Annotated in this window: 48 protein-coding genes, 1 tRNA gene and 3 pseudogenes; 31 read left to right on the forward strand and 21 right to left on the reverse strand. The window is 72.7% G+C overall.

Going from position 1 to position 57,100, the window contains the following annotated elements; translation table 11 throughout:
- The 11 genes and pseudogenes from AQJ64_RS03150 to AQJ64_RS03200 all read left to right on the forward strand — a co-directional run.
- On the forward strand, positions 1-793 hold a 793-nt coding region (locus AQJ64_RS03150; protein ID WP_244902632.1), incomplete at its 5' end, for an MFS transporter.
- On the forward strand, positions 759-902 hold the full coding sequence (locus AQJ64_RS49525; RefSeq protein WP_167738980.1) for an MFS transporter small subunit: 144 nt from the start codon (positions 759-761) through the stop codon (positions 900-902). The genes AQJ64_RS03150 and AQJ64_RS49525, both read left to right, overlap by 35 nt.
- Before the next feature lie 171 nt (positions 903-1,073).
- Entirely contained in the window at positions 1,074-2,021 is a 948-nt protein-coding gene (locus tag AQJ64_RS03155; protein ID WP_055633984.1) for a beta-ketoacyl-ACP synthase III, read from the forward strand.
- 219 nt (positions 2,022-2,240) lie between these two features.
- The gene (locus AQJ64_RS03160) at positions 2,241-2,918 is read left to right on the forward strand and encodes a GntR family transcriptional regulator (protein WP_055633985.1); all 678 of its coding nucleotides are present in this window, start codon (positions 2,241-2,243) and stop codon (positions 2,916-2,918) included.
- A gap of 186 nt (positions 2,919-3,104) precedes the next feature.
- A pseudogene (locus AQJ64_RS03165) lies at positions 3,105-4,213 on the forward strand (aldehyde dehydrogenase family protein); the annotation flags it as partial.
- A 921-nt stretch (positions 4,214-5,134) separates the two neighbouring features.
- Positions 5,135-5,219 (forward strand) — tRNA-Leu (locus AQJ64_RS03175).
- A gap of 530 nt (positions 5,220-5,749) precedes the next feature.
- Positions 5,750-6,922: an ATP-binding protein gene (locus AQJ64_RS03180; protein WP_059202387.1), complete on the forward strand. Its 1,173-nt coding sequence runs from the start codon at positions 5,750-5,752 to the stop codon at positions 6,920-6,922.
- Positions 6,919-7,320, forward strand: a complete 402-nt coding sequence (locus AQJ64_RS03185; RefSeq protein ID WP_055639150.1) for a roadblock/LC7 domain-containing protein — start codon at positions 6,919-6,921, stop codon at positions 7,318-7,320. The genes AQJ64_RS03180 and AQJ64_RS03185 overlap by 4 nt, the downstream gene beginning before the upstream one ends.
- Positions 7,317-7,694, forward strand: a complete 378-nt coding sequence (locus AQJ64_RS03190) for a DUF742 domain-containing protein (RefSeq protein ID WP_055639149.1) — start codon at positions 7,317-7,319, stop codon at positions 7,692-7,694. Before AQJ64_RS03185 ends, AQJ64_RS03190 begins: the two co-directional genes overlap by 4 nt.
- Positions 7,669-8,262, forward strand: a complete 594-nt coding sequence (locus tag AQJ64_RS03195; protein WP_055639148.1) for a GTP-binding protein — start codon at positions 7,669-7,671, stop codon at positions 8,260-8,262. The genes AQJ64_RS03190 and AQJ64_RS03195 overlap by 26 nt, the downstream gene beginning before the upstream one ends.
- Positions 8,263-8,270: 8 nt before the next feature.
- On the forward strand, positions 8,271-9,617 hold the full coding sequence (locus AQJ64_RS03200; RefSeq protein WP_059202388.1) for a cytochrome P450: 1,347 nt from the start codon (positions 8,271-8,273) through the stop codon (positions 9,615-9,617).
- 110 nt (positions 9,618-9,727) lie between these two features.
- On the opposite strand, the gene AQJ64_RS03205 is transcribed toward AQJ64_RS03200, so the two are convergent.
- The 7 genes from AQJ64_RS03205 to AQJ64_RS03235 form a co-directional block, all read right to left on the reverse strand.
- Positions 9,728-11,026, reverse strand: coding sequence for a flavin-containing monooxygenase (locus AQJ64_RS03205; protein ID WP_055635781.1), 1,299 nt, complete (start codon positions 11,024-11,026; stop codon positions 9,728-9,730).
- 168 nt (positions 11,027-11,194) lie between these two features.
- On the reverse strand, positions 11,195-11,905 hold the full coding sequence (locus AQJ64_RS03210) for a GntR family transcriptional regulator (RefSeq protein WP_055635771.1): 711 nt from the start codon (positions 11,903-11,905) through the stop codon (positions 11,195-11,197).
- 71 nt (positions 11,906-11,976) lie between these two features.
- On the reverse strand, positions 11,977-12,978 hold the full coding sequence (locus AQJ64_RS03215) for a proline racemase family protein (protein ID WP_055635772.1): 1,002 nt from the start codon (positions 12,976-12,978) through the stop codon (positions 11,977-11,979).
- Between the two features lie 46 nt (positions 12,979-13,024).
- Positions 13,025-13,921 (reverse strand): dihydrodipicolinate synthase family protein, encoded by an 897-nt coding sequence (locus AQJ64_RS03220; RefSeq protein WP_055635773.1) that lies wholly within the window; start codon positions 13,919-13,921, stop codon positions 13,025-13,027.
- Between the two features lie 52 nt (positions 13,922-13,973).
- Positions 13,974-15,377 carry an NAD(P)/FAD-dependent oxidoreductase gene (locus tag AQJ64_RS03225; RefSeq protein WP_055635774.1) on the reverse strand — a complete coding sequence of 468 codons (1,404 nt, stop codon included), beginning with the start codon at positions 15,375-15,377 and terminating at the stop codon, positions 13,974-13,976.
- Positions 15,370-15,669, reverse strand: coding sequence for a (2Fe-2S)-binding protein (locus tag AQJ64_RS03230; RefSeq protein ID WP_055635775.1), 300 nt, complete (start codon positions 15,667-15,669; stop codon positions 15,370-15,372). The genes AQJ64_RS03225 and AQJ64_RS03230 overlap by 8 nt, the downstream gene beginning before the upstream one ends.
- A gap of 31 nt (positions 15,670-15,700) precedes the next feature.
- Positions 15,701-16,816, reverse strand: a complete 1,116-nt coding sequence (locus tag AQJ64_RS03235) for an NAD(P)/FAD-dependent oxidoreductase (protein WP_055635782.1) — start codon at positions 16,814-16,816, stop codon at positions 15,701-15,703.
- 219 nt (positions 16,817-17,035) lie between these two features.
- Here AQJ64_RS03235 and AQJ64_RS03240 point away from each other — a divergent pair, with 219 nt between their 5' ends.
- Both AQJ64_RS03240 and AQJ64_RS03245 read left to right on the forward strand, forming a co-directional pair.
- The gene (locus AQJ64_RS03240; protein ID WP_055635776.1) at positions 17,036-17,737 is read left to right on the forward strand and encodes a nucleotidyltransferase domain-containing protein; all 702 of its coding nucleotides are present in this window, start codon (positions 17,036-17,038) and stop codon (positions 17,735-17,737) included.
- Positions 17,738-18,082: 345 nt separating this feature from the next.
- Positions 18,083-20,230 carry an elongation factor G gene (locus AQJ64_RS03245; RefSeq protein WP_055635777.1) on the forward strand — a complete coding sequence of 716 codons (2,148 nt, stop codon included), beginning with the start codon at positions 18,083-18,085 and terminating at the stop codon, positions 20,228-20,230.
- A gap of 250 nt (positions 20,231-20,480) precedes the next feature.
- On the opposite strand, the gene AQJ64_RS03250 is transcribed toward AQJ64_RS03245, so the two are convergent.
- Complete coding sequence (locus AQJ64_RS03250; RefSeq protein WP_055635778.1) at positions 20,481-22,325, reverse strand: hypothetical protein; 1,845 nt, start codon at positions 22,323-22,325, stop codon at positions 20,481-20,483.
- Positions 22,326-22,568: 243 nt separating this feature from the next.
- On the opposite strand from AQJ64_RS03250, the pseudogene AQJ64_RS45225 reads away from it, so the two are divergent.
- Positions 22,569-23,250, forward strand: a pseudogene (locus tag AQJ64_RS45225) (family 1 glycosylhydrolase); the annotation flags it as partial.
- 289 nt (positions 23,251-23,539) lie between these two features.
- Positions 23,540-25,816 carry a serine/threonine-protein kinase gene (locus AQJ64_RS03265; protein WP_059202390.1) on the forward strand — a complete coding sequence of 759 codons (2,277 nt, stop codon included), beginning with the start codon at positions 23,540-23,542 and terminating at the stop codon, positions 25,814-25,816.
- A gap of 52 nt (positions 25,817-25,868) precedes the next feature.
- Here AQJ64_RS03265 and AQJ64_RS03270 read toward each other — a convergent pair whose 3' ends face one another.
- Together AQJ64_RS03270 and AQJ64_RS03275 are read right to left on the reverse strand one after the other, a co-directional pair.
- Positions 25,869-26,261: an SCO5389 family protein gene (locus AQJ64_RS03270; protein ID WP_055638929.1), complete on the reverse strand. Its 393-nt coding sequence runs from the start codon at positions 26,259-26,261 to the stop codon at positions 25,869-25,871.
- Positions 26,262-26,317: 56 nt separating this feature from the next.
- The gene (locus AQJ64_RS03275) at positions 26,318-27,265 is read right to left on the reverse strand and encodes an ATP-binding protein (RefSeq protein ID WP_055638928.1); all 948 of its coding nucleotides are present in this window, start codon (positions 27,263-27,265) and stop codon (positions 26,318-26,320) included.
- A 147-nt stretch (positions 27,266-27,412) separates the two neighbouring features.
- On the opposite strand from AQJ64_RS03275, the gene AQJ64_RS03280 reads away from it, so the two are divergent.
- The 4 genes from AQJ64_RS03280 to AQJ64_RS03295 are packed head-to-tail and all read left to right on the forward strand — an operon-like array spanning position 27,413 to position 32,485.
- Positions 27,413-27,958 carry a GNAT family N-acetyltransferase gene (locus tag AQJ64_RS03280; RefSeq protein ID WP_079061464.1) on the forward strand — a complete coding sequence of 182 codons (546 nt, stop codon included), beginning with the start codon at positions 27,413-27,415 and terminating at the stop codon, positions 27,956-27,958.
- Between the two features lie 11 nt (positions 27,959-27,969).
- A complete protein-coding gene (locus tag AQJ64_RS03285) occupies positions 27,970-29,478 on the forward strand; it encodes an ABC transporter substrate-binding protein (protein WP_059202391.1) in 1,509 nt (502 codons plus the stop codon).
- A gap of 5 nt (positions 29,479-29,483) precedes the next feature.
- Entirely contained in the window at positions 29,484-31,235 is a 1,752-nt protein-coding gene (locus tag AQJ64_RS03290; RefSeq protein WP_059202392.1) for an ABC transporter permease subunit, read from the forward strand.
- Entirely contained in the window at positions 31,232-32,485 is a 1,254-nt protein-coding gene (locus AQJ64_RS03295) for an MDR family MFS transporter (RefSeq protein ID WP_099053928.1), read from the forward strand. The genes AQJ64_RS03290 and AQJ64_RS03295 overlap by 4 nt, the downstream gene beginning before the upstream one ends.
- A gap of 142 nt (positions 32,486-32,627) precedes the next feature.
- Here the strand turns inward: AQJ64_RS03295 and AQJ64_RS03300 are convergent, their stop codons facing one another.
- Positions 32,628-33,386 carry a CDP-alcohol phosphatidyltransferase family protein gene (locus AQJ64_RS03300; RefSeq protein WP_055633344.1) on the reverse strand — a complete coding sequence of 253 codons (759 nt, stop codon included), beginning with the start codon at positions 33,384-33,386 and terminating at the stop codon, positions 32,628-32,630.
- A gap of 108 nt (positions 33,387-33,494) precedes the next feature.
- Between AQJ64_RS03300 and AQJ64_RS03305 the strand changes: the two genes are divergently transcribed.
- From AQJ64_RS03305 to AQJ64_RS51970, 5 genes and pseudogenes are all read left to right on the forward strand, one after another.
- Positions 33,495-34,487, forward strand: a complete 993-nt coding sequence (locus tag AQJ64_RS03305) for a zinc-dependent alcohol dehydrogenase (RefSeq protein ID WP_055633343.1) — start codon at positions 33,495-33,497, stop codon at positions 34,485-34,487.
- Positions 34,488-34,603: 116 nt separating this feature from the next.
- Positions 34,604-35,002, forward strand: a complete 399-nt coding sequence (locus AQJ64_RS03310; RefSeq protein WP_055633342.1) for a 6-pyruvoyl trahydropterin synthase family protein — start codon at positions 34,604-34,606, stop codon at positions 35,000-35,002.
- Complete coding sequence (locus tag AQJ64_RS03315; RefSeq protein ID WP_055633341.1) at positions 34,999-36,207, forward strand: glycosyltransferase family 4 protein; 1,209 nt, start codon at positions 34,999-35,001, stop codon at positions 36,205-36,207. Before AQJ64_RS03310 ends, AQJ64_RS03315 begins: the two co-directional genes overlap by 4 nt.
- On the forward strand, positions 36,204-37,301 hold the full coding sequence (locus tag AQJ64_RS03320) for a trans-aconitate methyltransferase (protein ID WP_167738974.1): 1,098 nt from the start codon (positions 36,204-36,206) through the stop codon (positions 37,299-37,301). Before AQJ64_RS03315 ends, AQJ64_RS03320 begins: the two co-directional genes overlap by 4 nt.
- A 263-nt stretch (positions 37,302-37,564) precedes the next feature.
- Positions 37,565-38,305: pseudogene (locus tag AQJ64_RS51970) on the forward strand (lysylphosphatidylglycerol synthase transmembrane domain-containing protein); the annotation flags it as partial.
- Between the two features lie 404 nt (positions 38,306-38,709).
- Here AQJ64_RS51970 and AQJ64_RS45230 read toward each other — a convergent pair.
- Positions 38,710-39,537 carry a creatininase family protein gene (locus tag AQJ64_RS45230; protein WP_079061430.1) on the reverse strand — a complete coding sequence of 276 codons (828 nt, stop codon included), beginning with the start codon at positions 39,535-39,537 and terminating at the stop codon, positions 38,710-38,712.
- 38 nt (positions 39,538-39,575) lie between these two features.
- Here AQJ64_RS45230 and ribA point away from each other — a divergent pair, with 38 nt between their 5' ends.
- From ribA to AQJ64_RS03355, 4 genes are all read left to right on the forward strand, one after another.
- The gene (gene ribA / locus AQJ64_RS03340) at positions 39,576-40,235 is read left to right on the forward strand and encodes a GTP cyclohydrolase II (protein WP_055633338.1); all 660 of its coding nucleotides are present in this window, start codon (positions 39,576-39,578) and stop codon (positions 40,233-40,235) included.
- A 120-nt stretch (positions 40,236-40,355) separates the two neighbouring features.
- Positions 40,356-41,501, forward strand: a complete 1,146-nt coding sequence (locus AQJ64_RS03345; RefSeq protein WP_055633337.1) for an NAD(P)/FAD-dependent oxidoreductase — start codon at positions 40,356-40,358, stop codon at positions 41,499-41,501.
- Positions 41,498-42,568, forward strand: a complete 1,071-nt coding sequence (locus AQJ64_RS03350) for a saccharopine dehydrogenase (RefSeq protein ID WP_055633336.1) — start codon at positions 41,498-41,500, stop codon at positions 42,566-42,568. Before AQJ64_RS03345 ends, AQJ64_RS03350 begins: the two co-directional genes overlap by 4 nt.
- Positions 42,561-43,748, forward strand: a complete 1,188-nt coding sequence (locus AQJ64_RS03355; RefSeq protein ID WP_055633335.1) for a saccharopine dehydrogenase family protein — start codon at positions 42,561-42,563, stop codon at positions 43,746-43,748. The genes AQJ64_RS03350 and AQJ64_RS03355 overlap by 8 nt, the downstream gene beginning before the upstream one ends.
- 3 nt (positions 43,749-43,751) lie before the next feature.
- Here AQJ64_RS03355 and AQJ64_RS03360 read toward each other — a convergent pair whose 3' ends face one another.
- From AQJ64_RS03360 to AQJ64_RS03370, 3 genes are read right to left on the reverse strand one after another with little or no spacing between them, the layout of a single operon-like run.
- On the reverse strand, positions 43,752-44,981 hold the full coding sequence (locus tag AQJ64_RS03360) for a serine hydrolase domain-containing protein (RefSeq protein WP_055633334.1): 1,230 nt from the start codon (positions 44,979-44,981) through the stop codon (positions 43,752-43,754).
- A gap of 58 nt (positions 44,982-45,039) precedes the next feature.
- On the reverse strand, positions 45,040-46,479 hold the full coding sequence (locus AQJ64_RS03365) for an MFS transporter (protein ID WP_055633333.1): 1,440 nt from the start codon (positions 46,477-46,479) through the stop codon (positions 45,040-45,042).
- On the reverse strand, positions 46,476-47,066 hold the full coding sequence (locus AQJ64_RS03370) for a TetR/AcrR family transcriptional regulator (RefSeq protein ID WP_055633332.1): 591 nt from the start codon (positions 47,064-47,066) through the stop codon (positions 46,476-46,478). Before AQJ64_RS03370 ends, AQJ64_RS03365 begins: the two co-directional genes overlap by 4 nt.
- A 120-nt stretch (positions 47,067-47,186) precedes the next feature.
- Between AQJ64_RS03370 and AQJ64_RS03375 the strand changes: the two genes are divergently transcribed.
- On the forward strand, positions 47,187-47,636 hold the full coding sequence (locus tag AQJ64_RS03375) for a PPOX class F420-dependent oxidoreductase (protein WP_055633331.1): 450 nt from the start codon (positions 47,187-47,189) through the stop codon (positions 47,634-47,636).
- 123 nt (positions 47,637-47,759) lie between these two features.
- Here AQJ64_RS03375 and AQJ64_RS03380 read toward each other — a convergent pair whose 3' ends face one another.
- Together AQJ64_RS03380 and AQJ64_RS03385 are read right to left on the reverse strand one after the other, a co-directional pair.
- Positions 47,760-49,103 carry an MFS transporter gene (locus tag AQJ64_RS03380; RefSeq protein WP_055633330.1) on the reverse strand — a complete coding sequence of 448 codons (1,344 nt, stop codon included), beginning with the start codon at positions 49,101-49,103 and terminating at the stop codon, positions 47,760-47,762.
- Positions 49,104-49,584: 481 nt separating this feature from the next.
- Positions 49,585-50,250, reverse strand: coding sequence for a TetR/AcrR family transcriptional regulator (locus AQJ64_RS03385; protein ID WP_055639168.1), 666 nt, complete (start codon positions 50,248-50,250; stop codon positions 49,585-49,587).
- 161 nt (positions 50,251-50,411) lie between these two features.
- Between AQJ64_RS03385 and AQJ64_RS03390 the strand changes: the two genes are divergently transcribed.
- Complete coding sequence (locus AQJ64_RS03390) at positions 50,412-51,290, forward strand: shikimate dehydrogenase (RefSeq protein ID WP_055639169.1); 879 nt, start codon at positions 50,412-50,414, stop codon at positions 51,288-51,290.
- A gap of 118 nt (positions 51,291-51,408) precedes the next feature.
- Positions 51,409-53,235, forward strand: a complete 1,827-nt coding sequence (locus AQJ64_RS03395; RefSeq protein WP_059202393.1) for a bifunctional sugar phosphate isomerase/epimerase/4-hydroxyphenylpyruvate dioxygenase family protein — start codon at positions 51,409-51,411, stop codon at positions 53,233-53,235.
- A gap of 1 nt (position 53,236) precedes the next feature.
- Here AQJ64_RS03395 and AQJ64_RS03400 read toward each other — a convergent pair whose 3' ends face one another.
- The 4 genes from AQJ64_RS03400 to AQJ64_RS03415 form a co-directional block, all read right to left on the reverse strand.
- On the reverse strand, positions 53,237-54,679 hold the full coding sequence (locus tag AQJ64_RS03400) for a hypothetical protein (RefSeq protein WP_059202394.1): 1,443 nt from the start codon (positions 54,677-54,679) through the stop codon (positions 53,237-53,239).
- A 41-nt stretch (positions 54,680-54,720) separates the two neighbouring features.
- Positions 54,721-55,314, reverse strand: a complete 594-nt coding sequence (locus tag AQJ64_RS03405; RefSeq protein ID WP_059202395.1) for a histidine phosphatase family protein — start codon at positions 55,312-55,314, stop codon at positions 54,721-54,723.
- 6 nt (positions 55,315-55,320) lie between these two features.
- Positions 55,321-56,202, reverse strand: coding sequence for a phosphogluconate dehydrogenase (NAD(+)-dependent, decarboxylating) (gene gnd / locus AQJ64_RS03410; RefSeq protein ID WP_059202396.1), 882 nt, complete (start codon positions 56,200-56,202; stop codon positions 55,321-55,323).
- A gap of 9 nt (positions 56,203-56,211) precedes the next feature.
- The coding region (locus tag AQJ64_RS03415; protein ID WP_483316187.1) for a glucose-6-phosphate isomerase at positions 56,212-57,100 on the reverse strand (889 nt) is incomplete at its 5' end.

Raw genomic sequence — 57,100 nt, forward strand, 5'->3', positions numbered from 1 at the left:
CCTCGTCCGCGTCCCCCGCACCGTCCCGGCCGTCGCCGACGAGGCGAGCAGCGGGCCGAGCAACGGGTCGAGCGCCGGGCCGAGCAGTGTCACGGGCGTGCAGGTCTCGGCCCGCTCCGCGGTGCGGACCCCGCAGTTCTGGTGCCTGTGGGTCGTCCTGTGCATGAACGTGACCGCGGGCATCGGCATCCTGGAGAAGGCCGCCCCGATGATCACGGACTTCTTCGCCGACACCTCCACCCCGGTGTCCGTGACGGCTGCCGCCGGGTTCGTCGCCCTGCTGTCCTCGGCCAACATGGCCGGCCGCATCGGCTGGTCGTCCACCTCCGACCTGATCGGCCGCAAGAACATCTACCGCCTCTACCTGGGCGTCGGCGCGCTCATGTACGCGCTGATCGCGCTGTTCGGCGACTCCTCTAAACCGCTGTTCATCCTGTGCGCCCTGGTGATCCTCTCCTTCTACGGCGGCGGCTTCGCGACGGTCCCCGCCTACCTGAAGGACCTCTTCGGGACCTACCAGGTCGGCGCGATCCACGGACGGCTCCTCACCGCCTGGTCCACGGCCGGCGTCCTCGGACCGCTGATCGTCAACTGGATCGCCGACCGCCAGGAGGAGGCCGGCAAGCACGGCGCGGACCTCTACTCCCTGTCCCTGTTCATCATGATCGGGCTGCTCGCCGTCGGCTTCGTCGCCAACGAGCTGGTCCGCCCCGTCGCCGCCCGCCACCATGTGCCCGCCCCGACGAAGGAGGCCGCCGATGTCACAGCCCGACAGCAGCCCGAGTCCGCCTGAGCCGGACCGCCGGCCGCTCATCGCGCTCGCCTGGCTGTGGGTGGGCGCCCCGCTCGCCTACGGGCTGTACGAGCTGGTGCAGAAGGCGGCGAAACTGTTCACCGGGTAGCCGTTCAGGCTGCTCATGGGCAGGTGTTCGGGAGGTGTTCGGGCGTCCGAGGGTTAGAGGGAAGCTGACAACCCCGGCGCCCGTTTCCTGTCGCAACACCTGTCCCCGTACCCGCGAGTCACTGATCAGACTGGTGGATCCCGCTACCCAAGGCAACGAGGGGGACCCCACATGAACGGCTCGCGTATCGCCGCCGTCGGCCACTACCAGCCCGCCAAGGTGCTCACCAACGAGGAACTGGCGGGCATGGTCGACACCAGTGACGAGTGGATCAGGAGCCGGGTGGGCATCCACACCCGCCACATCGCCGGCCCCGACGAGCCCGTGGACGAGCTGGCCGCACACGCCGCCGCCAAGGCCCTCGCCGCCGCCGGCCTCGCCCCGGCCGACATCGACCTGGTACTGGTCGCCACGTCCACCGCCGTCGACCGCTCGCCCAACATGGCCGCCCGGGTCGCCGCCCGCCTCGGCATCCCGCGGCCGGCCGCCATGGACGTCAACGTGGTGTGCGCCGGCTTCACCCACGCCCTGGCCACCGGCGACCACACGGTCCGCGCGGGCGCCGCGACCCGTGCCCTGGTCATCGGCGCCGACAAGATGTCCGAGGTGACGGACTGGTCCGACCGCACGACCTGTGTCCTCGTCGGTGACGGAGCGGGCGCCGCGGTCGTCGAGGCATGTCCCGACGGCGTCGAGCCCGGGATCTCGCCCGTGCTGTGGGGATCGGTGCCCGAGATGGGGCACGCGGTACGCATCGAGGGCCAGCCGGCGCGGTTCGCCCAGGAGGGGCAGAGTGTCTACCGGTGGGCCACCACCCAGCTTCCGCCGCTCGCCCGCCAGGCCTGCGAGCGCGCCGGACTGCGCCCCGAGGATCTCGCCGCCGTCGTGCTGCACCAGGCGAACCTGCGGATCATCGAGCCGCTGGCCCAAAAGATCGGCGCCGTCAACGCGGTGGTCGCCCGCGATGTCACCGCTTCGGGGAACACTTCCGCCGCCAGCATCCCGCTCGCCTTCTCCAAGCTGGTCGAGCAGGGCGCGATCTCCACCGGGGATCCGGTGCTGCTCTTCGGCTTCGGAGGCAACCTGTCGTACGCCGGACAGGTCGTACGCTGCCCGTGAACGGCTCGCCGGCGGCGGTGTGACGCGTCCGACGGCCCGGGGACTGGCCACAGTGCGCCGTAGACTGTAGACGAAAGACAATCGAAAGGTCGGCTGTAGACAGTACGCAGTACACGGTGGACAGCCGACTCCATACAGTCTGCCCCCATACGTCTTTCGCATTCGTGGCTGTCCCGGCTGCCGTTGCTGCCCGGCGCTGCCCAGAAGGGGAACCGACCGATGTTGTCGACAGGACTGCCGCAGGGTGCGGTGCCCAAGCTCGAACGGCCAGGCCCGCTGCGCGACCGCGTCTACGAGGCGCTGCTCGAGCTCATCACCACCCGTGCCCTCCAGCCGGGCCAGCACCTCGTCGAGAGCGAGCTGGCGAACCACCTCGGCGTCTCGCGCCAGCCCGTGCGCGAGGCGCTGCAGCGGCTCAACACCGAGGGCTGGGTGGACCTCAGGCCCGCGCAGGGCGCGTTCGTGCACGAGCCGACCGAGGAGGAGGCCGACCAACTCCTCACGGTCCGCACGCTGTTGGAGGCCGAGGCGGCCCGGCTCGCGGCCGCGCAGGCGAAGACGTACGACATCGACGCCCTCGACGAGATTCTGGCCCTGGGCCTGCAGGCCGTGGCCGACGACGACGTGGACGCCGCCGTCGCCCTCAACGCCCGCTTCCACGCCAAGATCATGGAGCTGGCGGGCAACGCGGTCCTGGCCGAACTGGCGGCACAGGTCGACCGGCGTGTGCGCTGGTACTACACGCCGGTCGCCCGGCAGCGCGGCGAGCAGTCCTGGATCGAGCATCGCGATCTGATCACCGCGATCCTCAACCGCGACGAACAGCTGGCCACCCGGCTCATGCGGGAGCACACCGAGCACACCCGGCGCTCGTACCACGCCCGCGCCAAGTCCTGACCCTTCCCGGGGTGCAGGGCCTGACGGTCCTGCACCCCGGGGCTCCGGGCTCAGCTGACGGCCGCTCAAAAACATTCGCAGACATGCCGATCGGGGCCCGCCACGTCGTGGTGGGCCCTGAGTCGTGCGCCTGTCCAGGCGGTGGCGCCGCTCGTGCGTGCTCCCTTCCCGCCGACCGGCCCCCTGCCGTGGTTCGCGCAGGCCGACGTGGACCGGCCGTCGACGGGGTGCGCTGGTACGTCGACGGGATCGAGCCGATGCTGGCCGGCCGGGCCCCGCTGGACGGCCCGGTCTCCAACATCGCGAGCTGGAACTACCCGATGAGCGTGCTCGTTCACGCGGTGCTGGTGCTGGTGCTGGTGCTGGTGCTGGTGCTGGTGCTGGTGCTGGCACTGGCACTGGCGGGCAACACGGTGTCGCAGGCGCCGGTGCGGGCGCCCGAGATCGGCTGCGTCTCCTTCGCCGGCGGCCGCGACACCGGCGCCGCGGTGGCCACGGCCGTCACCGACCTCGGCAAACGGCGCGTCCTCGAACAGGAGGGACTCAACACCTGGGGCATCTGGAACCCCTCGGACTTCGACACCCTGGCCGCAGTGATCCCCAAACTGTTCGACTACGGCAAGCAGCGCTGCACGGCGTATCCGCGGTTCGTCGTCCAGCGCGAGCCGTTCGACGCGTTCCTCACCGCCTACCTCCCGGTGGTCCGCACCCTGACCACCAGACACCCGCTGGCCGTGGAGCGCCGCACCGACCCCTACCCCCGGCTGGACTTCGGACCGGTGATCAACGCGGCCAAGGCCAAGGAGCTGCGCGACCAGGTCGCCGAGGCGGTCGACCGCGGAGCCGTCCTTCTGTACCGCGGCGACCCGGCCGACGCCCGGGTCCTCCCCGGCCAGGACACCTCGGCGTACGTGCAGCCCGTCGCGCTCCTCAACCCGCCGCCGTCCTCGCCGCTGCACCACGCGGAGCCGTTCGGGCCGGTCGACACGATCGTCCTGGTCGACACGGAGGCAGAGCTGCTCGCCGCGATGAACGCGTCCAACGGCGCGCTCGTCGCCACCCTGTCCACGGACGACCGCGCGACCTACGCGCGACTGGCCCCGCAGATCCGCGCGTGCAAGGTCGGGCACGGCCGGCCCCGCTCGCGCGGCGACCGGGAGGAGCTGTTCGGCGGCTTCGGCGCGTCCTGGCGGGGCGCGGTCGTCGGCGGCGAGCTGCTGGTGCGCGCGGTGACCCGGGGACCGGCGGGGGAGCGGCTGCCGGGGAACTTCCCGGAGTACCACCTGATGCCCTGACGGCGTCCGCGTCACCTCACCCGGGCGGCGACCTCGTCGGCCGGCCACCGTGCCACGCCCCGCGGGTAGGGGCACGGCAGGCTGAGCACGATGTGATCGTGGCGGGCCGGGGGGCACGGCCGAGGTCGGTGCAGCGCGCGTCGAGGATCCGGGCGCGCTCGGCGACGGAGCCGACGCTGTGGTGCGGTGGTCCGGGGATGTTCCGGATGCCGCCGTGCCCGGCGACCGGCCGCGGCAGCCGGGTGCCGCTGAGCCGGTGGTGGGCGCCGTCGAAGCCGAGGACGTCGAGGGTCCGAAGACGTCGAGGGTCCACATCCGCCGGAGGATCTCCACGGTCTCCGCGAGACGGGCGATGCCCTCGGCGGACGGGACGAGGGCGAGGCCGTACGCCTCGTACCCGGTGATCGCGGGAGCGGGGTCGCGTCCCTGGAGCACCGGCTCGGCCGTCTCCTCGAGCACGCCCGGGCCGGGTTCGCGAGGGTGTCCGCGGCGGCGCTCGCCCTCGCTCGTCGACGGTCTGGAGGACCACGGACCGGTGACCTGACGGCACAGCCCGCGCGACCGCCGCCGCGACACCGTCGAACGCACCCCGCCCGGCCGGCCGCGACTGTCGGCACCGGGGCGAGCGGGCGCCCGAGGCCGCGGAACGCCGCTTCCTCGTCCCGCTGGACGAGCCGACGGCGACCGCCGCTGCGCGCGCTGCCACATCCCTGCCGCCGAGGGTGCCGAGGGCGCGGGCGGCGGGAAGGGCGGTGGTGATTCGGTGGCGCGGTGACCGGTCCGTCACCCCGGGTGACACCCCTCGGTGCGACCCCGCCGCGGCCGTCTGGCGTGCGGATATGCAGGTGAAACGCACTCCGAAAGCTTGGTATTGTTGTCCATGTCGCCGCGGGGAACACCCCGTCGGCCGACACACACCTTGTCCGGGTGGCGGAATGGCAGACGCGCTAGCTTGAGGTGCTAGTGCCCTTTATCGGGCGTGGGGGTTCAAGTCCCCCCTCGGACACTCTCACTCTCCGTGCCGAGTCGAATCCGCTCGGTGAGTGCTTGATGCCTGTTAGATGTCTAGTTGATGCCCGCATCCGGCTCATGCCGGTGCGGGCTTTCTCGTCGCCGCATCTGGCCGGACTGGCCGGACTGGCCGGACTGGCCGGACTGACCGGACTGGCAGTTCCGGGCCGCTCCTGGCCCTTCCCTGGCGCGCAGTAATTGTTTGCATCTCGCCCGAATGTCGCGGAAGACCGTTTATCACTTGTTCTGTCGCGGTCCTCGCGCGGGCCGTCGCGCCGTCACCTCCCGGTACGGCTGACGGTCTGTCAATGTTCATCAGGGTCCGCATATTGACGGTCTGTAGCGCCATCTTGTGGTGATACGATCACGCTCGCTTGTAGAGCGGGCGGATGGGTGCAAGACGACATCTCCGACTACGGGGACGGTCCGGGCGGCAACCCCGATGCGGGCGGTCCGCCGATCCACCCGCATATTGACGGGAATTCAGCAACTGGCCGTCAGTCGAGGCCGCCTGAAGAGAGTCTTATGACTGATTACATACAGAACCCGGTACTCTGGGCTCTCCTCGTCGCCGTACTCGTCGCAGTCGCCGTCATAGTTCGCCAGCGCAGGGCGGCGCGGACGTTAAGGCAGGAGTTCGCAGATGTCCGGGCTCGCCATGCCGAGCTCGAGAACGGGTACGCGAAATCCGTCGAGGCAGCTCAGGAAAGAGCCGAAGAGGCTACGAAAACGGTCCTGAAGTCCGCCATGCGGACCCTTCAGGGCCTTGCCGCGGAACAGCAGTTGATTGTCTCCCGGCTGCAGAACAAATACGGTGAGTCGGTCATCCTCCAGGACCTGTTGGAGATCGACCACACCAACTCCCAGTTCGGCCGACGCGCCCAGTCCATCGCCGTCCTGTGCGACGGCTGGCTCGGACGTCAGCGCGATGTCGCCTCGGTCTACGACGTCGTCCGCAGCGCCCAGGGCAGGGTCCGCCATTACCGGCGGGTGGAAATTCTTTCGCAGGTCGACTTCGGCATCACCAGCCGCGCCGTTGAACCGGTCGCCCTCGCTCTCGCCGAACTCCTCGACAACGCCACCAGCTATTCCAGCCCGGACACCGTCGTCGAAATCAACATCCGCACCGTGCCCAAGGGCATTTGTATCGTCGTCGACGACGCCGGTGTCGGTATGAACGACGAGGAACGGGCCCGCGCCGAGAAACTCCTGTCCAGCGATCGCGTCTCCGGTGTCTCCGCACTCGGCAACCCGCCGCAGTTCGGCTTCGCGGTCATCGGTGTGCTCAGCGAGCGCTTCGGTTTCGAGGTGTCCGTGGACTCCTCCTCGCCGTACGGCGGCGTCCGCGCGGTCCTTCTCCTGCCGCACGACCTGCTCACCACCGCACCCGAGCAGAAGGATCCGACCCCCGCCCCGTCCCCCGTGACGGCCGCGCCGGCCCCCGGCGGTCCCGAGGCTCCGCTGACCATGGCCACCACCGCCGACGGTCTGCCGAAGCGGCGCCGCAAGCGGCCGATGGCCATCGTGCCCGGCAGCGCCTCGAACGGTGCCGGTCCCGCCCGCTCGGGCGCGGAGACGGCAGCGATCATGGGCGCCTTCCAGCGTGGCACCCGGTCCGGACGGGCCACGCAGACGGACCCCGCGGAACAGTCGAGCAGCACCCGTGGTGCAAGCAGCGAAGGGCATGAGTTCTCGTGAACGACGACCTGTCATGGATGCTTGACAGCGCCCTGGAGATCCCCGGGGCCCTGCACGCCGTCCTGATCTCCGCCGACGGCCTGCTGATGGCACGGACGCAGGACTTCGGCAAGGACGACGCGGACCGGGTGGCGGCGGCGATGAGCGGTGTGCAGTCGCTCAGCCGCTCGCTCGCCTTCTTCTGCGAGGACGCCGGCCAGCGGTGGCGCCAGACGCTCGTCGAGTTCGACGGGGGCTGGGTCTTCCTGATCTCCGCCGGTGAGGGCGCCTACCTCGGCGTCTCCGCCTCGCCCGACGTCGACATGCAGGACATCACCTTCCGGATGCAGCAACTCGTCGGTCAGCTCGGCAAGGCCCTGACGACCCCGCCGCGCGAGAACCTCGGCGTACGGTCATGACCGGTTTCGACGAACTGGAACCCCAGACACCGGAATTAGTGCGTCCGTACGTCATCACCAAGGGACGTGGACTGCCCGATGAGGACAAGCTCTCCCTCATCACCCTGGTCACCGCTGTCGCCGACCGGCAGCAGCGGCCCACCCGGCTGTCCCCGGAGGAGCAGAACCTGCTCGACCTGTGCTCGGCGGGCTACCTCTCGGTCGCCGAGATCGCGGGGCACACCCAACTGCCCCTCGGCGTGGTCAAGATCCTCCTCGCCGCCCTCACCGAGGGCGGCTACCTCGTCACCCGCCCGCCCGTACAGCGGGCCCCGCTCGCCGACAGGGAGATCCTGGAGGAGGTGCTGAATGGTCTCAGGGCCAAGTTTGGATGAGACGGCGTACGTCCGTGAGGGCGCCACGCAGACCGCGGTGAAGATCCTCGTGGTCGGCCACTTCGCGGTGGGCAAGACCACGTTCATCGGGGCCATCTCCGAGATCCAGCCGCTGTCCACCGAGGAGACGATGACGCGGGCAGCCGAATCGGTCGACGACCTCAAGGGAGTCCAGGGCAAGACCACCACCACGGTCGCCATGGACTTCGGCCGGCTGACCATCAGCGACCGCGTCGTGCTGTACCTGTTCGGAACGCCGGGCCAGCAGCGCTTCGTGCAGATGTGGGAGGACATGGCACGCGGCGCGCTCGGCGCGCTGGTGCTGGTCGACCCCGAGCGACTCGCGGACTCCTTCGCCGTGATCGACCTGATCGAGCAGTACGGACTCGACTACGCCATCGCCGTCAACCACTTCGACGGCGCGCCCCCGCGTGACGTGACGGCCCTGCGCGAAGCACTGGACCTGCTCGACGACACCCCCGTCGTCACCTGCGACGCACGGGACGAGAAGTCCTCGGCCCAAGCGCTGATCACCCTCGTCCGTCACTTGCAGGACCGTGCCCACTAGGAGCAGAAATGGACGCCCAACCCACCGCCCCCGTGCCCCCTCCGGGTTGCCCGGCGCACCAGCCCGGCGGCAGAGTGCCGCTGTACGGGCCGGAGTACGCGGCCGACCCGCAGGCCTACTACACCTACCTGCGGCACTACGGGCCCACCGCGCCCGTGGAGATCGCCCCGGGAGTCGAGGCCACCCTCGTCACCGAATACGCCACCGCACTCCAACTCCTCCAGGACTCCGGGTCGTTCCGTAAGGACGCGCGCCGCTGGCGGGACTTCAACGAGGGCCGGATCGCCCCCGACAGCCCCGTCCTTCCCGTGCTCGCCTACCGGCCCAACTGCATGTCCTCCGACGGCGCCGAGCATCTGAGGCTGCGTCAGTCCATCACGGACAGCATGGCCCGCATCGACCCGATGCGACTGAGCCAGAGCGTGGAGCGGATCTCCGACTTCCTCATCTCCCAGTTCAGCGAACGCGGTTCGGCCGACCTCGTCGGCTCCTACGCGAAGCAGCTCCCGCTGTTCGTGTTCAACGAGCTGTTCGGCTGCACCGCCGACATCGGCGACCGTGTCTTCTTCGGCATCTCCGGCATGTTCGAGGGAATCAACGCCGAAAAGGCCAGCGAGGTGCTGTTCCAGGCCGTCGGCGAACTGATCGCCCTCAAGCGGCGCAAGCCCGGTGAGGACGTCACCTCCTGGCTGCTGAAGCATCACACCGGCCTGTCCGACGAGGAGATGCTCCACCAGGTCTCCCTGCTGCTGGGCGCGGGGGCCGAACCCCTGGTCAACCTCATCGGCAACACCCTGCACCGGCTGCTCACCGACGACCGGTACGCCCACGAGGGCGGCCTGATCGAGGAGGCGATGGACGACACGTTGTGGGAGAACCCGCCCATGACGAACTTCGCCGCCCACTACCCGGTGTCCGACATGGAGTTCGCCGGGCAGAAGCTCACCGCCGGCGACCTGATGCTGGTCAGCATCGCCGCCGCCAACACCGGCCCCACACTGTCGGCGGCCCGCAAGGCCGGCAGCAACCGCGCGCATCTGGCCTGGAGTGCCGGCCCGCACGCCTGCCCCTCGAAGGAGCCCGCCCGGCAGATCGTCGTGTCGGCCGTCGAGAACCTCCTCAACCGGCTGCCCGACGTCGAGATCAGCGTGCCGGAGCAGAGCCTGACGTGGCGTCCGGGCGCCTTCAGCCGTGGTCTCGTCACCCTGCCCACGCGGTTCACCCCGATCAAGCCGGTGAGCCGGCCGGCCCGGCAGAGCACCGTCCAGGCGCCGCCGCGCCCGACCGCGCCGGGTGCACGTCAGCCCGAACAGGCAGGTGTGTGGAGCAAGTTCCTCAACTGGCTGACCAAGTGAGCCACCCCGTGGCCGCGCCGGCCCCCTGAAACACCGGCCGCACCCACGGGAAGACGATGCCCGCCCTCCGGGGCGGGCATTTCCCTTCCCCGGACACGGCCTCGGGCCGCTCACCGGGCGGCGTACTCCTCCCGCAGCTCCTGGAGATACGGCGCCACGTTGACCTGGACCGACGCCCCCTCCCGCTGCCCGTACTGACCCGCGACACCGCTCAGATAGGTCGCGATCTCCTTGCGCATCAGCCCCTCGTCCGGCAGCACCGCGTCGCCGGTGACGAGCCGCGTGATCCACTGGGCCTGGGCCTCCACCAACCGCGTGATCGACCCGACGGGGCGGACCAGACCGACGAAGAACAGCCCCGGAAGATCCGGGGGGACGACCCGCTTGTACAGCTCGACGGAACCCTGCGCGCCGATGGGGGAGCCGGGCTCCAGGAACGGGAAGGACATCCGGTACCCGGTGCAGTACACGATCGCGTCCGCCTGCACGGACGTACCGTCGGTGAAGGAGACCCGGTCGCCGTCGAGGGAGTCGATCGAGGGCTTCGGGGTGACCGCGCCGTGGCGGATACGGCTGAGGATCTCGTCGGAGATGGTGACGGCGGAGGAGAACACCGGATGGTCCGGCTCGGGCAGTCCGTGGTCGCGGAGCTTGCCACGGGCCACCAACAGGGCCTGTTCGATGAAACGGCGCTGCTCGGGCAGGGACATGCTGACCCACCACGCCGCGTCGGCGATCTGGTCGAGGGCCATGCCGAACAACTGCTTGGGCATGATGTGCAGCCCTCGGCGCACCGAGAGGACCGTCAGCTCGGCATGCCGGGAGAGGTCCGCGGCGATGTCCACCGCCGAGTTGCCGAGCCCCACGACGACGACGCGCTGTCCGGCGAATTCGCTGCCGTCGAGGTAGTCGACGGAATGGCGGATCGTCCCGGTGAACGTGTCCGCGCCCTGCGGCAGCGCGGGCATCGACGGCTCGGAGTTGTGCCCGGAGGCGACGACCACATGGGTGAAGCGGCGGGACGAGACCGTGCCCTCGGTGTCCCGGCTGACGACCGTCCACTCGCCGTCGGCGTCCCGCCGTACGGACTCCACGGTCGTTCCCAGCTCGACATGGTCCCGGATGCCGGCCCAGTCGGCGAACGCGCGTAGATATGCAGCGATCTGATCGTGCCGCGGGTAGAGCGGGTAGGCGGCCGGCATCGGATAATCCGCGTAACCGGTGAGATCCTTGGCGGTGTTGAGGTGCAGCGACAGATAGCCCGGACCGCGCTCGCCGGCCTCCGGGCGGCGCCAGAGCCCCCCGACGTCGCTCGCCTGCTCCAGGCAGACGAAGTCGACCCCCGCGGCCCTGAGGGCGTGTGCCGTCGCCAGACCTGACAGACCCGCACCGATCACACACAACCGCACGAATTCCCCCACAAGTGAGATGCCATCCTTTCACGCACGGGCAAGTGACTGCCCATCCGGCGCATCTGCCACGCGTCGCCCGCCCGCGACAAGGATCACAGGCGAGCGGTGGGGAAGAAGGTGTGACCAGGGGCGCAAGCGGTTACTCCCTGGTCGGTCGGTCGCCGGTCACCCGTGGGCCGACGCCCACAGGCCCCGTACATGCCCGAGGTGCCGTGTCATGACCTCGCGCACGGCGCGTTCGTCGCGGGCCAGAAGGGCGTCCAGCAGCTCCAGGTGCTCCTCGGCGGAGGCCAGCAGACGGCCCGACGCGGACAGCGCGGTCAGGCCGAAGAGCCGGGCCCGGCCCCGCAGGTCCCGCACCACCTCCACGAGGTGGGCGTTGCCGGCCAGGGCGAGCAGGCCCAGGTGGAAACGGGTGTCGGCCTCCACATAGGCGATGAGATCACCCGCCACCGCCGCGGCCACGATCTCCCGGGCGGCCGGCCGCAGCGCCTCCAGCGACACCGGGTCGGCCGTCGTCGCCAGCCCCGCCACCGTGGGGATCTCGATGAGCGCGCGGACGTGCGTGTACTCGTCGAGCTGCCGGTCGGAGACCTCCGTGACCCGGAACCCCTTGTTGGGCACCGCGTCCACCAGGCCCTCCTTGGCCAGGTCCAGCATCGCCTCGCGCACCGGGGTCGCCGACACGCCGAAGCGGGCGGCCAGGGCCGGTGCCGAGTACACCTCGCCGGGCAGCAGCTCGCCGGCGATCAGCGCGGCCCGGAGCGCGTCGACGACCCGCTCGCGGTAGCTGCTGCGCCGGCCGCCGAGCACGGGGAGCGAGAGCGGAGACGGCACTGCGGGCGTCGGGCTGCTGCTCGGGGGCGGGGCGGCCATGGCGGATCTCCTCGGTGCGGGCTGTGCCATATCACGTATCACCAGTATCTACGGCGGTGAAGTCCCCGGCGTCACAGCACGAACCCCGCCGGAAACGGGTCCGTCGGGTCCAGCAGGTACTGTGCGGTTCCGGTGATCCAGGCCCGCCCGGTGAAGCTGGGAAGAACGGCGGGACGGCCGGCCACCTCCGTCGTGCCGAGCAGCCGGCCCGTGAACCGGGTGCCGATGAACGACTCGTTCACGAACTCGGTGTGCAGGGGGAGTTCACCCCGCGCGTGCAGCTGCGCCATCCGCGCGCTCGTCCCCGTACCGCAGGGGGAGCGGTCGAACCAGCCCGGATGGATGGCCATCGCGTGCCGGGAACGGCGGGCGGTGGCGCCGGGCGCGTACAGGTGGACGTGGTGGCAGCCGCGGATCGACGGATCCTCCGGATGGACCGGCTCCTCCTCGGAGTTGATCGCCTCCATCAGAGACAGCCCGGCCTCGAGGATGTCGTCCTTGCGTGCCCGGTCGAAGGGGAGCCCGAACTCCTCCAGCGGCAGGATGGCGTAGAAGTTCCCGCCGTAGGCCAGGTCGTACGTCACCGTACGGCCGTCGGCCAGGGTCGCCTTGCGGTCCAGGCCGACGGAGAACGACGGCACGTTTCGCAGGGTGACCGCCGTGGCCGCGCCGTCCTCGACCGCCACCTCGGCGACGACCAGCCCGGCCGGGGTGTCCAGCCGGATGGTGGTGACCGGTTCGACGACCTCGACCATGCCGGTCTCCACGAGCACGGTCGCCACCCCGATCGTGCCGTGCCCGCACATCGGCAGATAGCCGGAGACCTCGATGTAGACGACACCCCAGTCGCAGTCGGGCCGGCTGGGCGGCTGAAGGATCGCCCCGCTCATGGCGGAGTGGCCGCGCGGCTCGTTCATCAGCAACTGCTTGACGTCGTCACGGTGTTCTCGGAAGTACAGCCGCCGCTCGTTCATCGTCGCGCCCGGAATGGTGCCGATCCCGCCGGTGACCACCCGGGTGGGCATGCCCTCCGTGTGCGAGTCGACGGCGTGCAGGACGAGTTTGCTGCGCATGAAGTCCCCTTCTGTGCGGTGGTGTTGTGGCGCCCGGCCACGGCTCCTAGGTGAGACCGGCGGCGACGGCCTTCTCGGTGGCCGCGCGGACCGCCGCCTCCTGCTCCGGCAGCAGCGGGACACGCGGCGGACGGCACCGGCCGCCGTGCCGGCCCACCACGTCCATCGACAGTTTGATCGCCTGTACGAACTCCACGCGTGAGTCCCAGCGCAGCAGCGGATGCAACTGCCGGTACAAGGGGAGCGCGGTGGTGAGATCCCCCGCGACCGCCGACCGGTACAGCTCCACCGAGGCCCGCGGCAGCGCGTTGGGGTATCCGGCGACCCAGCCCCTGGCCCCGGCCACCGCCAACTCCAGCAGTACGTCGTCCGCACCGATCAACAGATCGAGGTCCGGGGCGAGTTCGGCGATCCGATAGGCGCGCCGGACATCGCCCGAGAACTCCTTCACCGCATGGATGAGCCCCTCCCCGTGCAGCCGGGCCAGCAGCTCCGGCACCAGGTCGACCTTGGTGTCGATCGGGTTGTTGTACGCCACCACCGGCAGCCCCGCCTCGGCGACCTCCGCGTAGTGGGCCAGCACCGCCCGCTCATCGGCGCGGTAGGCGTTGGGCGGCAGCAGCATCACCGCCCCGCAGCCCGCCTCCCGCGCCCGCTCCGCCCAGCGCCGCGCCTCCGCCGAGCCGTACGCCGCGACGCCCGGCATCACCCGGTCCCCGCCGATCGCGGCCACCGCGGTCTCCACCACCCGGGCGCGCTCCTCGGGCGTGAGGACCTGGTACTCGCCGAGCGAGCCGTTCGGTACGACGCCGTCGCAGCCGTTCGCCACCAGCCAGGCGCAGTGCTCGGCGTAGCGGTCGTGGTCGACGGAGAGGTCGTCGCGCAGCGGGAGCGCGGTGGCGACGAGGACGCCCCGCCAGGGGCGCTGCTCTGAGGTGGTCATGGGCGCGGGCCTCTCTTCCGGTCTTCGCGTCGGGGGGTGCGGTGTGAGCGGTTCACTGCGGCGGCGGAGGGTCGGCGGGTTCGGCCAGGACGCCGAGGGGGACCGGGCGGGCGAGCAGTCTGCGGGCCGGGGCCGGCGCGCAGCCCGCCACGCCCGCCACCCCGGGTTCGCACATCCGGCCCTGGCACCAGCCCATCCCGGCCCGGGTCAGCAGCTTCACGGTGCGCAGGTCGCCGGCGCCGAGCGAGCCCACGGCCGCACGGACCGCCCCGGCCGTGACCTCCTCGCACCGGCACACCACCGTCCCGTCGGTCACCCGTTCCACCCAGCGGGCAGCGGGGGCGTAGGCGCCGTCGAGTGCGGCGAAGAAGGCGCGCAGTCGGGTACGGGTGCGGGCCGCCGAAGCCCATGCGCCAGGGTCGGGGGTGGTGCCCCGCAGCCGGGCCGCCGCCGAGCGTCCGGCGATGTGGCCCTCGGCCAGCGACAGGGCCGCGCCGCCGATGCCCGTGGCTTCGCCGGCCGCCCACACGCCGGGGACGTCGGTGCGCTGTTCCTCGTCCACGCGCACGGTCACCCCGTCGAGACCGCAGCCGAGCCCGTCGGCGAGATCGGTGTGCGGCAGCAGTCCGTGGCTCACGGCCAGGGTGTCGCAGAGGACACGGCGTTCGCTGCCCGGCACCGGGCGCCCCTCGGAGTCGAGCGCGGAGATCGTCACGGACTCCAGCCGCTCGGTGCCGTGCGCCTCCAGCACCGTATGACGGACCCTCAGGGGGACGCCGTGCCAACCGAGTCGGGCGGCGTGACCAGCGCCTTCGACGAGCTTGGCCGGGGCTCCCACGAGGGACCGGGCGCGGTGTGCGAAGGCCCTCGGGTCGGCCGACTCGACCAGGGCGGCCACCTTGGCGCCCGCCGCCGCGAGACCGGTCGCGACGGGCAGCAGCAGCGGGCCCGTCCCGGCCACGACCACGGTACGGCCCGGCAGCACCAGTCCGCCCTTCAGCAGCGCCTGCGCGCCCCCCGCGGTCACCACCCCGGGCAGCGTCCAGCCCGGGAACGGCAGGACCCGCTCGTATCCGCCGGTCGCCAGCAGCACCCCGTCGGCACGCAGCGCGACGGACTCCCGCTGCTCCGGTCCGAGCAGTGCGTGCACGGTGAAACCGGGCGACTCCCGTTCCACGCACCACACATGATGCTCACTCAGGTACGTGACCTGTCCGGCGGCGAGCCGCGCGTCGAGGCCGGTACGCAGGCGCCGCCAAGTGCGCCACTGGTGGTGGAGCGCCTTGGGGCGGCGGGCGCCGAGGCCGCGCGCGGGCTGCCGGTAGAACTGGCCGCCCGGCTCCGCGGCCGAGTCGACCAGCACCACCCGGACGCCTCGCCCGGCCGCCGCCAGGGTGGCGGCGAGACCGGCCGGTCCTGCCCCGATCACCGCGAGCACCGGGCTGCGTTCAGGCATCGTGGCCCGTCCCCTCCTGCGTGCGGACGTCCGCGCCCGGCGCGGCGGGAACCAGACAGGCCCGCTGGTTGGGGCGGCCGTCGACGGTGACCAGGCAGTCGAAGCACACGCCGATCCCGCAGAACACCCCGCGCGGCCGGCCGTCGCCCCGTGTGCTCCGCCAGGCGGTGACGCCCGCGGACCACAGCACGGCCGCGAGGGTCTGTCCCGGCAGCGCCTCGATCTCACGGCCGTCGAAGGTGACGGTGAACGGCGCACCGGGCCGGGCCCGCACCAGCCGCAGCGGGTTCACGAGCGGGCTCCACGGGGGGACTTGTGCGGGCTCACTGTGCGGCCTCCTCGGACTCGGCGAAGCGGTCGGGACGGAACGGCGTCAGGTCCAGCTCCGGGTTCTCGCCGGTCAGCACCTGCGCGAGGAGACGACCGGTGCCGGTGGCGAGCCCGATGCCCGCGCCCTCGTGCCCGCAGGCGTGGAACAGCCCCGGCACACGCGGGTCGGGACCGATCGCGGGCAGATGATCCGGCAGGTAGGGGCGGAAGCCGAGATACGTGCGCATCACCCGTACGTCCGTCAGGAAGGGGAAGAGCCGGGTCGCCCCCGCGGCGAGTTCCCGTACGACCGGCAGGGAGAACGACCGGTGGAAGCCCACCCGTTCACGGCTCGCGCCGATCAGCACGGGCCCGGCGGCGGTGCCCTCGACGACCGGAGAGGTCTGCAACGCGGCGGAGTCGCTGGCCACGTCGGCCACATAGTCGGCGGCGTACACCTTGTGCCGCACCCGGGGCGGCAGCGGCTCGGTGACCAGCACGAACCCGCGGCGGGGAAGCACGGGCAGGGCCGCCCCGGCCATCGCCGCGACCTCACCGCCCCAGGTACCGGCCGCGTTCACCACGGCCGGCGCGAGGAGATCACCCCGGTCGGTGCGTACCCCGCGCACGGCACCGTCGGCGCCGCGCAGGACACCCGTCACGGTCCGGCCCGTCTCCAGACGCGCACCGGAGACCCGTACCAGATGGGCGGCGGCCAGGGTCGGCATCACCTGGGCGTCCTGGGGATACCGCACAGCACCCGCGAGACCGGGCGCCAAGTACGGTTCGTGGTCGCGGAGTTGATCCGGCCCGACGGCGACCGCCGCCACCCCGGCGGCGCGCTGGCCGGCGGCCAGGTCCGTCAGGGCGGTGAGCGCCTCGGGCGTGGACGCGACGACCAGTCCGCCCTTCGGCTCGTACTCCACCGCCGCGCCCAGCGGTTCGGCGAGCTCCGCCCACAACCGCAGGGACAGCAGGGCCAGTCGGAGTTCGGGACCGGGCTCCTTGTCGGAGACGAGAAGGTTGCCCTCACCCGCGCCGGTGGTGCCGCCCGCCACCGGACCGCGGTCCACCAGGACGACATCGAGCCCGGCACGGGCCGCGTACAGCGCACAGGCGGCGCCCACCATGCCGGCGCCGACGACCACCACGTCACCGCAAGGTCGCTTGGTCACCACAGTAATATGTCACATGGTTCTGGATGGGCGGAAGAAGGCCGGAACACGGCGGAGGGCCGACCGGCCGTCGCCGCATGCCGAAAAAGGTGAGGTGGGCGGGGCGCACGCCGGGGCATCATGGCGGTTCCGTCGCCCGGGCACACCGCCGGGCGCACACCAGCGGGGGCACCAGTGACCGTCAGCAACATCCTTCTGTCCGGCGTCGTCGGCTCGACCGCCTACGGGCTCGCCCACGCGGGATCCGACGTGGACCGCCTCGGCATTTTCGCCGCCCCCACCGAGGAACTGCACGGCCTGCACACGCCGAAGGAGTCCCACGTCTCCACCGCGCCCGACCGCACACTGCACGAGGCCGCCAAGTGGTGCCGGCTCGCCCTCGGCGGCAACCCGACCGTCATGGAACTCGTCTGGCTCCCCGACGAGTTGTACGAGGTCCGCACCCCCCTCGGCGACGAACTCCGCGACATCCGCACCACACTGCTCGGCTCCCGGCGGGTCCGCGACGCCTACCTCGGCTACGCCACCCAGCAGTTCCGCAAGCTGCACAACCGCGGCGACCGCACACCCACCGAACACACCACCCGGCGCATCGCCAAGCACGCCCGGCACCTCAAGCGGCTCTGCACCCAGGGCTACGAGCTGTACGCCGAGGGCCGGTTGACGATCCGCGTCGACGACCCGGAGAGCTACCGCCGCTTCGGCGAACAGGTCGCCGCCGACCCCGAGGCCGCCCTGCCGCTGCTGCGCGGCTTCGAGGAGAAGTTCGCCGACACCCCGAGCGTGCTGCCCGAACAGCCCGACGAACGGGCGGCGGAGGCCTGGCTGCGCCGGGTCCGGCGGCACTTCTACACAGAGTCGACCACACCGGCGTGAGATAAATGCCGTGCGGGGCAGACCGTCTCGCTCCTACACTCACCGCAGGCCGAGCGCCGCCCACGACCGGGCCGCGGCCCACCAAGACGAACCAGCACCATGACGAACGAAGGGAGCACGGCCATGCGAGACCGCACCGCCACCGTCGCTCCCCGCGCCCGCTACGAGGTGATCCTCGTGTCCTGGTCCGTCCGGTGTCCGCTGCGCGCCGGACACCGGATGCGCTGACGCCCGTCCGGCCACACCAACGCGCCGTCCGCTCCACCGAGCCGACGGCGCGACCCTCACGTGGCATCAGCCCATCGCGCCGCCCGTTCCCCGAGAACACCCGAAAGGCCAAGGGCCGTGCGCAACAACCCCGACCGTCGTCACCTCTCCGTCGTACGCAACCTGGGCATCCTCGCCCACGTCGACGCCGGCAAGACCACCGTCACCGAGCGGATCCTGTATGCCACCGGGACCACGCACAAGCGCGGCGAGGTCCACGACGGCACGACCGTCACCGACTTCGACCCCCAGGAGCGCGACCGCGGCATCACCATCTTCGCCGCGGCCGTCAGCTGCGACTGGAACGGTCACCGCGTCAACCTGATCGACACCCCCGGACACGTCGACTTCGCCGACGAGGTGGAACGTGCCCTGCGGGTCCTCGACGGGGCGGTGGCGGTGTTCGACGCCGTCGCCGGCGTGGAACCGCAGAGCGAGTCGGTGTGGCGGCAGGCCGACCGGCACGGCGTACCGAGGATCGCGTTCGTCAACAAGATGGACCGTGCGGGCGCCGACCTCGACACCGCCGTCGCCTCCCTCCGCGCCCGCCTGCACCCCGTCCCGCTCGTCGTCCACCTCCCCATCGGCGCCGAGGACACCTTCACCGGTGTCGTGGACCTGCTCCGCCTGCGGGCACTGACCTGGGGCGACGGCAGCGACACCGCCGTCGAAGGGGACGTACCGGAGGCACTGCGGGAGGAGGCGCTGCGCCGGCGCCGGCTCCTGGAGGAGACGGTCGCCGAACGGCACCCGGCCGCGCTGGAGGAGTTCTGCGACCGGGAGACACTCTCCGCGAAGACCCTCACCGCCGCCCTGCGGGACCTGACCCGCACGGGGGACGGTGTGGTCGTCCTGTGCGGATCGGCGTACCGCAACCGGGGGATCGAACCGCTGCTGGACGCCGTCGTCGACTATCTGCCGTCGCCGTTGGACATGCCGGCCGTATGCGGGATCCGGGATGGCGTCGACGGTATGCGGCGCGGTCGGAGCCAGGCGACGGTCGACGATATGCACCATGCCGCCGACCGTATGCACCATGCGGCCGATCGTATGCGGCATACCGCCGACGAGCGACGCCCCGCCGACCCCGCCGCCCCGTTCGCCGCCCTCGCCTTCAAAGTGGGCGCCACCCCCACCGGCAGGCTCACCTACCTGCGGGTGTACTCCGGAACGATCGAGAAGGGAGACCCGGTGTGGGAGTCCGGTACGGGGCGTGTCGAGCGGATCGGCCGGATCCTGCGGGTGCAGGCCGACCGGCACGCCCAGGTGGACCGGGCGGTCGCGGGCGACATCGTGGCCGTGGTCGGGCTGAAGTCGGCCCGGCCCGGCTCGACCCTGTGTGCGCCCGGGGACCCACTGGTCCTGGAGCCGCCCGGTGTCGCCGACCCGGTCGTGTCGGTGGCGGTCGAGGCGTGCCGGAGCACCGACACCGACCGGCTGGCCTCGGCGCTCGCCCGGCTGGCGGAGGAGGATCCGTCGCTGGTCGTGCGGACCGATCCCGAGACCGGGCAGACCGTGCTGTCGGGCATGGGCGAACTGCACCTGGAGGTCGCGGTGGAGAAGATCCGCCGCAACCTCGGGCTGGACGTCAACGTCGGCCGCCCCAGGGTGACGTACCGGGAGACGGTGGGCCGGGGTGTGTCCGGTGTGGTGTACCGGCACGTCAAACAGGACGGCGGGGCAGGGCAGTTCGCGCACGTCGTGCTCGATGTGGAGGCGCTGGAGGACGGGTTCGAGTTCCGGTCGGCGGTGGTCGGCGGTCGGGTGCCGCAGGAGTACGTGCGGGCCGTCGAGGCCGGCTGCCGGGACGCCCTCGCAGAGGGCCCCCTCGGCGGTCACCCGGTGACGGGGCTGCGGGTCACCCTGACCGACGGGGCGACCCATGTGAAGGACTCCTCCGACACGGCCTTCCGCACGGCGGGCCGGTTCGCGCTCCGGGAGGCCCTGCGCGCCTGTGCGATGGTCCTGCTGGAGCCGGTCGTCGAGGTCACGGTCACCGTGCCCGAGGACGCCGTCGGCGGGGTCCTCGGCGACCTCGCCGCCCGGCGCGGCCGGGTCACCGACTCGGTGGTGCGCGGCGGCTCGGCGGTGGTCACCGCCACCGTCCCGCTGGCGGAGCTGTTCGGATACGCGACCCGGCTGCGCAGCCGCACGCAGGGCCGCGGCATCTTCACGGCCCGGCCGACGGGGTACGCCCCGGCACCCGCGGCGGCGATGACGCCGTAGGTTCCCCGCCGCCGCCCTCGGGGGCTCCTGTATACGGAGCCCCCGAGGGCGCACCGGAGTCGACCGTCTGCGGTATACGACATCCGGAGGGCTGTATGCCGGATACCGCCTCCCGGATACCGCCTCCCGGATACCGCATCTCGGATACCGCCTCCCGGATACCGCATCTCGGATACCGCATCTCGGATATCGCATCTCGGATACCGCATCTCGGATATCGCATCCGAGATGCCGCCTCCGGGATACACGCTCAGGGATACGACACCACCGTCGACGGCACGGTCGAGGTCCCCGACGTGGGCGTCCCGGTGTCGTTGATCACCGCCTCGTACTGGCCGTTGCCGCCGAGGGAGATCACCAGCAGGTCGTGGAACTTCACGCCCGGGGTGTTCGGGGCCGCGAAGCCGTGGTGCTGGACGATCGTGGGGTCCACGTTGTAGTAGCAGTAGCTGCCCAGGCCCCAGGCCTCGTGCGTGGTGACGTCGTCGCCGACCTTGTAGGCGGCGTAGCCCTTGAGGGGGCCGTTCTGGACGGCGGCCTGGTTCGGGGCGTCGTAGGCCTTCTCGTTCTGGAAGAAGATGGTGCGGCCGCGCTGGCCGTACCACTGCACGTCGTACTTGTTGAAGTGCTCCACGAACAGTCCGGTGGCGAGCACGTCGTGGCCGTTGACGACGACGCCGTAGTCGGCGCGGTTGGTCTCCCAGCCGACGCCGTCGCCGTGGTCGGCGCGCCAGACCCAGGTGTGGTCGACGATGGTGTGCCGGTTGTTGACGACCATGCTGGTGGTGGCCCTGCCGGCGCCCGCGCCGCCGATCCGGACGAACACGTCCTGGACGGTGGTGGGGTTGGCGGAGTGGTCGCGCCAGGCGCCGCGCGGGCCGATCTCCAGCAGGGTCGGCGAGTTGACGGGACCGGCGTCCACCAGGAAGCCCGCGAGGCGGACCCCGTCGACGTCGGCGACCTTCAGCGCGGTGACGCCGTTGTCCGGTATGAGGGTGGCGTACCCGAGGCCCAGGACGACGGTGTCGGCGCGGTCGACCCGGATCGGCCGGTCGAGGTGGTAGATGCCCGGGGTGAGCAGCAGGTGGAGTCCCTGTGCGAGGGCCTGGTTGAGGGTCGCCGCCGGGACGCCCGGCCGGGCCACGTAGAACCGCGACAGGGGCAGGGAGGTGCCGCGCGGGGTGCCGTTGCCCCAGCTGACCCCGCGCGCGCCGGTCCGCTTGGCGGGTAGGAACACCCGGAAGGCGCCGCCGCCGTCGACGTACAGGAACGGCTTCTCGCGGGAGACCGGCGTCGTGTCGAGGGTGGTGTAGGGCGGGCTGGGGAAGCTCTGGGCGGGGGCGCCCTCGACGCCGGAGAAGACCATGTTCCACACGCCGTTGAGCCAGCTGCCGATCGCGCTGTCCCGGGTGTACCACTGCTGCTGCGAGTAGGGTCCGATCTCACCCTCGATGCGGCTGTCGGCGATGTAGCCGCCGCTGGCCCAGCCGTAGCCGCTGGGCGCCAGGTTGAGGCCGCCGTGGACGTGCATCCGGCGGAAGGGGGCCGCCTGGGCCACCGCCCACCGGTTGGTGCCGTTCGCGGGGACGAGCGCGAGGTTCTCCGCCGAACGCCAGAAGTTCTGCGTGGCGTTGCCGCCGAACCAGCCGGCGTCGACCGTCACGTCCCCGTTGATGGTGGTGTCGTCGGGGGAGAGCCCGAGGCCGGCGATGGAGGTGTAGAAGCCCAGTTGGGCGTTGAGGCCGTGGTACGTGCCGGGCTTGAACAGCAACGCGTAACGCCCGGTGCCGAATTGGGCGGACTCCTGTTGCCGGAACACCTGGTCGAGGCGGGCCTGGATGTCCGGGGTGGACGGATCGAGGACGAGGACGTTCGGGCCGAGATCCCCGCCGCCCGGCAGAAGGCGGGTGCGCGGGGCGCGCGGGGTGTGTGGAGCGGCCGAGGCCGGTGCGGCCGGCCCCCCGGCGAGGGCGGGCGCGGCCGCGGCGGCCGCCGCGAGGACGGCTCTGCGGCGCGGGCCGGCAGGCTGCCCGGCGGACTGCGCCGGGGACTGCCCGGTGGACTGCGCGGGCGACTGCTCGGGGGTGTGGGTCATGGGCGGCTCTCCTCGGTGGGGCGGCTCGGGCGGCTCGTGGCGAACGGCTGACACACGGGACGGAGACAGCTGATTCAGGAAGTGAACGGCAGTGCTGTTGAGAGCGCTCTCTCGTCGCTGAATGCTTCAACTACCCGAACGCTTACGTCAAGTGGTGGTGCGCGAGTTCCCCGAGCGATGCCGCACCTCTTGACGCCTCCCTCTTCCGAGGTTTAACTCACGTCCTAAATTAAGCGCTGCACCTCGCTGGTCGCCGAGCGCCTGGGCGACCGGGTGACCCACTGGACCACGCTCAACGAACCCCTCTGCGCGGCCTGGATCGGTCACCTCGAAGGCACCATGGCCCCCGGCCTCACCGACCTGACGGCCGCGGTCCGCGCCTCGTACCACCTGCTCCTCGGCCACGGCCTCGCCGTCCAGGCCGTCCGCGCCGCCGTACCGCACGCGCGGCTCGGCATCGTCAACAACCTCTCCACCGTGCACCCGGCCGACGACCGCCCCGAGGACCTCGCCGCCGCCCACCGCATGGATGGCCACGCCAACCGCTGCTGGCTCGACCCCGTCCACGGCTGCGGCTTCCCGTCGAACGAGTACGGCGCCCGCCGCCTGTACGTCACCGAGAACGGCTCCGCCTACCCGGACGCCGTACGCCCCGACGGCCACCGTCCACGACCCCGAACGCCAGGCCTTGGCCTACCTCACCGCCCACCTCGCTGCCTGCGCCTCCGCCACCTGCAAGGGCGCCCCGCTGGTCGGCTGCTTCGCCTGGTCCCTGCTGGACAACTTCGAATGGGCCTACGGCTACGCCAAACGCTTCGGCCTCGTCCACGTGGACTACCGGACCCAGGCGCGGACGGTGAAGGGGAGCGGGTGGCGGTATGCGGAGATCATCCGGTGGCATCGGGAGGGGGTGCGGCGGGCGGCGTGGGCGGGCGTCCCGCGTACATCCGGCCGCATCGTCCGCAACCAGGTCCAACAGCCCCTTTGTCACCTCTCGGCAGTCCGGTACTAAAGTGGCTCCGCTGATGAGGGGGGCTTCGTCGAGCCGCCGTCACCCCTGCCCGTCGGGGCGGTGTGCCGGTCGGCCGTGCCGCGCCGGTCCGATCGGTGGCCGTAGGGCGTAGGACACCAGGGGGGTACATGACTCGACAGTGCGGTCTCCGGGGGCGTGCGCCGTCCGCCGGACAGCGGCCCTGCCCGGCGGGGAACGGGCCGTGCCGGTGAACATCCCCGAACGCATAGGTCCCTACCGGCCGATCCGGCACCTCGGAACCGGTGGCATGGGGTCGGTGTACTACGCGACCGACCCCGACGGCGGCACCCCCCTCGCCGTCAAGGTCCTGCACCAGAACTTCGCCGCCGACCCCGCGCACCGGGCCCGCTTCCGCCGTGAGACCACCATGCTCGGCAAGGTCACGGGTCCCTATCTCGTCCCCCTGGTCGACGCCGACGCCGAAGCCGCGCTTCCCTGGCTGGCGACTGCCTATGTCCACGGCAACACCCTCCACCAGCATGTCCGTGATACCGGCCCGATGCGCGCGGACAACCTGCTGACGTTCGCGGCGGCCGTCGCGCACGCGCTGGCCTGCATCCATGACGCCGGGGTCGCCCACCGCGACCTGAAGCCGACGAACGTGCTCCTCGCGGCCGACGGACCACGCGTCGTCGATTTCGGCATCGCCCACCACCTGGACGCCACCGCGATCACCGCGACCTCGATGACCACCGGGACCCCGGGCTGGATGGCCCCCGAGCAGCTCACCGAAGGCACCACCCTTCCCGCGGGCGACATCTTCGCGTGGGGGATGCTCGTCGCCTACGCCGCGGCCGCCTCCCACCCCTTCGGTGCCCCCACGGGGATCACGCACCGTATCGTCAGCGCCGAGCCCTCGCTCGTGGGCGTGCCCGACGCCCTGCTGCCCCTGGTCCGGGATGCCCTGCACAAGGAGCCCGGGAAGCGACCGGTGGCGGCGGAGATCGCCGGACGGACCGCGGCGATCTACGGGCCGACCGGTACCGCTGTCTTTCCGACCGTGTCCTACACGCGGTCCGTCGATCGCGGTCCCGGGCGGAGCGATACCGACGCCGACGCCGGTGTCGACGCCGAGGTCACGGTGGCTCTGGACCGCGGGCGATGGGACGTTCCCCTGCCCGCCGGACATCCGGCCGGCGAGGAAGCCATCGGCAAGGAAGCGGCCGACGAGGAAGCCGTCGACGGACGGCCCGTCGGTGCGGAACCCGCCGGCCCGTCGGTGCCCCCGCGGGAGCCCTCCCGCCCGGTGACGTCCGGTGCGACGACGCCACCGGGAGGCGCGCCCGCGGACGGACGGGTTCCCCCGGCTCCGCCCACTCCACCCACTCCGCCCTCGCCCCCCGATTCCGTACCGCCTCCCGTCCCGGCGCCCGCACCCGCCCGCCGTCGTAGGCGGAGCCGGGCCGTCGCCTACACGCTGGCGGCCGCCGCGGTCCTGGGCGCGGCCGCCGGGGCCGTGGCGGCGGTCACGGGGGGTGGTGACGACGAGACCGGAGCCACCGGTCCGGACACCGTCGCCAGTACGGCGGCCGAGCCGCAGCGGACGGCGCCCAGCCCGGCCCCGACCACGGCGACCCCCGCGGCGGACGAGTCGCCGGGTGCGGAAGGGGCCGTGGCAGAACAGGAACAGGAGCCCGAACCGGTGGCCGTGTTCGGTGGCCTGCGCGTCACCGTTGCCGCCGACTCGGGACTGGTGTTCCAGTCGGGCGACGAGAACACCGACGCCGGATACGACGGGGACACCTCCGAGGAACCGACCGTCGCGACCAGCGTCGACTTCTCGGCGCAGAGCGACCCCGACACCGGCGTCCGGATCCAGTACGCCCCGAGCCTGACGCTCGACGAGATCCGGGAGGGGCAGTCGGGTTCCGGTTCCATGTGGACGATCGAGAGCGAGGACGGTTCCACGTCCACGGACGAGTCGGTGATCTCCGTGAGGGCGCGCCCGCTGACCGACATCGGTGGCCGGAAGGCCATGAGCTGGACCATGGGCACCGATGTGCTCCCGGACTACGACGGCTCGCGCAAGAGTCGTCACCGCGTGTGGTGGCTGCCGTACAGCAAGTACCTCCTTTACACCTACGGGAAGCCGGACGAGACCACCGACGCGGCAGTGGACGCGCTGATCGAAGGGATCGGCTTCGAGGCGACGAAGATGCCGCGCGACTGCGCGGACGCCGTCGTGGCGCTCGACAAGGCGGCCGCGAGCGGTGAGCAGGCGGACGACCACGGTTCCCTCGCCAACTGCCAGGACGCCGCGGTGCACGGCGCCGGGCAACTGGACCCGGGGACCGTGGACACCGGGACCGAGGCCGCCTGTGTCGCCCTGGCCGTGTCGTACAGCGGGTACGGAGCCGATTTCACCTACGACGAGGCCAAGGCGTACAAGGAACTGCGCCCGGGGTGCGACGTCCCCGGGGCGGTGAGTGATCCGCGCCTGCCGGACTGGGGGCTGTGACGCCGGCGGGTGAACGGGCGAGGAGCGCCCGCCGTCACCCTGGGCTCGCCGGTCAGCAGTCCCGCAGCTCCGCCGACTGGTTCAGCACCTGTGCCCGTGTCGAGGTGAACCGGGTGTACGTCTGTCCGTCCCGGGCCTCCGGACGGAACGCGGCCACCCGGTGGCAGTTCTGGAAGGCGAGGGCCACGCCGAAGTGGCGCTCCAGGCTGCCGCGGATCGCGTCGCTGGCGAGGGCGCGCAGCAGCTGGCCGCGCTCCTGCTCGGACGGCGGCGGGGTCTGGTTGTCGGTGAACTCGGCGATGCCGGCGTGCAGTCGGACGGAGAGGGACTCCACGAGGTCGTAGGCGTACGGCAGCGAGGTGCGGACGGTGTCGACGAAGTCCGCCTCGCGGATGTCACCGGCTTCGGCCTCGGCGAGGAGCTTCGGGGAGACGTCGAGAGACATGGGTGTCCTGTTTCTGTAGGGGGGAGGGGAAGGGAAAGGGGGAAACGCCGGGGTGGTCAGGTGAGCGACGCGGGGCCCGGGACGAACTCCGGGTCCACCTGGGTCGCCAGGTCCTGGCCCGTCGCCGTGTCCGCCCAGGCGCGGGCGTTGCGCAGGTGGAACTCGACGGCGTGCCGGTGGAGGGTCGGCCAGTCCTTGGGGCGGGCGTCGACCGTCTCGCGCAGGACGGTGAGCGCGTGGCGGTTGGCCGACTCCAACTCGCCCTGCGGTGTGCCGCGTTCGGCGGAGCGGACCCAGGGGGAGAGGGCCAGGTGGGTGAGGAGGTCGTCGCCCACCTGCTCCTTGAGGAACAGCAGATCGTCCTCGCCGGTCACCTTGTTGCCGACCACGGCGAGCGGGATGCCGAACTCGGCGGCGTGGTCGCGGTACTGGCGGTAGACGGAGACGCCCCTGCGGGTGGGTTCGGCCACCAGGAACGTCATGTCGAAGCGGGTGAACAGGCCGGAGGCGAAGGCGTCGGCGCCCGCCGTCATGTCGACGACGACGTACTCGCCGGGGCCGTCGACCAGATGTCCGAGGTAGAGCTCGACGGCGCCGAGCTTGGAGTGGTAGCAGGCCACCCCCAGATCGCTCTCGTCGAACGCGCCGGTGACCATCAGCGGGACGCCGCCGACCTGTTGGACGTGGCGGGCGTGCAACGCGTCGTCGCCCAGAAGGTGCAGCAGGCGTGAACCCCGGCCCGGCGGGGTGGTCTTGATCATCGCCTCGCGGGAGGCGATCCGCGGGTTGGTGCCGCGCAGGAGGTCCTTGATCTCGCCGGTGTGCGCGGCCAGGGGCGGAGCGGTGAACGGTCCGGCGCCGGGGTCGAGCGCCTCGGCCAGGTGCTGGTTGATGTCGCCGTCGACGGCCAGTACGGGGGCGCCCGACCGTGCCAGTTCGCGGGCGAACAGCGCCGACAGGGTGGTCTTGCCGCTGCCGCCCTTGCCGACGAACGCGACGCGCATCTACCGGCCCGCCGTTTTGAAAATGAATGTCATGTGGCTAGGTTTAGGGCTCGGTCGTGATCACTGTCAAGTCGGGGAGGGGGGAGGCCGGGGAGGTCGGGAAGGGTGGCGATCATTGGTGGGACGCTTAATGCATATGATGTGCAGGTGCGTTGCTACTGCATAAGGCCCGCGGGCCACGACGACCTCGACGGTGCCCGTGCCGTCATGCTCGACACCGTCTACCGCGACTTCGGCACCGGATACGTCCCCCGCTGGCACGGCGACATCGTCGACCCGGCCGCCGCCTACCTCACCCCGGTCCGCCACACCCTGCTGGTGGCGCTGGACGGCGTCGGCGGCGAGGTCGTGGGCACCGCCGCGCTCGACTCCCGTGGGCCTGCCCATCCGCCGAACCCGCGGCAGGTCGCCGAGCGCTTCCCGTCCGGCGGGACCGCACAGTTGCGCCGGGTGTACGTGCGTCCCGAGCACCGGCGGCGCGGTCTCGCCCGCCGACTCGTCGCGGAACTCCTCGCCTTCGCCGCCGCCGACGGCGGATACCGCTCCGTCTATCTGCACACCGACCCGGCCGTCGAGGGAGCCGAGGGCTTCTGGCGGTCGCTGGGCAAGGTCGTGCACGACGAGCGGGAGGACCCCGACGGCGGCCAGCGGATCATCCACTTCGAGGTCCCCCTGCCCTCCCTCACCCCCTAGGTCGTCCCCCCATGCACCCGCCTCGCCCTCCCCGCCGCCCGCGCCTCCTCACCGCGTTCCTCCTCGCCCCGCTGCTCACCGGCTGCTTCGCCGCCACCGGCGACGCCGGAGCGGCAGCCGGCGGCAAGGACGCAGCGCGGCTGCGCGTCGCCCTCGCCTTCCCGCCCGCCGAGAACCTCTCCCCGTACGGCGCCGACGCCACGATCCTCAGCCGCCTCGGCGTCACCGAGGGCCTGACCGCCCTCGACGCCAACGGCGCCGCCGTGCCCGCGCTCGCCTCGTCCTGGCGCCGCGAGGACGACCGGACCTGGCGGTTCACCCTGCGCGAGGCCGTCTTCCAGGACGGCACGGAGGTCACCCCCGCCGCCGTGGTCACCGCCCTCACCCGCGCCGGCCGCGCCGCGCCCGCCCCGGCCGCCCTGTCCGGCGTCACCCTCACGGCCCGGGCGCAGGGCGCGACGGGTGTACGGATCACCACGACCGACCCCGACCCCGTCCTGCCGCTGCGGCTGACCAGCCCGTCCCTCGCCGTCCTCGCCCCGAAGGCGTACGGGGGGAAGGGCGCCGTCGACCCGGTCGGCACCGCCACCGGCCCCTTCACCCTCACCGCGGTCACCGGCACCACCTCCGCCGCCCTCGACCGCTTCGACGACTACTGGGGCGGCCGCGCCCAGGCCTCCGGCATCGACGCCCGCTTCATCGCCGACGGCACCGCCCGCGCCAACGCCCTGCGCACCGGGCAGATCGACCTCGCCGAGGCGATACCCGTCTCCCAGGCCGCCGCGCTGGACGCCGGCAGCCGCCGCGAGACCGCCACCACCCGCACCACGAGCCTGCTCCTCAACACGGAGTCGGGCACCTTCAAGGACGCCGCACTGCGGGCCGCCGCCCGCGCCGCCGTCGACACCGGCGCGCTCGCCGAGGGCGTCTACGAGGGCCACGCCGACCCCGGCGCCGGCATCTACGGCCCCGCCGTCACCTGGGCCGGGGGCAAGCGGCTCACGCCGACCGGACGCGCGAAGGCGAAGAAGCCCGACGGCGCCCCGGTCACCCTCGCCACCTACGACAACCGGCCCGAACTCCCGGAAGCCGCCCAGGTGTTGAAGCAGCAGCTGGAGAAGGCGGGATTCACGGTGCAACTGGAGGTACGGGAGTACTCGCGGCTGGAGAGCGACGCGCTGGCCGGGAAGTTCGACGCGTTCGTCGGCGCCCGCAACAGCCTCCTCGACACCGGCGACCCCGTCTCGCTGCTCGCCAGTGACTTCACCTGCGACGGCGGCTACAACCTCGCGCTGCTGTGCGACAAGGACGTCGACCGGGCCGTCGAGCGGGCACGGACGGTCGCCGACACCAGCGAGCGGCAGGACGCCGCCCTGGCCGCCGAGGCCGTGATCCTCGCGACCGACGCCGTCGTCCCCCTGGTCCACCAGCGTGTCGTCACCGGGGTCGCGGACACCGTCGGCGGGGTGCTCCTCGACCCGTACGAACGCACCCTGGTCGGCACCGGCACCCGGCGCTGAACCGCATGGGAAGCAGAGGGGGAGCGCTGCTGTGGCGCGCCGCACCGGCCGCGGCGCTGGTGTGCGGGATCGGGCTGCTGCCCTGGCTCTCGCACACCGACCCCGCGCTCACCGTCCTCAAGGCCCGCTCCGCCGACCGCGACCCCGACCCCGAGGCCCTGGCCGCCGTTCGCACCCGACTCGGCCTGGAGGAAGGCCCGTCGGTGCTTCTCGGGCGGTGGCTCGGCGGGCTGTGGCACGGGGACGCCGGACGGTCCTGGATCTCCGGCACCGAGGTCGCCCCCGCCGTCGGGCAGGCGCTGGGCGCGTCCCTGCTGCTGATGGCGGTGTCCCTCGTCGTCGCCTGCTGCACGGCCGCCGCGGTGTGCGCCCGCACGCTCCACCTCGGCGCCCGTCGCCGACTGCACGGGCGGATCCCGGGCGGCTCGCTCTCCGCCGTGCTCGCCGCGCTGCCCGAGTTCCTCACCGCCTCCGTCCTCGCCACCGTCGTCGGCGTACGGCTCGGCTGGCTGCCCGCCCTCGGCTGGTACGGGCCGCAGTGGACCGTCCTGCCCGCCCTCGCCCTCGGCCTGCCCGCCGGAGCCGTCCTCGGCCGACTCCTCGACGATCGGTTGCCCGCCGCCTTCGCCGAACCCTGGGCGTCCGCCGCCACCGCACGCGGCCTGCCCGGCCGGAACATCGCCCGCCAGGCGCTCCGGCGCTGTGTACCCGGACTGCTGCCCAACCTCGGGCTGTTCGCCGTGGGACTGACCGGAGGCGCGGTCGCCGTGGAACAGATCTTCGACATCCCCGGCCTGGGCCGGACCACCCTCCAGGCCGCACTCGCCCAGGACCTCCCCGTCCTCCAGGCCGCCGCCCTCGCGCTCGTCGCGCTCGCCGCCGTCACGACGGCCGCTGCCCGCCTCGCCGTGGGGCGGCTCGTCGGCACCGCCTTGCGTGACGGAGCGTTGCATACACTCCACCGGCCATTGCACACACTTCACGGTCGGCCGTCTACCGTCCGCAGGATCCTGCCCCTTGCATACGGCATCCTGCTGCTCGGCGTCATCGCCGCGGGCTTCCCCCGGGACCCCCTGGCCCTCGACACCACCACCCGCCTCCGACCCCCCTCCACCACCCACCCCTTCGGCACCGACGCCCTCGGCCGGGACATGCTCGCCCGCGTCGCCCACGGCGCCCTCGACACCCTGCTCCTCGCCCTCGCCGTCAGCGCGCTCGCCCTGGTCGCCGGGGTACTGCTCGGGCTGCTGCCCCGGCTGTCCGGGCCGCTCGTGGACACCGTCAACGCCGTACCGCCCGTGCTCGCCGCCCTGCTGGTCACCGCGCTCTGGCGCGGCGGGGGTGCGACGCCCGTGGTCGCGGTGGCCGTCGTGGCGTGGGTGCCGCTCGCCGCGCACACCTCCGCGCTGCTGCGGCAGGAGCGGGCCACCCTGCATCTGGCCGCGACCCGTGCTCTCGGTGCCGGGCGCTGGTACCTGCTGCGGAGGGGGATCCTGCCCGCCGTGCTGCCGCCGGTGGTCCGGCACGGCCTGCTGCGGCTGCCCGGGGTCGCTCTCGCGCTGGCTTCGCTCGGCTTTCTCGGGCTGGGCGCCCAACCGCCGTCGCCCGAGTGGGGGTTGCTGCTCGCCGAGAACCAGCCCTACGCCGAACGCGCTCCCTGGGCCGTGCTCGCCCCCGCCGCCGTCCTCGCCCTGCTGGGCGCCCTCGCGGTCACCGCGACGGGGCGAGCGGGTGCGCGAGTTGGCGGGGCACGGTGAACCTCCTTCGGCTCCCCGCGCTCCTCCGGCTGCTCGTCCTCACCCAACTCGCCTTCAACATCGGCTTCTTCGCGGTGCTGCCGTTCCTGTCCGGGCATCTGGGCGGGGCCGTCGGCATGGCGGGATGGCTCGTGGGGTTCGTGCTGGGCCTGCGGACCTTCAGCCAGCAGGGGCTGTTCGTGGTCGGCGGTGCCCTGGCCGACCGGTACGGGGTGCGGCCCGTCGTCCTGGCCGGCTGTGCGCTGCGGATCGCCGGGTTCGTCTGGCTCGGGTACGCCGAGCGGGCCTGGACGGTGACCGGCGCGGTGCTGCTCGTCGGGTTCGCCGCGGCCCTCTTCTCCCCGGCGGTCGAGTCGGAGGTGGCCCGGCAGGCCGTCGCGCACGAGGAGGCGGGCGGCGGTCCGCGGACCCGGGTGCTGGCCCTGTTCACGGTCGCCGGACAGGCCGGGGCGTTCGTCGGACCGCTGCTCGGCGCGCTGCTGCTGTCGGTCGACTTCCGGACCGTGTGCCTCGCCGGCGCCGGGGTCTTCGTCCTCGTGCTGCTCGCCCACGCCCGGCTGCTGCCGCGGCGCCTTCCCGGCCGGGAGCGGGTCCAAGTCCGTGGAGGGATGGGACCGTTGCTGCGCAACCGCCGCTTCCTCGCCCTGTGCTGTGCCTACGGCGCCTACCTCCTCGCCTACAACCAGCTGTACCTCGCCCTGCCCGCCGAGGTGGAGCGCGCGGCGGGTTCGCAGGCGCCGCTGGCCTGGCTGTTCGCGCTGTCGTCGCTGCTGGTGGTGACCGCCCAACTGCCCCTCACCCGGTGGGCGGGTGAGCGGATCGGCGCACACCGTTGCACGGCGGCCGGGCTGGCGCTGATCGCCGCCGGGTTCGCGGTGGTGGCAGCGGCGCTGCCCGCCGGGCGGACCGGGACGGCGGGGCTGCTGCCCGCCGCGGGGTTCGTCGTGCTGCTCACCCTCGGCCAGATGCTCATCGCGCCCGCCGTCCGCGCCTGGGTCCCCGACCTCGCGGAGAGAGGCCGACTCGGCCTCTACACCGGGGCGTTGTCCTCGGTCTCCGGTCTGATCGTGCTGCTCGGCAGCGCGGCCACCGGCACCCTCCTCGACACCGGGCTCCCGCCGGCCGTGCCCTGGCTGCTGCTCGCCGCGGTACCGGCCGCCGCGATCGCCCTGCTGCCCGGCCGGGGCCGCGCCCACCGTCGTGGCGACGTCGCCGACAGGGCCGTACAACCGGACACGACACGGCCGTAGCCCCAGGCAAGGCCCTTACGGAAGAGGCCGTACGGAAGAGGCCCTACGGAAGAGGCCATACGGAAGGGCCCGGACCGTCCGTGACGGTGCGGGCCCTTTCCCGTGGGGGGGCGACGGTGGGGGGCGTGAACCCCTGGGCGGTCTAGGCGAGTTCCAGCACCCGCTGCTCCGCCGGACGTGCCGTGCGGATCCGGGAGGTGCGGTACAGCCACAGCACGTCGCGGCCGAAGGACCACAGCAGGGTGCCGAGGGCCAGCAGCATGACGGCGACGTTGCCGGCGTGGGGGAGGAGGTCGGCGCCCGCGACCAGCAGGCAGATGCCCTGGAGGGCGGCGACGGTCTTGCGGGCCATGCTCGGCGGGAGCGGGGCGTTGAGCCAGGGCGCGACGCGGGCGGCGGCGACGAAGACGTAGCGCATGGCGCCGACCAGCAGCACCCACGGACCGAGCGCCATGGAGACGTACACGCTCAGGACGAGGATGAGGAACGCGTCGACCTCCATGTCGAAGCGCGCGCCCAGCGCGGTGGAGGTGCCGGTGCGGCGGGCGACCTTGCCGTCGACGCCGTCGAGGATCAGGGCCACGGCGGTGAGGCCGACCAGCAGGGTCACCGGCGGGGTGGACTCGAAGGAGTCGGCGACCAGGGCGGTCACCCCGCCGACGAGGGTGGCGCGGCCCAGGGTGACCCGGTTGGCGGGGCCGAAGGAGCGCAGCCGCGAGCGGTGCAGTGCCCGGGAGAGGACGGCCCAGGTGGCGACGGCGAAGACGAGGCCGGTGACCCAGCCCGCCGGCCCCATGCCGATCGCCGAGCCGAGCAGGGCCAGCAACAGGATCTGAACGCCCGCTCCCACAGCGGTCTCCTGCTGGACCAGCCTTGCGTCGTAAGTGTTGTTCAGGGCCACCGCACATTCCTCCGGCCAGGTGACAGAGATGATCAGTGCCGCGTACTGTGCGCGACCTGTGCACACCTCGGTACGTGCACCAGTCGCAGATCGTTCAGGAGGATGCCGATGAACCGCAGCGGACGCGCGTTCTGGATCGACGCCCCGGGCCGGGGCGGGATACGGGACGTCGCCCTGCCGGAGCCGGCCGAGGGCGAGGTCGTCGTCCGTGCGCTGTATTCCGGGGTCAGCCGCGGCACGGAGACCCTCGTCTTCCGCGGACAGGTGCCCGAGAGCCAGCACGCGGTCATGCGGGCGCCGTTCCAGGAGGGCGACTTCCCGGCGCCCGTGAAGTACGGCTACCTCAACGTCGGCGTGGTGGAGGAGGGGCCCGCGCGGCTCGTCGGGCGGACCGTGTTCTGTCTGTATCCGCATCAGACGCGGTACGTCGTCCCCGCGACGGCCGTCACCGTCGTACCGGACTCCGTGCCCGCGGGGCGGGCCGTGCTGGCCGGCACCGTCGAGACCGCCGTCAACGCGCTGTGGGACGCGAAGCCCCTGGTCGGGGACCGGATCGCGGTGGTCGGCGGCGGCATGGTCGGCTGCTCGGTCGCCGCGCTGCTGGCCAGCTTCCCGGGCGTGCGCGTCCAGTTGGTGGACGCCGACCCGGCGCGCGCGAAGACCGCCGAGGCGCTCGGCGTCGGCTTCGCGCTGCCCGAGGACGCGCTCGGCGGCTGCGACCTGGTCGTGCACGCCAGCGCCACCGAACAGGGCCTGACCCGGTCACTGGAGCTGCTCCGCGCCGAGGGCACCGTCCTCGAACTGAGCTGGTACGGCGACCGCAGGGTGGCGCTGCCGCTCGGCGAGGCCTTCCACTCGCGCCGGCTGGTCATCCGCAGCAGCCAGGTCGGCACCGTCTCCCCGGCCCGCGCCGACCGCAGCTACGCCGACCGGCTCGCGCTCGCCCTCGACCTGCTGGCCGATCCGGCACTCGACGCGCTCGTCACGGGGGAAAGCGCGTTCGAGGAGTTGCCGGAGGTCATGCCGGGGCTGGCCTCGGGCGAGATCCCCGCACTCTGTCACCGTGTCAGGTACGCGTCGGAGTCCGGCAAGAGCGCCTGACCTGAGAAAAGAGTGAGATCGCTCTGAACAAGGGGAAGCCAAGAGCCGTACTACACGGCATCCCCCGGCGGCCAACGGCCGGGGGACCAGACGCGCCGCACCTGGAGGGTCGTCCGTTGTTCAGTGTCACCGTCCGCGATCACATCATGATCGCCCACAGCTTCCGCGGTGAGGTCTTCGGACCCGCGCAGCGCCTGCACGGAGCGACGTTCCTGGTGGACGCCACGTTCCGCCGCGAGCAGCTGGACGACGACAACATCGTCGTCGACATCGGCCTGGCCACCCAGGAGCTCGGTGCCGTGGTCAGCGAGCTGAACTACCGCAACCTGGACAACGAGCCCGACTTCGCCGGGATCAACACCTCCACCGAGTTCCTCGCCAAGGTCGTCGCGGACCGGCTCGCCGAGCGCATCCACAAGGGCGCGCTCGGCGAGGGCGCCCGCGGCATCGCCTCGCTCTCCGTCACCCTGCACGAGTCGCACATCGCCTGGGCGAGCTACGAGCGTGCGCTGTGACCGAGGTGACCCTGGAGAAGGCCCCGCTCGCCTACGTGCCCGCGCAGACCGCGGCACCCAAGACCCCCACGGCCCCGACGGCCCGGAAGGCGGGTGACCTCATCCCCATGTCTCTGCGCTCCGTGCACTTCGTCATGCCGGGCGGGGTCCACGACACCGCCAACCCCAGCGGCGGCAACGCCTACGACCGGCGGGTCTGCCTGGACCTGCCCGGCTTCGGCTGGCAGGTCCACAAGCACCTGGTGAACGGCCTGTGGCCGCGCCCGGAGACCGCCGCCCGTACGGAACTGGCGCGCACCCTGGCCGAGCTCCCCGACGGCGCGGTCGTCCTGCTCGACGGGCTCGTCGCCTGCGGCGTCCCGGAGATCGTGGTGCCGGAGGCGGAGCGGCTGCGGCTCGCGGTCCTCGTCCACCTCCCCCTCGGCGACGAGACCGGCCTCGAACCGCAGGTGGCCGCCGAGCTGGACGCCAAGGAGCGGGCCGTGCTGCGGGCGGTGCCCGCGGTGATCGCCACCAGCGACTGGGCGGTGCGCCGGCTCGTCTCACACCACGGCCTGGCCCCGGAGAAGGTGCACTGCGCCGCCCCCGGCGCCGACATCGCACCCCTCGCCTCGGGCACCGACGGTGTCTCCCGGCTGCTGTGCGTGGCCGCCGTGACCCCGCGCAAGGGGCAGCACCGGCTGGTGGAGGCGCTGGCCGCGGTGACCGACCTGCGGTGGTCCTGCGTGTGCGTGGGCGGCCTCGGCCAGGACCCGGAGTACGTCTCCCATCTGCGCGGCCTCATCCGCCGGTACGGCCTCGAGGACCGGCTGGAGCTGGCCGGCCCGAAGGCGGGCGCCGAACTCGACGCCGCGTACGCCTCCGCCGACCTGATGGTCCTCACCTCCTACGCCGAGACCTACGGCATGGCGGTCACCGAGGCCCTCGCCCGCGGCATCCCGGTCCTCGCGACCGACGTCGGCGGGCTGCCCGAGGCCGTCGGCCGCGCCCCCGACGGCGGGATGCCCGGCATCCTCGTCCCGCCGGAGAACCCCGCCGCCCTCGCCGCGGAACTGCGCGGCTGGTTCGGCGAGGCGGACGTGCGGCGCCGGCTGAAGGCGGCCGCACGCAGCCGCCGGGCGGCCCTGAACGGCTGGGCGTCCACCGCCCAGAGCCTGGCCGGCGTGCTGGGCCGGCTGCCCGGCGAACCGCGGAGGGCGGCATGAGGAAGACGACGGCGACCCCGGCGGACATGGCGGCGCGGCGCGTGGGAGCCATCCCCACCCAGCCGGGCCCGAAGGAGGCCCCCACCATGACGGACATCGTGACCGACACCGTGACCGACACCTTGACCGACGCCGTGACCGACGTCCCGGCCGTGGACCACGACGCCGCGGCCGACCCCGACGCGGTGATAGCGGGCGCGGGCCCCGTCACCCGCCCCGGCGAGCGGCCCACCGTACGGCTGCGGGAGGCCGGTCCCGAGGACCAGCCCCGGTACGCGCCCGAGTGGCTCCAGCTGCGCGAGCCCGCGGACGCGGCGGCGCGGGCCGTGGACCTGCTGGACCCGCTGCGGATCCGGCTCGCGAACCTGCCGAACGGGCGCAGCGGCGGCCTCGCCGTGCACGACCTGGGCTGCGGCACCGGCTCGATGGGCCGCTGGCTCGCGCCCCGCCTGGACGGCGGCCAGCACTGGATCCTGCACGACCGCGACCCCTACCTGCTGCACTTCGCGGCCGTCGCCTCGCCGCGCGCGGCCGCCGACGGCAGCCGGGTCACCGTCGAGACCCGGCGCGGCGATGTCGCCCGGCTCACCCCGGACGCCCTGACCGGCGCCTCCCTCGTCACCGCCTCCGCCCTCCTCGACGTCCTCACCCGCGAGGAGGTCGAGACGCTCGCCGCGGCCTGCGCGGGCGCCGGCTGCCCGGCGCTGCTGACGCTGTCCGTCGCCGGCCGGGTCGAGTTCTCCGCGCCGGACCCGCTGGACGAGGAGCTCGCCGCCGCCTTCAACGACCACCAGCGGCGCGGCGGCCTCCTCGGCCCCGACGCGGTGGGCGTCGCCTGCGAGGCGTTCGCCGACCACGGCGCCACCGTCAAGGTCCACCCGAGCCCCTGGCGGCTCGGCCCCGAGCACGCCGCGCTCACCGCCCAGTGGCTGCGCGGCTGGGTCGGCGCGGCCGTCGAGCAGCGCCCCGACCTCGCCGAACGCGCCGAGGGCTATCTCGCGGCCCGCGTCACGGCCTGCCAGGCGGGCGAGCTCAGGGTCACCGTCCACCACAGCGACCTGCTCGCCCTGGCCCGGCCGACGGGGCGCGTCTGATGAGCGCCGAGACGGTGAGCGCGCGGGCCGAGACGGCCGCGCCCGCGGTGTGGGGCGAGGGCACCCTGGCCGTACGGCGGCCGCCCCGCGCCCCGTCGGTGGCGCGCACCGGGCCCGCCGTGTCCGAGGCCCGTATCGGTGTCATCGTGACCGAGCCGCACCGCACGCCGTCCCCCTTGCGCAGGGTGTTCGCCTCGCGCGCCCTGCGCACCCACTTCGGGACGGTCGCCGGCGTCCTCATCCTCACGGTGCTGCTGTGGCGGATGGGAACGGGCGTGTTCCTGGACGGGCTGCGCCGGATCGACGTGCCGACCGTGCTGGTCGCGCTCGGCATCGGCGCCGTCACCACCGTGTTCAGCGCCTGGCGGTGGGCGCTGGTGGCCCGCGGGCTGCGGATCCGGCTGCCGTTCGGCGCGGCGGTCGCCGACTACTACCGGGCGCTGTTCCTGAACGCGGCCCTGCCCGGCGGCATCCTCGGCGACGTGCACCGCGCCGTGCGGCACGGGCAGAGCGCCGGTGACGTCGGGCGCGGTGTACGGGCGGTCGTGCTGGAGCGCACGGCGGGACAGCTCGCGCTGGCCGGCGCAGGCGTAACGGTCCTGCTGGTGCTGCCGTCCCCGGTCATGGGTGAGCTGCGCAGCCTCGCCCCGCTGGTCCTGCTGGCCGCGGCGGGGGCGCTCGCCGTCGTCCTCGCGCTGCGTATGAACTCCTCCCGGCCGCGCCCGGCCGGACGCCTGGGCAAGGCGCTGGCCGAGGCGCGCGAGGGGCTGCTGTCCCGGCGCAACGGGCCCGGGGTGGCCGTGTCGTCGGTGGTCGTGCTCGGCGGGTACGTCGCGATGTTCGTCGTGGCCGCCCGGGTGGTCGGCTCCGGCGCCTCCGTCCTCAGCCTGCTGCCGATCGCGATGCTCGCCCTGCTCGCCATGGCCGTGCCGCTGAACGTCGGCGGCTGGGGCCCCCGCGAGGGCGTCACCGCCTGGGCGTTCGGCGCGGCCGGCCTCGGTGCGAGCACCGGCCTGTCGGTGGCGGTGGTGTACGGCGTGCTGAGCTTCGTGGCCGCGCTGCCGGGGGCCGTCGTCCTCGTGGTGCGCTGGTACGCCGCCGTACGCGCCGACGCGACGAAGACGGCGTCGACGAAGACGGCGGCGGCGACCGTGACGGCGACGACCGCGACGGCGGCGACCGTGACGGCGACGACCGCGACGGCGACGACCGCGACGGCGGCGACCGTGACGGCCACGACCGCGACGACGGCGCGGGGGGACGAGACGGCCGGGGTGAGCGAGGCGAGCGGGGCCGCCGAGGCGAGCGCGTCGGCTGGGGCGGCCGAGGCGCCCGGGGCGGTCACGACGGATCAGACCGGTGAGGCCGGTGAGGCCGGTGTGACTGCCGGGCCCGCGTCCCAGGTGGCCTACAGCGGCCCGGTGTCCCCGGTGCTCCCGGAGTCCGCCGCGTTCTCCGGGCCCGACGGCTTCTCCGAAGTCAGCAGTGAGAAATACGCGCCGAAGGAATCCGCCAGGCTCGCCAGGAGTTCCTTCCCCTTTTCCGCGGACCCCAGGGAAGGACGGCCGATGACGCCCGAATCGGTATAGGCGGACATTCCCAGTGTGAGCAGATGGCGACGGTCGTCCGCGGTGAAATCGGCGGACTCGAAACCGGGCCGGACGAGTTCCGGATGGGCGTGCAGCAGGATCGAGGTCTCGATCTCCCCGGCGTGCATGTCGGTGAGGAGCGAGGTCACCACCCCGGACCGTGCCCGCGCCGCCTCCCAGTCCTCCGGGGCCGGGAAGAGCGCCATCCGCTCACCGCGGGCGGAGGACTCCTGGACCGCGTTGCCCAGGACGTAGTTCCCGCCGTGTCCGTTGACCAGCACCAGGGCCTCGACGCCCGAACGGCGCAGCGACGCCGCGATGTCCCGTACCACCGCGTGAAGGGTCACGGAGGAGATGCTGACGGTCCCCGGCCAGGCCGCGTGCTCGTGCGAGCAGGCGATGGTCACCGGCGGAAGGAGGTGCACCGGGTACGCCTCGGCGATCTCCCGGGCGACGGCGCAGGCGACCAGGGTGTCGGTGGCGAGCGGCAGGTACGGACCGTGCTGTTCGAAGCTGCCGACCGGCAGGACCGCCACCTGCGTCGCGACGCCCGCACCCCGGGAGCGGACGTCCTCGGTGGTGTCCACGGGCACCAGGCCGTACGCCGCCCCCGCCGTCGCCGCCGTCCTTATCTCCGAACCACTCATCTTTTCCCGGCCTTTCGTCTCCGCTTAGGAATCAGATCATGACAGAGAAAATGGGCGTACTCGGCAAGCAGACCGCGCAGCGCACCGGTGTGGAACGCGTGGTGAATGCCCCCTTGCCCACCGTGTACGGGAAATTCCAGGCGGTGGGCTACCTCGACCACGACCGCGGTGACGAACAAGTCGCCCTGGTGTACGGCGAGATCGGCAGCGAGGACGTGCTGACCCGGCTGCACTCGGAGTGCCTGACCGGCGACGCGTTCGGCTCCCAGCACTGTGAGTGCGGCGACCAGCTGGAGTCGGCGCTGCGGGCCGTCGTCGCCGCGGGCAGCGGCATCGTCGTCTATCTGCGCGGCCACGAGGGCCGCGGCATCGGTCTGCTCGGCAAGCTGCGCGCGATGGCCCTCCAGGCGGAGGGGCTGGACACCGTCGAGGCGAACGTGGCGCTCGGCTTCCCGGTGGACGCCCGCGACTACAAGGTGGCCGCCGACATCCTGCGCGACCTCGGCGTACGGTCCGTGCGGCTGATGTCGAACAACCCGCGCAAGCGCGAGGCGCTCGTCGACAACGGCATCCAGGTCGCCGAGGAGGTGCCGCTGCTGATAGAGCCGTGCGAGAACAACATCACCTACCTGCGCACCAAGCGGGAGCGCATGGACCACCGGCTGCCGCACCTGGACGCGGTCGCGCACTGGTCCTGAGCGCGCTGCGGCCGGGATCCCCGCGCCGTCCCGCGGGTAGGGATCACGACGGTCACCGCGGGTGACAGCCCCGGCCTCGGTACTCGGGCCGGGGCCGCCGCACAGTAAGGAGCCGCTCGCGTGAACACGCATGCCTCGGTCGTCGTCATCGGCGGTGGAGTGATCGGGACCAGCATCGCCTACCACCTGGCCGCCGCGGGCGTACGGGACGTCCTGCTGGTGGAGCGGGACGACCTCGGCGCCGGGTCGACCTCGAAAGCGGCCGGAGGGGTGCGCGCCCAGTTCTCCGACGAGCTGAACATCCAGCTCGGGGCGCGCAGCCTGGAGGCGTTCGGGCGGTTCGGCGAGGAGTTCGGGCACGACATCGGACTGCACCGGGTCGGCTACCTGTTCCTGCTCTCCACCCCCGAGGAGGTCGCCTCCTTCGAGGCGGGCGTGCGGCTGCAGAACGCGCTCGGGGTGCCCAGCCGCATGATCGACCCGGCCGAGGCCCGCCGGCTCTCCCCGCTGATCACCACCGACGGCTTACGGGCGGCCGCGTTCTCGCCCGACGACGGGCACTGCACGCCCGAGGCCGTCGTCCAGGGATACGCGGCAGCCGCCCGCCGGTGCGGTGCGCGCATCCTGCGCCGGACCGCGGTGACCGGCATCGAGACCCGCGGCGACACCATCACCGGCGTCACCACCACCCTCGGCCCGATCACCACCGACACGGTGATCTGCGCGGCCGGCGCCTGGTCCCGGTCGGTCGGCGCGATGGTGGGCGTGGACCTGCCGGTGCAGCCGCTGCGCCGCCAGATCGCGGTCACCGAGGCGGTGCCCGGACTTCCGCCGGACCTGCCCATGACGATCGACTTCACCACCACCCTCTACTTCCACTCCGAGGGCCCCGGTCTGCTCGTCGGCATGTCCGACCCCGACGAGCGCCCCGGCTTCGCCACCGACACCCACGACCGCTGGATCCCCCGTCTCGCCGGCGCGCTGGAGCACCGGGCCCCCGACATCCTGGAGCTGCGCCGCACGGGCGGCTGGGCGGGCCTGTACGAGGTCACCCCGGACCACAACGCACTGATCGGCGAGGCGTCTTCGACATCCCGTTTTCTGTATGCGACCGGGTTCTCCGGGCACGGCTTCCTCCAGGGACCGGCCGTCGGCGAGGTCGTCCGCGACCTCTACCTCGGCCGCGTACCCTTCGTGGACGTCACCCCCCTGAGCGCCGGCCGGTTCGCGGCCGACGCCCCGCGTCCGGAGGTCAACTGCGTATGACGGCACCGACCGCCCCCCACCTGTGGCTGCGCCACGAGGCCCGCACCACCGAACGGCGCACCCCGGTCGTCCCCGAGGACGCCCGCCGCCTCGTCGAGGCCGGTGTGCGGCTGACCGTCGAGGAGTCCCCGCAGCGGATCTTCCCCGTCGAGGAGTACGAGGCGGTGGGCGCCCGAGTCGCCGCCGCGGGCTCCTGGGTGTCGGCGCCGCCGGAGACGGTCGTCCTCGGCCTGAAGGAACTCCCCGACCAGCCGACCGAGTTGACGCACCGCCATATCTTCTTCGGGCACGCCTACAAGCAGCAGCCCGGCGCCGCCGATCTGCTCCGCCGGTTCGCCGCCGGGGGAGGGGCGCTCCTGGACCTGGAGTACCTGGTCGACGAACAGGGCCGCAGGCTCGCCGCGTTCGGCTTCTGGGCCGGCTACCTCGGCGCCGCCCTCGCGGTGCTGCACCACCGGGGCCGGCTGACCGCGCCGCTGCGCCCCACCGACAAGGACACACTGGACGAGACCCTGCGCCCGCTAACCGGCGACGGGGAGTTCACCGCCCTCGTGGTCGGCGCCCTGGGCCGCAGCGGCCGGGGCGCCCGCGCCGCACTCGCCACGGCCGGCGCCGACCCCACCTGCTGGGACCTGGCCGAGACCCGGGACCTGGACCGCCGCGCCCTCCTGGGCCACGACCTGCTCGTCAACTGCGTCCTGGCCACCACCCCGGTGCCGCCGTTCGTCCGCGAGGAGGACCTGGACGACCCGGCCCGCGGACTGCGCACCCTCTCCGACGTCACCTGCGACGTCGGCTCCCCCCTCAACGTCCTGCCCGTCTACGACCGCACCACCGAGTGGACGGACCCCGTGCGCACCCTGCGCAAGGAACCCCCGCTGGATCTGATCGCCATCGACAACCTGCCCTCGCTGCTGCCGCGCGAGTCCAGCACCGACTTCTCGGCGGCCCTGCTGCCCCAGCTGCTGGAGCTCCCCGCGGGGGACGCGTGGGCGCGGTGCCTGGAGCGTTTCCGCCGGGCGGAGCGTGAACTCGGCACCGATCGAGGGGGGTTCGGCCATGAGTGAGGTGGTTCGAGCGAGCGGTGCCGTCCACTGGGTGGGTGCCGGACTGTCCACCGGCAGCGGGCTCGCCGACCTGTGCGCGCGCACCGACGGCGTCCGGCTCTGGCACCGTACGGCGGACCGCGCGGCCGAGGCCCTGGACCGGCTGGGCCTGACCGGACGCGCCGCACCCCGCGCCTACACCCTCGACGCGCTCACGGCCGAACTCGCCCCCGGTGACGTCGTCGTGTCGATGCTGCCCGCCCCCGACCACGCCCCGCTGCTCGCCGCCTGCGTCGCCCGGCGCGCCCACTTCGCCTGCTCCAGCTATGTCTCGGACGCGGTGCTGGAGCAGGTCCCGGCGGCCGGCAGGGCGGGGCTGGTCGTCCTCACCGAGGCCGGGCTCGACCCCGGCATCGACCACCTCTTCGCCCACGCCCTGGTGGCCCGCGCACGGGAGGCGATCGGCGCGGGCACGGCGGCCTCCTACCGCCTCACCTCGTACTGCGGAGGCGTTCCCGCGGTCCCCAACGACTTCCGCTACCGCTTCAGCTGGGCGCCCCTCGGCGTCCTCAACGCCCTGCGCTCGCCCGCCCGTTACATCGAGGACGGTGCCGAGACCGTCGCCGCCCGGCCCTGGGAGGCGACCCGCCGGCACGTCGTGGACGGGGAGCCCTTCGAGGTGTACCCCAACCGGGACAGCGTGCCCTTCGTCGAACAGTACGGGCTGCCACCGGCCTGGAAACCGGCCGGGTTCGTGCGCGGCACCCTGCGCCTGGACGGCTGGCTGCACGCCTGGCAACCGGTGTTCGAGGAGCTGAAGGCGGGCGACGACACCCGGATCGCGGCCCTGGCACGGGAGTTGGCCGACGCCTACCCGACCACGGACACCGACCGCGACCGGGTGATCCTCGAGGTCGCCCTGGAGGTGGGGACGGGCGCGACCGCCGCTGCGACCGGCTCCGCGTCGGGGAAGGGCGCGTCCTGGTCGGGGAGTTACCTGCTGGACCTGGTCGGCGACGAGGCGGAGAGCGCGATGGCGCGCTGTGTCTCGCGCACGCTCGCCCTCGGCGTCCGGCAGATCCTGGCCGGCGCGCTGCCGCCGGGCCTGAACCGGGCGGCCGAGACGGCGACCCGGTCGGCGGAGTGGCTCGGTGAACTGGCCGCAGAAGGGATGGAGTTCATCCGGAGCGGGGACGCCTGACGGTCAGTCGAGCATGGCCTCGTGCACCAGCCGCTTGAGATCGGGGTACAGCTTCAGCGACCTCCTCGGCCGCACCTGCGTCAGGAACTGCACACTCAGGTCGTGCTGCGGATCGATCCAGAAGGTGGTCGTGGCGACACCGCTCCAGCCATAGGTGCCGAGGCCCGCCGGGGCCTGGGTGCGGTCCGGGTCGACGACCACGGACACGCCCAGGCCGAAGCCGACCCCGTCGTTGCCCGGTTCGTCGTGCGCCGGACGGCAGCCGAAGGTGCGCAGGTCCGCGTCGCCGGGGAGGTGGTTGCGGGTCATGAGGTCCACGGTCTCCGGCGCCAGCAGCCGCACCCCGTCGAGTTCGCCGCGGCGGCGCAGCAGCTCGCTGAAGCGGTGGATGTCGTATGCGGTCGCCACCATACCGCCGCTCCCCGACAGGAACCGGGGGCGGCCGAACAGCGGCAGGCCGGCGATCGGTTCGATGCCGCCGCCGTCGGTGTCGCCGTACAGCTCGGCCAGCCGGGCGGCCTGCTCGTCGGTGACCTGGAAGCCGGCGTCCGGCATGCCCAGCGGGCGGAAGATCCGCTCGGCGACGAACGCGTCGAGGGGCTGTCCGGAGACGACCTCGATGATCCGGCCGAGGACGTTGGTGGACACCGAGTAGTTCCACTGTGTGCCCGGCTCGAACTGCAACGGCAGCCGCGCGTACGCCTCCACGGTCTCGGCCAGGTCCGAGCCGGGCAGCACCGCGGACTCCAGCCCGGCCTCGCGGTACAGGGCGTCGACGGGGTGACAGTGGTAGAAGGCGAAGGTCAGTCCCGAGGTGTGGGTCATCAGATGCCGCACCAGCAGCGGCTGTTCCACCGGGCGGGTGGTGAGGTCCGCGCCGGAGCCGCCCGCGTACACGCGCTGGTCGGCGAAGGCCGGGAGGTGGTCGGCGACCGGGTCGTCGAGCCGCAGCCGGCCCTCCTCCATCAGTATCAGGGCGGCGACGGAGGTGACCGGCTTGGTCATCGAGTAGATCCGGTACAGGGTGTCGGCCTCGACGGGCAGTCCGGCGGCGACGTCACGGTGGCCGTGCGTGGTGAGGTGCGCGACGCGGCCGCCCCGGGAGACCGCCACGAGGAAACCGGGCAGCCGTCCCTCGTCGACGTAGTGGGCGACGTGCTGGTCGAGGCGGTCCAGCGCCTTGGCGTCCAGCCCGACCTCGCTCGGGTCGACCTCTTGTCGCAGCAGTGCCATCGTTCTCCTCCGGTGCGTTCGTGCGAGGTGCGGTCCGGGTTGCCCCTCCGGTACGACCTCAGTGCTCATGGTCGCCCAGGGAACGGGCGTACGGACCGCTTTCCACGCCGTGAGCGGTGTGGGGTGTGTCGCTTCGGCCGGCCGCCGCCCCGGCAGGGGTGAGGGCGGGGGTGACGTCGGTGGCGGCGGCCCCGGGTGCGCCGGTGGGTACGGGGCGTCCCGGCAGGGCACGGCAGACCGGGAGCGCCGCGAGGGCCGCCACGCCCAGCACGGCCATCGGGGTCCAGGCCGGGCCGAGGCCCATCAGCACGGTCGCCGAGGCGACGCCCAGCACCGGCCCGACGTTCATCGCCGTCTGCTGAAGCCCGCCCGCCACCCCGGCCGCCTCGGCGGGAGCCTGCCGTACGACGACATGGGTGGCCGCCACCATCACGGTCCCGAACCCGGCGCCCACCAGCGCGAACCCGGCGGCGAAGGTCACCTCGCCCGGCGCCCGGGCCAGCACCAGCAGACCGGCGCCGAGCACGGCCGTCGCCCCGGTGACCGCGGCCCGGGCGCCCGCCCGGCGCAGCAGCAGCGCCGACACGGGCGCCGCCGCGATCAGGAACACCGCCAGCGGCAGACTGAGCAGCGCACTGTGCAGGGCGGTCAGCCCGAGACCGTCCTGGAGGACGTAGACACAGGCGAACAGCCCGCCGTTGAGGGCGGCCGAGGCGGTCACCAGCAGGGCGAGCGCGCCCCCGACCGCGGGGGAGCGGACGACGCCCGGCGGCAGCAGGGGCGCGGGCGCCCGCCGCTCGTGCCGTACGAAGACGACCGCCGCGAGGAGCGCGGCCGGCGCGGACCAGGTCGCGCCCGGGAGCGTGAGAAGGGCATGCACCAGGCAGGCCAGCGCCACGGCGAGCAGCAGGGCGCCCGGCACGTCCAGCGGGGCGCCGGCCGGCGGCCGCCTCTCCTCACGTGCGGCCAGGGCGAGCACACCGAACAGCAGCGCGGGCACCACGTTGAGCAGGAACACCGCCCGCCAGCCGAACGAGGTGGCGAGCGCCCCGCCCACCACCGGCCCGGCCGCGGCCGCCACCCCGATGGCCGCCGTCCGCACCGCGATCGGCGTACGCAGCCGGTCCGGCGGGAAGGACGCCCGCAGCATCCCCAGCGTCGCCGGTTGCAGCAGCGCCCCGAACACCCCCTGGACGACGCGCAGTCCGATCACCCATCCCACCCCCGGCGCCACCGCTATGCCCGCCGAGGCGGCACCGAAGCCGAGCATGCCGACCGCGAAGGTACGGCGGTGTCCGTACCGGTCGCCGAGCCGCCCGGCGAACACCAACAGGCCCGCCACGGCGACGAGATAGGCGGTGCTCGTCCACTGCGCCTGGGCGAGGGAGGCGTGCAGGTCGCGGCGCAGGGTCGGCTGGGCGACGGTGAGCACGGTGCCGTCCAGGGCGACGACCACGGCCCCCGCCACACTGCTCGCCAGCGTCACAGGACGGTTCACCGGCCGTCCTCCGGCCCGAGGTGCGCGTCGAGCGCGGTCCGGAGAAGAGGTGTGAAGTCGTCGGCTCCCGTGGCGAGTTGGAGACTTCCCCAGCCCCACAGCTGGGCGATGCCGTGCAGGTTCGCCCACAGCGCGCCCGCGACCGCCCGCGCGTCGGCGTCGGGACGGGCCCGGCCCACCAGGTCCACCAGGACGCCGAACAGCGGAAGGCTGGTGTCCCGCAGCCGCAAGTGGCCGCTCTCCAGCAGATCGTGATGGAACATCAGTTCGTACATCCCGGCGTTGTCCAGGGCGAACTCCAGGTAGGCCCGGCCCAGTTCGGTGAGCTGGGCGCGCGGGCCCGCGCCGCCGTCGGCGAGCGTCGCCGTCACCCGGATCCCCAGCTGTGTGAAGCCGCGGCGGGCGATGGCCGACAGCAGCTCCAGATGGGTGGGGAAGTGGCGGCGCGGCGCGCCGTGGGACACGCCGGCCCGGCGGGCGATCTCCCGCAGGGTCAGCGCACCGGCCCCCTCCAGGGCGACCAGATCCACGCCGACGTCGACGAGACGGGTCCGCAGATCGGGGTCCGGTTTCTCGGATTCGCTCATAGACACTGTCTACCACCGGTCGGTAGACAGTGTCTACGCCCGCTCCGTCAGCTCACTGGAGTGCGATGAGGGCATGCGGGCGAGGGAATGCGCCTCGGTGGTGCGCTGGTTGTGCGAGGTATGACTCGGGACACGACGCGCCACGCCCTGCTCGCCCTGCTCTCCGAGGGCCGCAGCGGAGTACTGGTCACCCTCAAACGCGACGGCCGACCCCAGCTGTCGAACGTCAGCCACCACTACGACCCGGACGAGGGCGTGATCCGGATCTCCGTCACCGACGACCGCGCCAAGACCCGCAACCTGCGCCGCGACCCCCGGGCCTCCTACCACGTCACCACCGCCGACCGCCGCGCCTACACCGTCGTCGAGGCCGTCGCCGACCTCACCCCGGTCGCCGCCGACCCCTACGACGACACCGTCGAGGAACTCGTCCGCCTCTACCGCGACGTCCTCGGCGAACACCCCGACTGGGACGACTTCCGCACCGCCATGGTCCGCGACCACCGCCTGGTCGCCCGGCTCAGGGTGGAGCGGGCGTACGGGATTCCCCGGCAGCCCGACGCCCTGTGACGACACGTGACGCCCTGTGACGACACGTGACGGTGCAGGACGGCGCAGGACGGCGCACGCCCGAGCCCCCGGAGCCATGGCGGCATCCGGGGGCTCGAGACTCCGGGGGAGCGGGCGGTGGGGTCAGGCGGTCACCGTCTCCGGCTGGGAGACCTCGCGGGCGCCCCGCTCGCCGAGCCGCTCGGTCGGGATCTTCGCGGTCTCCCGGGCCGACAGCGCCGCGATCACGGGCGGGACGCACAGTGCCGCCGTGAACAGGGCGACCGAGGACCAGTCGTCCCCGTCCGGGCCGGCGATCTGCGCCGCGAAGGTGACCGCGAAACCGGCCACGGCGAAACCGATCTGGGTGCCGATCGCCATGCCCGACAGCCGCACCCGGGTCGAGAACATCTCGCCGTAGAAGGAGGGCCACACACCGTTCGCCGCGCTGTAGACCACACCGAAGGCGACGATGCCGAGGACCAGGATCAGCGGGTAGGAGCCGGTGGAGATCGCCCACAGGTACGAGAACATCGCCACCGCGCTGCCCACCGCGCCGACCAGGTACACGGGGCGGCGGCCGATGCGGTCGGAGAGCGTGGCCCACGCCGGGATGGCGCCCAGCGCGACCAGGTTGGCGAGCGCACCGACCCACAGCATCGAGGAACGGTCCATGCCGACCGCGTCGCTCGTCGCGTACGCCAGCGCCCACACGGTGAAGATGGTGCTGACCGAGGCGATCAGCGCGCCCCCGATCACCCGCAGCACATCCGCCCAGTGCTCCCGCAGCAGCACCACCAGCGGCAGCTTCACCACCTCACCGGTGGCCTGCTGCGCCTCGAAGGCCGGGGTCTCCTCCAGCTTCCGCCGGATCGCATAGCCGACCACGGCGACCGCGATGCTCATCCAGAACGGCACCCGCCAGCCCCACGACAGCAACTGGTCCTCGGGCAACGCCGCGACCGGGATGAAGACCAGGGTGGCCAGCAGCTGCCCGCCCTGGGTGCCGCTCAGGGTGAAGCTGGTGAAGAAGCCGCGCCGGTGCGGCGGCGCGTGTTCGAGCGTCATGGAGTTGGCACTGGCCTGCTCGCCCGCGGCGGAGATGCCCTGCAGGACGCGGCACAGGACCAGCAGGACCGGGGCGAGGGTGCCGACCTGGGCGCGGGTGGGCAGACAGCCGATCAGGAACGTCGACACGCCCATCAGGATCAGCGTGAACACCATGATCTTCTTGCGGCCCAGACGGTCCCCGAAGTGCCCGAGGAAGAGTGCACCGACCGGCCGGGCCGCGTAGGCGACACCGAAGGTGGCCAGCGACAGCAGGGTCGCGGTGGCCGGGTCCGACTCGTCGAAGAAGACCTTCGGGAAGATCAGCGCGGCCGCGCTGCCGTAGATGAAGAAGTCGTAGTACTCCAGGGCGCTCCCGATCCACGCCGCGGTCGCGGCTTTCTTCGGCTGGCCGGGGGGTGCTGCGGCGGGGACGGACACGGCGTGCTCCTTCGGGGGAACTCCAACGTACGCGGGAGTGGGACAAGGGGAAGGGCCGGCTCCCTGGGGTGCGGGGCGGCTGCGCCGGGTCGGTGGCCCGGCTAATTAACCCACTGGGTAGTTAGTAGCGGATGGCCAGTGATGTTGCGCCGTTGTTTCGCCGCTGTCAATAGGTCTCGGCGGAGGGATCTGGGGCGGCGGTATGCGATCTGCCGTATGCGGTCGGTCGACGACCGCTGTCCGCCGAACGCATACGGTCGACGGCCGCCCGCCGACCGTCAGCCGTCGACGGTCCACAGTCGACCGCAGACCGCAGACCGCAGACCGCAGACCGCAGACCGCAGACCGCAGACCGCAGACCGCAGACCGCAGGCTGTCGACGGTTGCCGGTTGCCGGTCGACCGCAGACTGTCGCCGGTCGACCGCCGCCGGTCCGCAGTCGACGGCGCGCAGTCGACGGAGCGCCGAAAGCCCGCCGCCGTCAGCCCCCCGTCCGCTCCGCCGTCAGATACGCGATCACCATGTCCCCGAGCATGGTCCGGTAGTGCTCCCGCTGCGCCGGATCCACCAGATCGCGCCCGAACAGCGCGCCGAAGGTATGCCGGTTGGCCACCCGGAAGAAGCAGAACGAGCTGATCATCGCGTGCAGGTCGACGGCGTCCACCTCGGCGGTGAACAGCCCGGACTCCCGGCCGGCGGCGAGGATGCGGCGGATGACGTCGAGCGCGGGGGAGCCGATCCGGCCGAGTTTCTCGGAGGCGGCGATGTGCTCGGCCTCGTGGATGTTCTCGATGCTGACCAGCCGGATGAAGTCCGGGTGCTGCTCGTGGTGGTCGAAGGTCAGCTCGGCCAGGCGCCGGATCGCCGCCACCGGGTCCAGGTGCTCGACGTCGAGCCGTTGCTCGGCCTCGCGGATCACGCCGTACGCGCGCTCCAGGACGGCGGTGAACAGCTGTTCCTTGCCGCCGAAGTAGTAGTAGATCATCCGCTTGGTGGTGCTGGTGCGGGCGGCGATGTCGTCGACGCGGGCCCCGGCGTAGCCGACGCGGGCGAACTCCCGGGTCGCCACGTCCAGGATCTCGGCCTGGGTCCGGGCGGCGTCGCGCGTGCGCCCGTTGGATCGTGCCGGTTCGTCGACGCTGGTCATCGGGTTCCTTCGGGCGGCGTGGCTGCGGTGCAGCGATTCTAGGAGCCGATCCCGTCCCGCGAGGCGAGCGGGGCTTCCCCGGTGCCACCGTAGGGTGCTATGACTAACTTACCAGTTCGTACATTAGCCAGCCGCTCAGGAGGTCCTCCGTGACCAAGGACGTGACCAAGGACTCGTATCTCGTGGGTCTGATCGGTTCCGGTATCGGCCCGTCGCTCAGCCCGGCGCTGCACGAGCGGGAGGCGGACCGGCAGGGGCTGCGCTACCTGTACCGGCTGATCGACATCGACGTCCTCGGGGTCGCTCCCCAGGCGGTCGGCGATCTGGTGCGGGACGCCCGTGACCTGGGCTTCGACGGGCTGAACATCACCCACCCGTGCAAGCAGCTGGTCATCGAGCACCTCGACGCGCTGTCCCCGCAGGCCGAGGCGCTCGGCGCGGTCAACACGGTCGTCTTCGAGGGCGGCGGCCGGGCCGTGGGCCACAACACGGACGTCACCGGGTTCGCCGCGTCGTTCGCCCGCGGGCTGCCGGACGTCCCCCTGGAGCGGGTCGTGCAGCTGGGCGCGGGCGGTGCGGGCGCGGCCGTCGCGCATGCCACGCTCACGCTCGGCGCCGGCCGGGTCACCGTCGTGGACGCGCTGCCGGAGCGGGCCGCGCAGCTCGCCGCCGCCCTGAACCGTCACTTCGGCGAGGGCCGGGCGGCGGCGTCGGGCCCCGACCGGCTGCCCGGGCTGCTCGCGCACGCCGACGGTGTCGTCCACGCCACGCCCACCGGCATGGCCGCCCACCCCGGCCTGCCCTTCCCGGCCGCCCTGCTGCGGCCGGGACTGTGGGTCGCCGAGGTCGTCTACCGCCCCCTGGAGACCGAACTGCTGCGCACCGCCCGTGCCCTCGGCTGTGCCACCCTTGACGGCGGCGGCATGGCCGTCTTCCAGGCGGCGGACGCGTTCCGCCTGTTCACCGGGCGGGAACCCGACAGCGCCCGCATGCTCGCCGACATCGCCGAACTGGCCGGCGCCGTCCCCGCCCCCAAGTAGCCGCGGCCTGCCCGTCTCCCGTCCGTCTCCCGTCCGTCTACGGTCCGTCTCCCGTCCGTCTCCCGGCAGTCCCGCCGGCGGCGCCACTCCGAAGCGACCAGAACCACGAGGTGCCCAGGTGCGTACGTCCATCGCCACCGTCTCCCTGAGCGGATCCCTCACCGAGAAGCTGACGGCCGCCGCCCGCGCCGGCTTCGACGGCGTCGAGATCTTCGAGAACGACCTGCTCGCGAGCCCCCTCGCCCCCGAGGACATCCGCGCCCGCTGCGCGGACCTCGGGCTGACCGTCGACCTCTACCAGCCGATGCGCGACGTCGAGGCCGTCCCCGAGGCCGAGTTCGCCCGCAATCTGCGCCGCGCCCGGCACAAGTTCGAGCTGATGGGCCGGCTCGGCGCGGACACCGTCCTGGTCTGCTCCAGCGTCCACCCGCTCGCCGAGGACGACGACGCCCTCGCCGCCGAGCAGCTCGCCCGGCTCGCCGACCTCGCCCAGGACTTCGGCGTCCGGGTCGCCTACGAGGCGCTCGCCTGGGGACGGCACGTCAGCACGTACGACCACGCCTGGCGCATCGTCGACACCGCCGACCACCCCGCGCTCGGTACCTGTCTGGACAGCTTCCACATCCTGTCCCGGGGCTCTGAACCCCAGGACCTCAAAGGCATCGCGGACATCCCCGGCGAGAAGATCTTCTTCCTCCAGCTGGCCGACGCCCCGCTGCTCGGCATGGACGTCCTGCAGTGGAGCCGCCACCACCGCTGCTTCCCGGGGCAGGGTGGATTCGATGTGGTGGATCTCGTACGCCGTGTACTGCATACGGGATACGACGGCCCGCTCTCCCTCGAGGTCTTCAACGACGTCCTCCGCCAGGCCGAGGCCGGTCCCACCGCCGTCGACGCCCGCCGCTCCCTGCTGCTGCTCCAGGAGGAACTCGGCATCGTCGCCCTCCCCGCCCCGGCCACCCCCACCGGGATCGCCTTCACCGAGGTGGTCACCCCCGACGCGGAACCCGTCGGCGCGCTCCTCGGCTCCCTCGGCTTCGCCCGCACCGCACGCCACCGGCACAAGCCCGTCGAACTGTGGGAGCAGGGCGAGGCCCGGGTCCTCGTCAACACCGGACCGGCCGCCCTCCCCCACTCCCGGCTCCGCTCGCGCGCCGGGACCCCCCTCGACGGCACCACCCTCGCCGCGATCGGCCTGGAGTCCCCGGACCCGGCCGCAGCCGCCCGCCGCGCCGAGGCCCTCCTCGCCCCCGTCCTGCCCCGCCGCCGCGCCGCCGAGGACGCCCCGCTCGACGCGGTCGCCGCCCCCGACGGCACCGAACTCTTCCTCTGCGCCACCAGCCGCCCCGGACTGCCCGACTGGCGCGCCGACTTCGAGGACGACCCGCACACCCCGGCACCCCCCGGCGAGCTGCGCGTCGACCATGTGGCGCTCACCCAGCCCTGGCACCAGTTCGACGAGGCCGTCCTCTTCCACCGCGGCGTCCTCGGCCTCGACCCGCAGGAGAGCGTCGACGTCGCCGACCCCTACGGGCTGCTCCGCAGCCGGGCCGTGACCAGTGGCGACGGCGCCGTCCGCGTCCCGCTCACCGTCGGCGCCGCCCCCGGCGACGACACCGCGCACGCCCGGCACATCGCGCTGGCCACCGACGACGTGGTCGCCGCCGCCCGCCGCTTCACTGCGGCCGGCGGGCGTCTGCTGCCGATCCCCGCGAACTACTACGACGACCTCGCCGCCCGTTTCGAGTTCGCCGACGGGGAGCTGGAGACCTACCGGGAGCTCGGCATCCTCTACGACCGGGACACGCACGGTGTCTTCCGGCACTGCTACACCCGCACCGTGGGCCGCGTGTTCTTCGAACTCGTCCAGCGCGACGGCGGCTACCGGGGGTACGGCGCCGCCAACGCGCCGGTGCGGCTCGCCGCGCAGCACACCGCCCGCTGACTCACTGGCGGCTGACCGTCCGGGTCACGCCCGCGACGACCGTCGTGGCCAGGATCCAGCCGGTGACGACGAGGACGTACGACAGCGTCTGGTACCAGCCGCGCGGGGCGAACGCGCCCTCCTGACCGAACGAGATCACCGGCAGCAGCAGGTCCAGGGTGTAGAAGACGGGGTTGAACTCGGGTGCCTCGTCCGCCTTGAGCGGCGGCGGACGGTGCCCGGCGTAGGCGATCGAGCCGACGGCGAGCAGCGACAGCAGCCAGACGGCGGCGCGCAGCGGACGGAAGCCGTAGCCGACGGCCGCGTCCTGGAGGTGGCCCCACAGCCGCCCGTGCCAGGGGAGCGTGGACCGGCGGCGGCGCTGCTTGGCGAGCTGGACGACCCGAGCGGACTGGTCGTCGCCGGTCCTGCGGTATGCAGCCGTCAGCTGTTCGTATGCGTGCGGGTCGAAGCCCTGGCCGTCCCGCTCCAGCATGGGCAGCCGGTCCTCGGCGGGCACGTGCGGGGTGAGGAAGGTGTAGGTGAGGTCGAGCAGGCGCACCTGGTCCGGGAGCATCTCCGGCTCCAGGCTGAGCTGGTTGATCTCGGCCCGCCGCAGGTTCAGCATGCCCTCCACGCGGGGGCCCCGGCGCAGCCAGAGCTCGCCGATCACACAGCTGCTGGCCCGCAGGGCGGTGCCACCGGGGTTGGACAGCCGGGCGTGCAGCAGGTCCACCCGGCCGGGTATCCGGGCCCCGCGCAGGTCGATCCGGCCCCGCGTGCTCAGCCGCCGGCCGAGCAGATTGGCGCCCACCTCCAGCGCGTCGGCCTCCAGGACATTGGCGTCCGGGTTGCTGAGCTCGGCGTCCTCCAGGTCCAGCGATCCGGCGACGGTGGCCCCGTCGAGCCGGATCAGGCCCCGGGCGCGCAGACCGCGGGCGCACAGGTCGTCGTCGACGACGACCTGGTGGAGGTGGAGGGCGGGCCGGTCCGTGTCGGCGTCGGTGGCCTCGGCCTCCTCCAGGAACAGCGCGCCGGCGATCTGCGCCCCGTCCAGGCGCACCGGCCCGGCGAACCGGCAGCGGGTCAGCCTGAGGCTGCCGTCGATCCGGGCGCGGGTCACCGAGAGCGCGGGCATGTCGGAGTCGCGCATGCTGACGTAGCGCAGACGGGCGCCGATGAGGTCGGGCGCCTCGTCGAAGCGGCAGTGGGTGAGATGGACGACGCTGTCGACGGTCGCGTACCGCAGCTCCAGGGCGCCGGTGATGCGGGCGCCGCGTATCTTGAGGGCCGCCGTCTCCCCTTGTTCCTGCGGGCCGTTGAGGAGCAGGGCCCGCAACACCGTTGCGCGTACGGTCCGTTCGGGACCCCAGTCGTCGGATCCGTCGCGGAAGTCCACCTCCGTGCCTTTGGCGAAGGCCCGCCAGACACGTCGTTCGGCCGGTGTCAGATCGTCGATCTCCATCAGCCGCGACTCTGGCGGGCCCCTCGGGCGGTGTCAACCGTCTATGGCCGTACGTTCCATTCGGCGATCACGGGCCACCCGTGCTCCGTGGACAGCCTGCTGTACGTTCCCGTCGCCAGCTGGAACAACCGGCCCTGCCCGGGCGGGAGTCCGAGCCGACGAGCCGTCAGCACCCGCAGGAAATGCCCGTGGGCGACGAGCACGGCGTCTCCGCCGCAGTCGGCGAGCGCCGCGTCGACCCGGGACAGCACCCGGTCGGCCCGCCGCCCGATCTCCTCGGGCGACTCACCGGGGTGACCGTCGGCGCCGGGCGGCACCCCGTCGGTCCACAGGTCCCAGGTGGGCCGGTCGCGGTGGATCTCGACGGTGGTGATGCCCTCGTACCCGCCGTAGTCCCACTCGTGCAGGTCGGGCGAGGTGACCGCCCCGCCGATGCCGGCGAGTTCGGCGGTGCGCACCGCGCGGCCGAGCGGGCTGGTCAGCGCGAGGCAGAAGGTCCGGCGGGAGAAGAACGGAGCGAGTGACTTCGCCTGAAGTTCACCGTTGTCGGTGAGCGGCAGGTCGGTGAAGCTGGTGTGCTGTCCCGACCGGCTCCACTCCGTCTCGCCGTGGCGGACCAGCAGCAGATCCCCCACGGCCGGCTACTCCTTCGCCGACTCGACGGCGTGGCCGCCGAACTGGTTGCGCAGCGCCGCGATCATCTTCATCTGCGGGGAGTCGTCCTGACGGGACGTGAACCGCGCGAAGAGGGAGGCGGTGATGGCGGGCAGCGGCACGGCGTGGTCGATGGCGGCCTCGACGGTCCACCGTCCCTCGCCGGAGTCCTGGGCCCAGCCGCGCAGCTTGTCGAGGTGCTCGTCCTCGTCGAGGGCGTTGACCGCGAGGTCGAGCAGCCAGGACCGGATGACGGTGCCCTCCTGCCAGGAGCGGAAGACCTCGCGCACGTCCGTGACGGAGTCGACCTTCTCCAGCAGCTCCCAGCCCTCGGCGTAGGCCTGCATCATGGCGTACTCGATGCCGTTGTGGACCATCTTCGAGAAGTGCCCGGCGCCGACCTTGCCCGCGTGCACATAGCCGTACGGGCCCTCCGGCTTGAGCGCGTCGAAGACCGGCTGGAGCCGGTCGACGTGCTCCTTGTCGCCGCCGACCATGAGGGCGTAGCCGTTCTGCAGGCCCCAGACGCCGCCGGAGACACCGGCGTCGACGAACCCGATTCCCCTGGCGCCGAGTTCGGCCGCGTGCTTCTCGTCGTCCGTCCAGCGGGAGTTGCCGCCGTCCACCACGACGTCGCCCGCCTGGAGCAGGTCGCCGAGCTCGTCGACGACGGACTGGGTGGGGGCGCCGGCCGGGACCATCACCCATACGGTGCGCGGCGCTTCGAGCCGCTGGACGAGTTCCGCGAGGTCCTTGACGTCGGAGAGTTCGGGGTTGCGGTCGTAGCCGACGACGGTGTGGCCCGCGCGGCGGATCCGCTCGCGCATGTTGCCGCCCATCTTGCCGAGACCGATGAGACCGAGCTGCATATCAGTTCACTACTTCCTGAGTTCGCGGTACGCGGCCACGAGGGCGGCGGTGGAGGGGTCGAGGCCGGGGACGTCCGCGCCTTCGGTGAGGGCGGGTTCGACGCGCTGGGCGAGGACCTTGCCGAGCTCCACGCCCCACTGGTCGAAGGAGTCGATGTTCCACACGGCGCCCTGCACGAACACCTTGTGCTCGTACAGTGCGACGAGCTGGCCGAGGACCGACGGGGTCAGCTCGGCGGCGAGGATCGTGGTGGTGGGGTGGTCGCCCCGGAAGGTGCGGTGCGCGACCTGCTCCTCGGGCACCCCCTCGGCCCGCACCTCGTCGGCGGTCTTGCCGAAGGCCAGCGCCTGGGTCTGGGCGAAGAAGTTGGCCATCAGCAGGTCGTGCTGGGCCTTGAGTCCGTCGCTCAGTTCGTCGACCGGGCGGGCGAAGCCGATGAAGTCCGCGGGGATCAGCTTGGTGCCCTGGTGGATCAACTGGTAGTAGGCGTGCTGCCCGTTGGTGCCGGGCGTGCCCCACACCACCGGCCCGGTCTGCCAGTCGACCGGCCGGCCCTCGCGGTCCACCGACTTGCCGTTGGACTCCATGTCGAGCTGCTGGAGGTAGGCGGTGAACTTGGACAGGTAGTGGCTGTAGGGCAGCACGGCGTGGGACTGGGCGTCGTGGAAGTTGCCGTACCAGATGCCCAGCAGGCCGAGGACCAGCGGGGCGTTGGCCTCGGCGGGGGCGGTGCGGAAGTGTTCGTCGACGAGGTGGAAGCCGTCGAGCATCTCGCGGAAGCGGTCCGGGCCGATGGCGATCATCAGGGAGAGGCCGATGGCGGAGTCGTAGGAGTAGCGGCCGCCGACCCAGTCCCAGAACTCGAACATGTTGGCCGTGTCGATACCGAAGTCCGCG

It is taken from the genome of Streptomyces griseoruber (assembly GCF_001514205.1).
Lineage (GTDB): Bacteria > Actinomycetota > Actinomycetes > Streptomycetales > Streptomycetaceae > Streptomyces > Streptomyces griseoruber.

Bases quoted from the DNA above. Each gene is read 5' to 3' on its own strand.
- AQJ64_RS03270 (WP_055638929.1), bottom strand. From the start codon at position 26,261: ATGTCTCTCGACGTCTCCCCGAAGCTCCTCGCCGAGGCCGAAGCCGGT.
- AQJ64_RS03375 (WP_055633331.1), top strand. From the start codon at position 47,187: ATGACTCGGGACACGACGCGCCACGCCCTGCTCGCCCTGCTCTCCGAG.
- AQJ64_RS03275 (WP_055638928.1), bottom strand. From the start codon at position 27,265: ATGCGCGTCGCGTTCGTCGGCAAGGGCGGCAGCGGCAAGACCACCCTG.
- AQJ64_RS03370 (WP_055633332.1), bottom strand. From the start codon at position 47,066: ATGAGCGAATCCGAGAAACCGGACCCCGATCTGCGGACCCGTCTCGTC.
- gnd (WP_059202396.1), bottom strand. From the start codon at position 56,202: ATGCAGCTCGGTCTCATCGGTCTCGGCAAGATGGGCGGCAACATGCGC.
- AQJ64_RS03355 (WP_055633335.1), top strand. From the start codon at position 42,561: ATGAGTGAGGTGGTTCGAGCGAGCGGTGCCGTCCACTGGGTGGGTGCC.
- AQJ64_RS45230 (WP_079061430.1), bottom strand. From the start codon at position 39,537: ATGAGTGGTTCGGAGATAAGGACGGCGGCGACGGCGGGGGCGGCGTAC.
- AQJ64_RS03215 (WP_055635772.1), bottom strand. From the start codon at position 12,978: ATGCGCAGCAAACTCGTCCTGCACGCCGTCGACTCGCACACGGAGGGC.
- ribA (WP_055633338.1), top strand. From the start codon at position 39,576: ATGACAGAGAAAATGGGCGTACTCGGCAAGCAGACCGCGCAGCGCACC.
- AQJ64_RS03210 (WP_055635771.1), bottom strand. From the start codon at position 11,905: ATGGCCGCCCCGCCCCCGAGCAGCAGCCCGACGCCCGCAGTGCCGTCT.
- AQJ64_RS03285 (WP_059202391.1), top strand. From the start codon at position 27,970: ATGCACCCGCCTCGCCCTCCCCGCCGCCCGCGCCTCCTCACCGCGTTC.
- AQJ64_RS03220 (WP_055635773.1), bottom strand. From the start codon at position 13,921: ATGACCACCTCAGAGCAGCGCCCCTGGCGGGGCGTCCTCGTCGCCACC.
- AQJ64_RS03195 (WP_055639148.1), top strand. From the start codon at position 7,669: ATGGTCTCAGGGCCAAGTTTGGATGAGACGGCGTACGTCCGTGAGGGC.
- AQJ64_RS03400 (WP_059202394.1), bottom strand. From the start codon at position 54,679: ATGGAGATCGACGATCTGACACCGGCCGAACGACGTGTCTGGCGGGCC.
- AQJ64_RS03350 (WP_055633336.1), top strand. From the start codon at position 41,498: ATGACGGCACCGACCGCCCCCCACCTGTGGCTGCGCCACGAGGCCCGC.
- AQJ64_RS03290 (WP_059202392.1), top strand. From the start codon at position 29,484: ATGGGAAGCAGAGGGGGAGCGCTGCTGTGGCGCGCCGCACCGGCCGCG.
- AQJ64_RS49525 (WP_167738980.1), top strand. From the start codon at position 759: ATGTCACAGCCCGACAGCAGCCCGAGTCCGCCTGAGCCGGACCGCCGG.
- AQJ64_RS03320 (WP_167738974.1), top strand. From the start codon at position 36,204: ATGAGGAAGACGACGGCGACCCCGGCGGACATGGCGGCGCGGCGCGTG.
- AQJ64_RS03250 (WP_055635778.1), bottom strand. From the start codon at position 22,325: ATGACCCACACCCCCGAGCAGTCGCCCGCGCAGTCCACCGGGCAGTCC.
- AQJ64_RS03305 (WP_055633343.1), top strand. From the start codon at position 33,495: ATGAACCGCAGCGGACGCGCGTTCTGGATCGACGCCCCGGGCCGGGGC.
- AQJ64_RS03385 (WP_055639168.1), bottom strand. From the start codon at position 50,250: ATGACCAGCGTCGACGAACCGGCACGATCCAACGGGCGCACGCGCGAC.
- AQJ64_RS03180 (WP_059202387.1), top strand. From the start codon at position 5,750: ATGACTGATTACATACAGAACCCGGTACTCTGGGCTCTCCTCGTCGCC.
- AQJ64_RS03225 (WP_055635774.1), bottom strand. From the start codon at position 15,377: ATGCCTGAACGCAGCCCGGTGCTCGCGGTGATCGGGGCAGGACCGGCC.
- AQJ64_RS03155 (WP_055633984.1), top strand. From the start codon at position 1,074: ATGAACGGCTCGCGTATCGCCGCCGTCGGCCACTACCAGCCCGCCAAG.
- AQJ64_RS03160 (WP_055633985.1), top strand. From the start codon at position 2,241: ATGTTGTCGACAGGACTGCCGCAGGGTGCGGTGCCCAAGCTCGAACGG.
- AQJ64_RS03235 (WP_055635782.1), bottom strand. From the start codon at position 16,816: ATGGTGGGCGCCGCCTGTGCGCTGTACGCGGCCCGTGCCGGGCTCGAT.
- AQJ64_RS03190 (WP_055639149.1), top strand. From the start codon at position 7,317: ATGACCGGTTTCGACGAACTGGAACCCCAGACACCGGAATTAGTGCGT.
- AQJ64_RS03360 (WP_055633334.1), bottom strand. From the start codon at position 44,981: ATGGCACTGCTGCGACAAGAGGTCGACCCGAGCGAGGTCGGGCTGGAC.
- AQJ64_RS03200 (WP_059202388.1), top strand. From the start codon at position 8,271: ATGGACGCCCAACCCACCGCCCCCGTGCCCCCTCCGGGTTGCCCGGCG.